The organism is Limnohabitans sp. INBF003 (assembly GCF_055396645.1).
In genome coordinates, this window is record NZ_AP029222.1 from 1,349,902 (window position 1) to 1,407,572 (window position 57,671).

38 protein-coding genes (2 of these 38 only partly in view) are annotated in these 57,671 nt (G+C 59.0%); 35 read left to right on the top strand and 3 right to left on the bottom strand.

The features are described 5' to 3' along the window. The 14 genes from ACZ5VE_RS06200 to ACZ5VE_RS06265 form a co-directional block, all read left to right on the top strand. Positions 1–988 carry the 3' portion of a CHASE2 domain-containing protein gene (locus ACZ5VE_RS06200; protein WP_464457148.1) on the top strand. 1,319 nt of this gene lie to the left of the window's left edge, so 988 of the gene's 2,307 nt are visible here — the last part of the coding sequence; its start codon lies beyond the left edge, outside the window; the stop codon is at positions 986–988. Positions 989–1,135: 147 nt separating this feature from the next. After that, positions 1,136–8,224, top strand: a complete 7,089-nt coding sequence (locus ACZ5VE_RS06205; RefSeq protein ID WP_464457149.1) for a two-partner secretion domain-containing protein — start codon at positions 1,136–1,138, stop codon at positions 8,222–8,224. Then, entirely contained in the window at positions 8,221–9,921 is a 1,701-nt protein-coding gene (locus ACZ5VE_RS06210) for a ShlB/FhaC/HecB family hemolysin secretion/activation protein (RefSeq protein ID WP_464457150.1), read from the top strand. Before ACZ5VE_RS06205 ends, ACZ5VE_RS06210 begins: the two co-directional genes overlap by 4 nt. Before the next feature lie 357 nt (positions 9,922–10,278). Then, a complete protein-coding gene (locus ACZ5VE_RS06215; RefSeq protein ID WP_464457151.1) occupies positions 10,279–19,998 on the top strand; it encodes a YDG domain-containing protein in 9,720 nt (3,239 codons plus the stop codon). A gap of 122 nt (positions 19,999–20,120) precedes the next feature. Further along, the gene (locus ACZ5VE_RS06220) at positions 20,121–20,456 is read left to right on the top strand and encodes a hypothetical protein (protein WP_464457152.1); all 336 of its coding nucleotides are present in this window, start codon (positions 20,121–20,123) and stop codon (positions 20,454–20,456) included. Positions 20,457–20,545: 89 nt separating this feature from the next. Continuing rightward, a complete protein-coding gene (locus ACZ5VE_RS06225) occupies positions 20,546–20,860 on the top strand; it encodes a hypothetical protein (protein ID WP_464457153.1) in 315 nt (104 codons plus the stop codon). A gap of 64 nt (positions 20,861–20,924) precedes the next feature. Next, positions 20,925–21,683 carry a substrate-binding periplasmic protein gene (locus ACZ5VE_RS06230; RefSeq protein WP_464457154.1) on the top strand — a complete coding sequence of 253 codons (759 nt, stop codon included), beginning with the start codon at positions 20,925–20,927 and terminating at the stop codon, positions 21,681–21,683. Between the two features lie 202 nt (positions 21,684–21,885). Next, positions 21,886–23,385, top strand: coding sequence for a sigma-54 interaction domain-containing protein (locus ACZ5VE_RS06235; RefSeq protein WP_464457155.1), 1,500 nt, complete (start codon positions 21,886–21,888; stop codon positions 23,383–23,385). Between the two features lie 205 nt (positions 23,386–23,590). Further along, positions 23,591–24,778 (top strand): substrate-binding domain-containing protein, encoded by a 1,188-nt coding sequence (locus ACZ5VE_RS06240; protein ID WP_464457156.1) that lies wholly within the window; start codon positions 23,591–23,593, stop codon positions 24,776–24,778. Positions 24,779–24,975: 197 nt separating this feature from the next. Continuing rightward, entirely contained in the window at positions 24,976–25,740 is a 765-nt protein-coding gene (locus ACZ5VE_RS06245) for an ABC transporter ATP-binding protein (RefSeq protein ID WP_464457157.1), read from the top strand. Between the two features lie 11 nt (positions 25,741–25,751). Continuing rightward, positions 25,752–26,477: an ABC transporter ATP-binding protein gene (locus ACZ5VE_RS06250; RefSeq protein WP_464457451.1), complete on the top strand. Its 726-nt coding sequence runs from the start codon at positions 25,752–25,754 to the stop codon at positions 26,475–26,477. Beyond that, positions 26,474–27,460 carry a branched-chain amino acid ABC transporter permease gene (locus ACZ5VE_RS06255; protein WP_464457158.1) on the top strand — a complete coding sequence of 329 codons (987 nt, stop codon included), beginning with the start codon at positions 26,474–26,476 and terminating at the stop codon, positions 27,458–27,460. The genes ACZ5VE_RS06250 and ACZ5VE_RS06255 overlap by 4 nt, the downstream gene beginning before the upstream one ends. Positions 27,461–27,470: 10 nt before the next feature. Then, a complete protein-coding gene (locus tag ACZ5VE_RS06260; protein ID WP_464457159.1) occupies positions 27,471–28,562 on the top strand; it encodes a branched-chain amino acid ABC transporter permease in 1,092 nt (363 codons plus the stop codon). 7 nt (positions 28,563–28,569) lie between these two features. Then, complete coding sequence (locus ACZ5VE_RS06265; RefSeq protein ID WP_464457160.1) at positions 28,570–29,436, top strand: alpha/beta fold hydrolase; 867 nt, start codon at positions 28,570–28,572, stop codon at positions 29,434–29,436. 28 nt (positions 29,437–29,464) lie between these two features. On the opposite strand, the gene hemH is transcribed toward ACZ5VE_RS06265, so the two are convergent. Continuing rightward, positions 29,465–30,553 carry a ferrochelatase gene (gene hemH / locus ACZ5VE_RS06270; protein ID WP_464457161.1) on the bottom strand — a complete coding sequence of 363 codons (1,089 nt, stop codon included), beginning with the start codon at positions 30,551–30,553 and terminating at the stop codon, positions 29,465–29,467. Positions 30,554–30,573: 20 nt separating this feature from the next. On the opposite strand from hemH, the gene ACZ5VE_RS06275 reads away from it, so the two are divergent. Continuing rightward, positions 30,574–31,281 carry an HAD family hydrolase gene (locus ACZ5VE_RS06275; protein WP_464457162.1) on the top strand — a complete coding sequence of 236 codons (708 nt, stop codon included), beginning with the start codon at positions 30,574–30,576 and terminating at the stop codon, positions 31,279–31,281. 10 nt (positions 31,282–31,291) lie between these two features. Then, positions 31,292–31,942 carry a glutathione S-transferase family protein gene (locus ACZ5VE_RS06280; protein ID WP_464457163.1) on the top strand — a complete coding sequence of 217 codons (651 nt, stop codon included), beginning with the start codon at positions 31,292–31,294 and terminating at the stop codon, positions 31,940–31,942. Positions 31,943–31,979: 37 nt separating this feature from the next. Here ACZ5VE_RS06280 and ACZ5VE_RS06285 read toward each other — a convergent pair whose 3' ends face one another. After that, positions 31,980–33,194, bottom strand: a complete 1,215-nt coding sequence (locus tag ACZ5VE_RS06285) for an NAD(P)H-dependent flavin oxidoreductase (RefSeq protein WP_464457164.1) — start codon at positions 33,192–33,194, stop codon at positions 31,980–31,982. Positions 33,195–33,197: 3 nt separating this feature from the next. Beyond that, complete coding sequence (gene ytfE, locus ACZ5VE_RS06290; RefSeq protein WP_464457165.1) at positions 33,198–33,893, bottom strand: iron-sulfur cluster repair protein YtfE; 696 nt, start codon at positions 33,891–33,893, stop codon at positions 33,198–33,200. 164 nt (positions 33,894–34,057) lie between these two features. Between ytfE and ACZ5VE_RS06295 the strand changes: the two genes are divergently transcribed. The 19 genes from ACZ5VE_RS06295 to ACZ5VE_RS06385 form a co-directional block, all read left to right on the top strand. Beyond that, the gene (locus ACZ5VE_RS06295) at positions 34,058–35,383 is read left to right on the top strand and encodes an acyl-CoA dehydrogenase family protein (RefSeq protein WP_464457166.1); all 1,326 of its coding nucleotides are present in this window, start codon (positions 34,058–34,060) and stop codon (positions 35,381–35,383) included. Between the two features lie 176 nt (positions 35,384–35,559). After that, positions 35,560–38,028: an adenosylcobalamin-dependent ribonucleoside-diphosphate reductase gene (locus tag ACZ5VE_RS06300; protein ID WP_464457167.1), complete on the top strand. Its 2,469-nt coding sequence runs from the start codon at positions 35,560–35,562 to the stop codon at positions 38,026–38,028. Positions 38,029–38,138: 110 nt separating this feature from the next. Further along, positions 38,139–38,624, top strand: coding sequence for an RrF2 family transcriptional regulator (locus tag ACZ5VE_RS06305; RefSeq protein ID WP_464457168.1), 486 nt, complete (start codon positions 38,139–38,141; stop codon positions 38,622–38,624). After that, positions 38,621–40,531, top strand: a complete 1,911-nt coding sequence (locus tag ACZ5VE_RS06310; protein ID WP_464457169.1) for a type IV pili methyl-accepting chemotaxis transducer N-terminal domain-containing protein — start codon at positions 38,621–38,623, stop codon at positions 40,529–40,531. The genes ACZ5VE_RS06305 and ACZ5VE_RS06310 overlap by 4 nt, the downstream gene beginning before the upstream one ends. Further along, positions 40,528–41,223 (top strand): response regulator, encoded by a 696-nt coding sequence (locus ACZ5VE_RS06315; protein ID WP_464457170.1) that lies wholly within the window; start codon positions 40,528–40,530, stop codon positions 41,221–41,223. The genes ACZ5VE_RS06310 and ACZ5VE_RS06315 overlap by 4 nt, the downstream gene beginning before the upstream one ends. Positions 41,224–41,365: 142 nt before the next feature. Continuing rightward, positions 41,366–42,643, top strand: a complete 1,278-nt coding sequence (locus ACZ5VE_RS06320) for an MFS transporter (RefSeq protein ID WP_464457171.1) — start codon at positions 41,366–41,368, stop codon at positions 42,641–42,643. A gap of 22 nt (positions 42,644–42,665) precedes the next feature. Next, positions 42,666–44,306 (top strand): MFS transporter, encoded by a 1,641-nt coding sequence (locus ACZ5VE_RS06325; protein WP_464457172.1) that lies wholly within the window; start codon positions 42,666–42,668, stop codon positions 44,304–44,306. A 59-nt stretch (positions 44,307–44,365) separates the two neighbouring features. Beyond that, positions 44,366–48,172, top strand: a complete 3,807-nt coding sequence (locus tag ACZ5VE_RS06330; RefSeq protein ID WP_424374530.1) for a nitrate reductase subunit alpha — start codon at positions 44,366–44,368, stop codon at positions 48,170–48,172. Between the two features lie 11 nt (positions 48,173–48,183). Beyond that, positions 48,184–49,716, top strand: coding sequence for a nitrate reductase subunit beta (gene narH / locus ACZ5VE_RS06335; protein WP_464457173.1), 1,533 nt, complete (start codon positions 48,184–48,186; stop codon positions 49,714–49,716). A 13-nt stretch (positions 49,717–49,729) separates the two neighbouring features. After that, positions 49,730–50,410, top strand: a complete 681-nt coding sequence (gene narJ / locus ACZ5VE_RS06340; RefSeq protein ID WP_448447195.1) for a nitrate reductase molybdenum cofactor assembly chaperone — start codon at positions 49,730–49,732, stop codon at positions 50,408–50,410. Continuing rightward, entirely contained in the window at positions 50,407–51,126 is a 720-nt protein-coding gene (gene narI / locus ACZ5VE_RS06345; protein ID WP_416560992.1) for a respiratory nitrate reductase subunit gamma, read from the top strand. Before narJ ends, narI begins: the two co-directional genes overlap by 4 nt. A gap of 44 nt (positions 51,127–51,170) precedes the next feature. Further along, a complete protein-coding gene (locus tag ACZ5VE_RS06350; protein WP_464452277.1) occupies positions 51,171–52,118 on the top strand; it encodes a peptidylprolyl isomerase in 948 nt (315 codons plus the stop codon). Further along, a complete protein-coding gene (locus ACZ5VE_RS06355; RefSeq protein ID WP_464457174.1) occupies positions 52,115–52,813 on the top strand; it encodes a carbonic anhydrase in 699 nt (232 codons plus the stop codon). Before ACZ5VE_RS06350 ends, ACZ5VE_RS06355 begins: the two co-directional genes overlap by 4 nt. A gap of 19 nt (positions 52,814–52,832) precedes the next feature. After that, complete coding sequence (locus tag ACZ5VE_RS06360) at positions 52,833–53,438, top strand: nitroreductase family protein (protein WP_416560995.1); 606 nt, start codon at positions 52,833–52,835, stop codon at positions 53,436–53,438. Further along, positions 53,435–53,998 carry a hemerythrin domain-containing protein gene (locus ACZ5VE_RS06365; protein WP_416560996.1) on the top strand — a complete coding sequence of 188 codons (564 nt, stop codon included), beginning with the start codon at positions 53,435–53,437 and terminating at the stop codon, positions 53,996–53,998. The genes ACZ5VE_RS06360 and ACZ5VE_RS06365 overlap by 4 nt, the downstream gene beginning before the upstream one ends. A 69-nt stretch (positions 53,999–54,067) precedes the next feature. Further along, entirely contained in the window at positions 54,068–54,706 is a 639-nt protein-coding gene (locus ACZ5VE_RS06370) for a TetR/AcrR family transcriptional regulator (RefSeq protein WP_464457175.1), read from the top strand. Next, a complete protein-coding gene (locus tag ACZ5VE_RS06375) occupies positions 54,703–55,896 on the top strand; it encodes an efflux RND transporter periplasmic adaptor subunit (protein WP_464457176.1) in 1,194 nt (397 codons plus the stop codon). The genes ACZ5VE_RS06370 and ACZ5VE_RS06375 overlap by 4 nt, the downstream gene beginning before the upstream one ends. Next, entirely contained in the window at positions 55,893–57,095 is a 1,203-nt protein-coding gene (locus ACZ5VE_RS06380; protein ID WP_464457177.1) for an ABC transporter permease, read from the top strand. Before ACZ5VE_RS06375 ends, ACZ5VE_RS06380 begins: the two co-directional genes overlap by 4 nt. An 11-nt stretch (positions 57,096–57,106) precedes the next feature. Beyond that, positions 57,107–57,671 carry the 5' portion of an ABC transporter ATP-binding protein gene (locus tag ACZ5VE_RS06385; protein WP_416561000.1) on the top strand. The gene runs 152 nt beyond the window's last position, so only the first 565 of its 717 coding nucleotides appear in the window; the start codon lies at positions 57,107–57,109; the stop codon falls past the right edge of the window.

Consider the following 57,671-nt stretch of genomic DNA (forward strand, 5'->3'; position numbering starts at 1 on the left):
CGCCATGCTTGTGGCCGATGCCGAGCAGCGCATTGTGCTGGTCAGCCCCCGCATGCACGAGGACATTCCCGCTGGCTTGCTGCAAATCGGCCAGCCCCTGTTGCCGCTCATGTTTTATTTGGGCATGCACAAGACCCAAAACCTCGAGCAATTGACGGGCAAAGACCACTACGTCAGCGGCATCGACACCAACGGCACCATCCGTTATTACATCTTCAGAGTGGCGCAATTGCCGCAAACCGAAGACAGCGGGCTGTGGATTTTTGCGCTGACCGACATCACGCAAATGCGCCAGTTCCAGGCGCAACGCGAACAAACGCTGCAACTGCTCTCGCACGACATGCGCACCCCCATTGCCTCCATCATCTCGCTCAGTCGCCAAAGCAGCGCTGGCACAGCCCCCAGTCAAGAAACCGCAGCCAACATCTACCGCCACGCCGACACCTTGCTCAACATGATGGATGACTTCATCTTCTCCATCAAAGCCCAAGCGCATGAATACCAACTGGTCGAAACCCTGGTGGACAGCGTGGTCGATGAAGCCATCTACCAAGTCAAAGACCTGGCGCACGGCCGCCAGATGCGCTTGGTGCAAGACTTTGACGACGAACCCCAATTTGTCATGGCGGACCAACGTTTGCTCACCCGCATGTTGGTGAATTTGCTGGTCAATGCGGTCCGCTACGGACAGCGCCAGTCAGAAATCCACATCGGGTTGAGCCATGATGCCAACCCTGCCGCGACCGGGCTAACGCCGCAAAGGCAGACAAACGGTCAAATGGTCCACATCGTCATCACCAACACCGTGGGCGATCCGGCTGATCCGGCCCAACCACGCCACATGGCCTCTCAAGGCTTCGGCTTGGGCCTGTCGTTTGTCAAAACCGTGGTGCGCAAGCACCAAGGCCACATTCACTTTGACTTGCCTACCGAGCCGGGTGCAATAGCACAAGTTCGACTGCAAATACCGATTTCAAAGCCATACTGATCAAATTGTGAATACTTTGTATTGACAATTAAATATATTTATATTAGTATTTATGGTTTATTAAGACCCAGGTTAGGCGGTAATTCTGACAATCACCCCCATGAAAAGACCTCATTAGGTCTTTTGTTTGAATACTTGGGGTCTCAGATGAACGCACGCAGTTACAAAACCGTATTTTCCAAACGCCTGGGCACCTTGGTGGCTGTTGGCGAACACGCCACCAGCCAGGGCAAGGCCAACGGTGCAGGCTCTGGCGGCGGTGCAGGCGCATCGGCCACGCTGGGCTACATCGCCGCACTGACTGCCGGGTTTGCATTTGTCAGCCTGGCTTGGGCTGCCCCGGCCAACAACGCACTGCCCACCAGCGGCACCGTGGTGCAGGGCGCGGCCAGTATGGCGCAAAGCGCCAACCAGCTCAACATCACACAGTCCACCCAGCGTGCCGCCATCAACTGGCAAAGCTTTGACATTGGCAGCCAAGCCCGTGTGCAGGTATACCAACCCAACGCCCAGTCGGTCTTGCTCAACCGCGTGGTGGGCAACACCCCCAGCCAAATCTTTGGCCACATGCAAGCCAATGGCCATGTGATTTTGGTCAACCCCAACGGCGTGATGTTTGGCAAAGACGGCAGCGTCAATGCAGGCGGCTTCACCGCATCCACCCTCAACATCTCTGACGCCAACTTCATGGCCGGCAACATGGTGTACGAGCGCAACGGCAGCACAGCCGGCATCGTCAACCAAGGCAACATCACCGCAGCGCCCGGCGGCTACGTGGCCCTGCTGGGCGCCACTGTCAGCAACGAAGGCAGCATCACGACCAAAGGCGGCAGCGTGGTGATGGGCGCAGGCGAAACCATCAAAGTGCCCGTGAGCGGCACAGGCCGCATCAAACTGGAACTGACCCCCGCCGCCATCAACGCCAGCGTGAGCAACAGCGGCAGCATCGTCACCGAAGGCGGCCAGGTCTACATGCAAGCCTTGGCCCTGAACCGGGCGGCGGCGCAAATCCTGCAAAGCGGCAGCATCGACACCACAGGCGAAAAGGGGGGGGATGTGCATGTGCTGGCCGATGGGGGCAGCATCAAGGTGGACGGTAGCATCACCGCCAACAGCACGGTGGCAGGCAACAAAGGCGGCGACATCGTCATTGGGCGCGATGAAGTGACAGGCGTGTTGGCCAAGAGTACGGATGTGAGCGGGGCCCTGCTGGAAAGCAAGAGCGGATTTGTGGAGACGTCGGGCCATGACCTGAAGATCGATGGCGCACAAGTCAAGGCTGCGAACTGGTTGCTCGACCCTGACAACATCGAGATCACCAATGGCACAGCGACTGCAGGTTATTCGACCATTTCAGCTTCAACGCTTTCTGGTGCGTTGACCAGTGGCACTACTGTCACTGTCAATACGACGGCGGGTGCAGGTGTGACGGCTGTCACTGGAGCCAGTGCAAGTGGCAGTACAGGCAACATCAAAGTGACTGACGCCATCACCAAATCAACAGCAGGCAATGCAACCCTGAATCTGATCGCAGATGATTCGATCGAACTAGGCAACAACATCACCTCAACCGCAGGTCAACTGAACATCAACCTGACCGCCGGTAAAACCATCAGTGGCTCAGGCAACTTGTCTGCCAACGGCGGCAACATCACCCTCACAAGTGGCGACACCACTAACTTTGGCATCTTGTCTGGCGCTATCACTGCGGCGCAGGTGACCAAAGCGGGCGCAGGACTGATTCGTCAGATGGGCACCTTGAGAACACCTACGATGAAAGTCACAGAAGGAACATGGGAGATTGGCAATGGCACAACCAACGGATCTGTTGCGCTTGCTTCGGGCAGCTCCGCTGTTGGCTTTGAAACGGCAACGGGCGCCACTCTGTCTTACAACGTAGCGACGGGAACTACCTTTGACAGCGTATCCAGCATTTACAGGGGCGGGGGCACCTTGCAGAAAGAAGGGGCAGGAACATTGCAATGGGGGGTGGGCAGCGGCACGTTTGAAATGTCTAGTGGCAGTCTGATTGATGTAAAAAACGGAACCTTCGTCGGTGGTAATAACAAAGGGGAAGTGTGGACAAACAACATGTCCAGCTTGAACGTTGCTGCGAATGCCAGCTTTGTAGGGGCTGAGAGCGATGTTCGCGTTAATGTTCTGACAGGTAATGGTTCTGTTTCTACGGGGTGGAACAGTCTTGGCAGTTTTACCATGGGTGTGGGCAACACAACTACTGGTACAGCTACTTTCGCAGGCACGCTCAGTTCAACAGGCGGCAGTGGACTGGTTAAAACTGGAAGCTACACACAAAGCTTAACTAACAACAGCATCTTCACGGGTAACACCACTGTCAACGGCGGTACTTTGCAAATCGGTGGTGGCGGCAACGCAGGCACGCTGGGCACAGGTAATGTGACCTTGGCCAATGGTGCCAACCTCAGCTACCTGCGAAACGTGACCACCACCATTAGCAATGCGATTTCTGGTGAGGGTAATGTCACCGCCCACATCACCGGTGGTGATTTGACGGTCAGCAAAACCATTAACTTGTCTGGTGGTGGCAACATTTATTTGAAAACCACAAATGGCAAGATGACCACATCGGCTGCCATGGCAGGCACCAACATCATTTTGGACAACACAGCTGGCACTATTGATGCCACCACTGGTGCCATTATTCAAGGCTCAGGTTCTAGTACCGGCACTGAAGGTATTTCATTGGGTGGGGCGCTCACGGCCACATCGAATGTGAACATATTGGGGGTCAATAAAACCTCAGGCACAGGAAGTACGTCCAATGGCGTCGGTGTCGACTTGAAATCCTCAGCCGCCATCACAGCACAAAATATTTCAATCACGGGCGCATCCGACAATTCATTCGGAATTCAGCAGTCCACTGGGGCGTTGAATGCCACAGGTGCCATCACACTCAATGGCACCAGTAAAAATTGGGTCGGTGTTGTCACCGGTGGAGCTGTCAATGCAGGCGGTGCGCTCAGCATCACGGGCAAAAAAACCACGAACAGCGGCTCTCAGGGCGTCAACATCGCCAGCGCTGTCAAGGGTGCTAGTGTCAATATCACTGGTGAATCTGTGAATCACTGGGGTGTGGGCATTGGCGGTGCAGCCACTGTGACCGCGACTAGTGGTGCTGTCAATATTACCGGGACATCGGGTACCAGTGATGCTGTCAGTGTTGGACAGAATACCTCCCGTACTGGCGCAAAAATTAGCGCCGTGGGAGACATTAATCTGATTGGAACAGCAGGTAAATCATCTGCAGGTCAATCAGGAATAACTGGAGTTCGGATATGGGATGGTGGAATTATTAGCAGTTCAAACGGAAGTTTGAATATTGCAGGAACGGTTGATACGTTGAATGGACAAAGCGGCAATGGCGTCGAATTTAACCGTCCAATGCTGGCCGCACAATTAACTGCTAAGAAAGACATCAGCATTATTGGAACTGTGACCGGCTATGGCGGTGGTTCTGGTGTGAATACAGTTGCACAAAATCAGTCAGGTCAAGCCCCCATGATGGACGCGGGCGGCAAATTCACCTTGCGAGGTAACAACCGAGCAGCCAGCGGAACGGGAAATGCATCGGCCGCAATCTCGGGCACATTAGGGTTGCAAGTGACGGCAATTGGCGACATTGTGATTCAGGCTGAAACACAAAATGCGGCGGTTAATGCGATTAGCTTCTCCTCAAGTGCATTTGCGCAATCCGGTAACGCATCCTTCAAATCGACCGGTGGCAACGTGCTGATTCAGGCCAACCAAGGCGCCATCAACTTCAGCAATGGATTGGCTACTTCGGGTGTAACGACAGCGCCCTACACCTCTTCGACCGACATCAGCGGCAAAAACATCACCATTGACAACACGGGTGCTGGAATGGCGATCGGTGCAGGCACAACCTGGACCGGCTCAGGCGGCACACAAGGCGCATCGATTGCCAACGGTGGCAGCATCTCTTCAACTGGCGTCATCGGCAAAGGCTCTGGTACATCCACGTATGCATCAGGCGGGGCCATCACTTTCAATTCAAGTGCAGGCCTTGCCATCGCTGCATCCGAAAACGTCAATATTGCTGCCGTCAACAATGGCGCCACGCAAAGTGGTCTTTACACAAGTGGCGCGACAACCATCAGCGGCAAGAATGTCACGATTGACGGCACTTCACTCAATTCAAATGGCGTGATTACCTATGGCACCATCACGGCAAATAGTTTGGATAGTAATAACGGAAACGTAACTATTGTCGGCACCAGCACAGGTGCACCCATTTCACCTTTACCCCAGACAGCTTCAGCGCTGAGCTTGCAAGGTGTGATTACTGCGTACAACAACGTATCCATAGTCGGGAACAACACCAACGCCTCCAATGGAGCAGCAGTTGCTTCACTCAACAAAGCAGTCACCGCTACCAACGGAAAAATCGACATCACCACATCGACACTTGGTACAACTGCCAACGCCTTGCAGCTCTTATCTACTGCCGTATTGAGTGCCAAAACTGAGGTGAACCTCAAGACTGATACGCTGAGTATTGATACAGCAGGGGCGTTCATTTCGGCGACAATGAGTGGATCAGCCACACCCACCGGCACTATCTCCATCAAAACAGATTCGCCTGCCGCCAAGATCGACATCGGTGCTGGTGACGCAGGTTCTGCAACCCCAGGCTCACGTACCCTCGGCTTAACAAATGCCGAACTCAACCGCATCACCGCAGGCAACCTGGTCATTGGTGACGCCAGCAATACAGGCGGCATCACCGTGTCTGCCGCCACCACCACCAACGCCACCACCGGCAACGTCACCCTGCAAACAGGCGGAAACATCGCGGTCAATGCGGCGTTGACTGTGGGTGATGCGGCGGCAACGAAAAACCTGACGCTCAATGGTGCAGGTGCAGCTAGCGCAATCTCTCAAAATGCAGTAGGTGTTATCAAAGCCGCAGGGCTGGAACTGTTGGGTGCTAATGCGACGCACACGCTGGCCAACACAGGCAACGACATCAAGAAACTTGCAGGCAACACCAAGACGGTCAGCCTGACCAACAACGCAGCCTTTGCCATTGACACCGTGAACACGGTGGGCCTGACCACCTCGGGCAACACCACCTTGAGTTCGACTGGCGTGGTCACGCAAACCCAAGCCATCAGCGCGACAGGTCTGGAATTGCTGGGCACAGGCGGCAATTACACCCTGAACAACGCCAACAACACGGTTCAGAAACTCGCTGGCAACACCGGCACTGTGTCGCTCACCAACAAAGGTGATCTGGAGATTGGCACTGTAAATACCAACGGCCTGACAGCTGCGGGCAATGTGTCGATCACGACTACAGCGGGCAGTACGCTAGGCAATCTGACCCTGAAGCAAAACGTCACCGGTGCCAATGTGAACCTGAACGCCGCAGGATCCGTGCTGCGTGACGGCAACGCCATAGCAGCCGCCACATCGCTGCTGCGCATCAAAGCCGGTGGCAGCATCGGTACATCCGCAAGCCGCATCAAAACCGAAGTCGCCACCTTTTCGATGGAATCCGCTGGTGACCAATATGTCACCGAAACCAACGCCGTCACCGTAGCGGCCAAATCCACCAAAGGCAGCGTCAACATCGACGCCACCACAGGTGCCTTGACCGTGGGCAGTTCCACACTGATCGACGGTACAACCGTCATCAGCGGCATCAGCGCCGCCACAGGTGTTGTACTCACCGCTCAAGCTGACGACTTGAACATCAACCAAGGCATCAGCAATGCCACTGCGGGCGATGTGGTGTTGGGTGCGGGTGTGTCAAAGCGCGCGGGTGACGGGGCCGGTGGCGATGTGCAAACAACCGCCGGGATGGCTGTAAATAATGTCAATGGCAATACTTACGTCTACACAGGCAGTGCCTCTGGCGCAGGCTTGCTGAGTAATCTGGACAACGGGTTCTCTGATTTGCGTTTGTCGGGTGATACAGGGACTACAACTTCACTCGCTCAAAATGCAGACTCTTATGTGAAGTACACCCCCGGTCAAACCATTACAGACGGAGCCAAGGCGCAGGTCATGTTCCGGGAAAAAATCACCTTAGACACGAGCTCTATCACCGGTGCCGCACTGGATAAAACTTACGCTGATGCAAACACCACCAGTTCTATAGCTGACAAAGCCGCTTTGTTTGCTCAAATGCAGGCCAAGCTAAAGCAAGTTAATTTTGGCGAAATCATCACGCGTGCATCTGGCGGCACCAATGGCAAAAATACTTTCAAAATCTCCAAAGCAGCACTGATCAGCGATTTGACCGGTGCGCTTAGCAGTCCTGTGTACAGTAGATCTGATCATTTGACTGCTGCAACACACAATTACGGAGCACTGACCAGCGGCAAGTACGACGCATCGCTTGACGCTAATAAGGCGCAAGTGGTTGTTGCTAAGTTGGCTCTGACGGGCTCCATTAGCCAAGGCAATAGCACTTATGGCGATTCTTTGGTTGCCGGTACAGCCAGTTTCACCAACAAGGTCGGTAGTGATGTGGTCAACCCCGCCAGTGTGAACATTGCCACAGCAGGTAACACCAGCGGGAGCGGTAACCTCAATGCGGGCACATATGTAGGCATTCAGTCCGTGAAAGATGTGACCGGCGCTGACGCCGCTAACTACTCCTTCACCAACGTCAAAGGCGACTACAAGGTCGATCAACGTCAGTTGACCATCGCCCCCGGCTCCGTCGCCACCAAAACAGCCGACGGCACCACCGCCGCCGCGGTGACCCCTGGCGCGTTGAGCAATTTGGTGGGCAATGAAACCTTGGGTGTGGCGGCCACCGGCACGTTCAGTGACGCCAATGCTGGCAACAACAAGGCGGTCAATGCCTTCTACACCTTGCAAAACGGTGCCAACGGCGGTTTAGCCAGCAATTACATCTTGGCCTTGGGCAAGCCTGGCAATCCCGATACGCGTATGACTGGCACTATCTTGGCCGCCGTCAACCCCGTGACCCCCATTGCGCCAGTGAACAATAATACGGGCTCTGTCAGCCGCGTGAGGACAGTCTCTGGTTTTGGCGGTGTAGGCGCTGCGACCGGTGTGCTGGACGACAAGGCCGTGACCGAGAGCCGCGAAGTGTGTTCTGACGTGTTCCCAGAAAATTGCGAATGTCAGCCCAGCGTGATCCCGAGCATCGAGATCTGCTTTGCGCCCAAGAGCGTGGCTGCCACCAAGGAAGAAAAATGAAGAAGTTTGTGATCCGTGACATCAGCTTGGCGACCTTGTTGGCCCTGGGGGCGTTGCCGGTGTGGGCGCAGCAAAGCCAGGCCCCGGGCGTGAACCCCGGCACGTTGCTGCGCAACATCGAGAGCCTGCAAGTGCCCGCCAAGCCAGCCGACAAGCCCACCGCAGCCGAGCTGGACGACGATGCCGACCTCAAGCCCTTGGCCAAGCTGGCCCGGGTGGAGGTGCGCGGTTTTGACACTTTGGCCCCAGCCTTCAAGCTCTATTGGCAAGACGCCATCGGCAAGCCTGTGTCTGCCGAGGACTTGGCCAAGTTCAAGATCTGGGCCAACGACGAGGCCAAAGAGGGCGGCCTGTACGCCTTTGCCCAAACCGAGGCCGAGCCCGCAGAAAACGCCGCCGACGGCGAGGTGCTGGTGGTAACTTTGGTGGCCCCCAAGATCAAGTCGGTGCGCATTTATGTGCCCGATGAAGACCTGGCCAAGCGTTACGAGGCCCTGATCACCACCCGTTTTGCGGCCGACTTTGCCCCCGGCAGCTTTGTGGACCCGAACGGTCTGGACCAGCGCCTGGAAGCGGCCAGCTTCGATTTGCCCGTGAGCCTGGAAGTGGCCATCCGCTCGGCAGGCCCGAGCCTGGTGGACCTGGTGGTCAACGTGTCGGCTTTGCCTGCCACCCCCGGCCAAGTGAGCAATGGCGTGGTGCAGCTCAACAACTATGGCCTCAAAGCCTATGGCCGCCCGCAGATGATGGGCTCGGTCTCGGTGGGCGGCTTCACGCCCAACGCGCTGTTGAACCTGACCACGCAGTTGTCTGAAGGCGTGCGCTACGGTCGCGCCGAATACGAGGCGCCAGTCGAGGCCTTTGCCGGACGCCTGAAGGCCTATGGCAGCCGCTCAGACAGCCACACCATTTTGGGCGGCAGCACGGCCACCAAGTCGGTGTCGCAAGAGGTGGGCCTGGGTCTGACGCAGATGTGGGGCAGCCACAAGAGTTATGTCTTCAAGACCGTGACCGAGCTGGGCGGACGTCAAACCATTGGCCGCTTGGCCTTGGACAACTCCGAGACAAGCCGAGTCGAAGACAGCCAGCTGCGCTTGACCTGGTCGATGGACAACGAGCGTGTGGCCCGCGAGCCTTCTAAATTGGCGGTGACGCTGACCGCTGGTGAATACACGCGTTTGGGTGGATCGGAGGCGGCCAACGTGGAAACCGGGGGCTACGGCAAGATCAACGTGTCGGCCCGCGTGCAGCGCAACCTGAACCGCGAAGGCAACTGGCAGTGGGTGGGCCGCTTGCAGGCCCAAGCCGCCAGCCGCACGCTCGATGGTTACAACCGCATGTCTTTGGGCGGTGTGTATGGCGTGCGCGCCTATACCGGCGCAGACGGCGTGGGCGACCAGGGTGTCAGCGGCTCCCTGGAGTTGAACCGCCACTTTCCGGGCAGGCAGATGGTCGGCGTGTTTTATGACGCGGGCGTGATTCGGCCCAACAAAGTGCATGTGGAAGGTGCTTTCAACACCAGCTACAGCCTGCAGGCCTTGGGCGCACAGTGGTCGGGCAATGTGGGCCGCTGGTACTACAACCTGACTCTGGCCAAGGGCATTGGCGGCTACAAATTGGCAGAAGCACCCGAACAAGTCACCGAATCCCCCCGCAACCCTTGGCGCTTGTCGGCAGCCTTGTCTTACTTGTTCTGACAGCGCTTGCCTCCATCCCAACAGCCCGGCCAGTCCGGGCTTTTTTGTTTTTGTCTCACCCGTTTCGTATTTGTTACACCCTTTTCTTATTGGTTACACCCGTTTCCTAATTGTCATGCCCGCGAATGCGGGTATCACGTCAACCCCACTCTTTTGGGATTTGATGAATTTAACAAATAAATTAAATTAACAGAATTTAAGGATTTATTTTAAAGTCAAATTGACAGTAAAGTTTGCAGTATTGTAGGTTTTTCAGTAAAATCAACATTTACGCTTTGAGTTGACAAATTTGTCTTTATCTCAAGGCGTTCAGGCTGGCCATGAACTGGATCGGCGCTTGTTGATGACGGATTTCCAATGAACGCAAACTGCTTTAAAACTGTTTTCTCAGAACGCTTGGGCTGCCTGGTCGCGGTGGGTGAGCACGCCTGCAGCCAGGGCAAGTCGTCGGGCGAATCGGCTTTTGGTGGTTCGGCTTCGTATGCATCTGTTTGGGCTTCGGCGGGTGTTTTCATTGGGGCCTTGGTGTTGTCGCAGGTGTTTGTGGGCTTGGCTTGGGCGCAGCCTGCTGCCAATGCGCTGCCCACAGGCGGCACCGTGGTGCATGGCGCGGCCAGCTTGGCCCAAAGCGCTAACCAGCTCAACATCACCCAGGCCACCCAGCGTGCCGCCATCAACTGGCAAAGCTTTGACATTGGCGCCAGTGCCAAAGTGAACGTGGTGCAACCCAATGCGCAAGCGGTGCTGCTCAACCGCGTGGTGGGCCAAAGCCCGAGCCAAATCTTTGGCCAGCTGCAGGCCAATGGCCATGTGATTTTGGTCAACCCCAACGGTGTGCTCTTTGGCAAAGACGGCAGCGTGAATGCGGGCAGTTTCACGGCATCGACCTTGGGCATCACCGACGCCAACTTCATGGCGGGCAATATGGTGTACGAGCGCAACGGCAGCACGGCCGGGGTGGTCAACCAGGGCACGATCGAAGTCTCGCCCGGCGGTTATGTGGCCTTGTTGGGTGCGAGCGTGAGCAATGAGGGCAAGATCATCGTGCCTAAAGGCGGTGTGGTTTTGGGTGCGGCAGAAACGATCAAAGTGCCCGTCAGCGGCAGTGGCCGCATCAAGCTGGAGCTGACGGCAGGCGACATCAATGCCAGCGTGAAAAACAGCGGCACCATCGTGTCGGAGGGCGGGCAGGTGTACATGCAGGCGCTGGCCCTGAACCGGGCGGCGGCGCATGTGATTCAGAGTGGCAGCATCGACACGACCGGCGAGCAGGGCGGGGCGGTGCACCTGCTGGCCGATGGCGGAACCATCAAGGTGGACGGCAGTATCACGGCCAACAGCACGGGCACCGATGACAAGGGGCAAGCACGCAAGGGCGGGGACATCTTCATTGGTCGCGATGAAGAGACAGGCGTGTTGGCTGCAGCCACCAATGTGAGTGGGGCCAAGCTGGAAAGCAGCAAAGGCTTTGTCGAGACGTCCGGCGATTGGCTGGCCACTTATGGCACGCGTGTGGTGGCCAAAGACTGGTTGCTGGACCCGACCAACATCACGATTGCGGCAAGCGGTGCCAGTGGAACGGCTTATGCAAGCAACTACACCGCAGGCGCAGATTCGGTGATTTTGGCCTCTGACATCTCGGGCAGTTTGACGGCAGGCACCTCGGTCACGATTGCGACCAGCGCATCGGGCGCGAGTGCCGGCCATATTGCTGTCAATGAAAGCATCGCCAAAACAGGTGGTGGTGATGCCACCTTGACGCTGCAAGCGCATGGCAACATCACTGTGGCGGCCAGTAAAACCATCACATCCAATACCGGAAAACTCAACGTGGTTTTCAACAGTGATTCGGATGGCATCAGTGGCGGGGGCATTGTCTTCAACAGTGGCTCAGGCATCACCAGCAATGGCGGCAACATTACTTTGGGCGGCGGCACTGCCCCCAACGGCACTGGTTTTGCCACCGCAGATGGGACGAGCACGCTGCGGGGCATTCACCTTGAATCGGCCACCATCAGCGCAGGTGGCGGCAATATTGCGATGAACGGACAGACGGCTGTCACGAACTACCAAGCGAGTCTTTCAAACGTGGCTGGTATTTACATGGCCGGTAGCGCTGTCTCCACGACGGGCTCTGGCACGATTCAGATCACGGGTAAAAATCAAAATACCGATACGCAGTCACAGGGTTTAGTGCTCGCGAGTGGAACGATCACGGGCGGTTCTACGGGGGCTGTCAGCATGACCGGTGATTCTCGTGGCGTGACCAGCTCAACCTTCTCATTTATCAGGGGCGCATTGATTGGCGGTACCGTTGCCACCACAGGTGGCAATGTCAGTGTGACTGGCTTTGGCGGTGTCGGTGCGCAATACGATTTCGGGTTGGATATCAGTGGCAGTGTGACCGCCATAGGCTCAGGCACGGTCAGCCTCAGCGGAACAGCGGGTGCGGGTGGTTCCGGAGGTAACGTGGGCGTGAACACCAGCGGTGCAGGCACGATCTCAACCGTGGATGGGGCTATCGACGTCACCGGAACAGGTGCCAGTGGCAATGGTGTGCTTCGCAATCATGGTGTGCTGATTGGGGGCACAAATGCCATCAGATCCACGGGTACAGGCAGCATCACAGTGACTGGTGCAGCAACCAACAGTGACAATGGTTTCAGTCGGGGCGTGTCGATTGAGGCTGGCGGTTTGCGGTCCAACAGCGGGAATATCAAAGTAGATAGTACGGTTCCGCAAAACTACCAAGTGGCGGCTTACATCAACGCGCCCATCACCTCAACATCCGGCAATGTGTACATCCGATCTTCGGGTGCCAATATTCAAAATACAGCGGCTGGCACTGTCTCGGGCAACAATGTCTCGATAGATAACACGGGCGGCACAATCGATGCCAATGGCGTGATCACCAAGGGTACGGGTGGCGCGAGTACCTGGGCAGGTGTGATCGAACAAAATGGTGTTGGCATCAATGGCTCGGTTACAGCTGCCAACAACCTGAATATTTATGGCAACCAAACAGGCTCAGCGAAAGGTGTGAACATTGCGGGTGCGACGACCACCGTCTCCGGCAAAAATGTCACGCTTTATGGCAACAACAGCAGCACAGGCAATGGCGTGCTGCTCTCTGGTGCCACCCTTTCAGGCCACTACATCAATGCCACAGGTGCGACCAATACAGGAACACAAGGGTTTGTTTGGCAAGGCGGCAACATCAACACCACAGGCACATCGGGCACAAGCACTGCGAGCGTGGTCAAGGGCATCAGCGCTGCATCTGGCAATACCAATGGTTTTGGCGCATTCATGATGATCGCGAACAGCGCGACCAACGCAGCCAGTGGTACATCACTCACCTTTGCAGGTGAAGCCACAAATTTGGCGGCAGGTGTCAACACCAATGAGCGCGGCATTTTGGTACAGGGTGGTTTTGCTCTTGCTGCCAGCGGTGACATCACCTTGGATGGCTCCAGCAAAAGCTCTGAGGGCATTGCATTTGGTGGCACCATCAACATGGCCACTGTGGCCGGTGTGACCAACAAGCTCACCATCAAAGGCACAGCAGCTGCATCTAGCAATAACGGATGGAATGCCATTAACTTTTCTGGCGCGATCAATGGCAATGCATCGACCAGTTCGATCAACTTCATGGGAGATGCTAAGAATCTGAGTGGTGCCAACAGGGATAACGCAGTCAACATCTCCGGTGCCATTACGGGCAACGCAGCCAATGTCAACATTCAATCGACAGGGGCCACCATTGTCACCAGCGCAGCCATCACAGGTGCCAACATCTCGATTGACAACACCAATGGCACCATCAATTCTGGAACGGGCGCTATCACGGCCGGCGCTGGAACTGCGGGCTCAGCCACTGGCATTTCAATTGCCGGGAACATCACGGCCACCGGTAACTTAAATCTGTCTGGTGTCTCGACTGGCGGTACAGGTTTCAACCTTGCTGCAGCCAGAACTATTTCTGGTGCCAACATTCAAGCCACAGGAAAAACCACCAATGGCGCCTACGGTGTTGTATTCAACGGCACCAATAGCGTCACAACCACAGGCACCAGCGGTGACAGCCAAATCAAGGGTATCACCACTGCTGGCGGTACCAATGCGCTGCTTGCTTGGGGTGGTCTGAACCTGACATCGGCCACCGGCACGACCTTGACCCTTTGGGGCGACGGCACAAGCACAGGAGACCGAGCCACTCGATTTGATGGCGGAGTCACAACTAATGGTGCAGTCACCCTAAAAGGAACGTCCACGAACGCCACATCGTTGATGTTCATCAATGGCGCTGTCACAGCCAATGAAAACAGTGCTCTCACCTTGTCTGGTGTCACCAGCGCCTCTAATCAATCAGCTGTGTATTTCGTTAACAATGGTGGCGTTGCTCTGAGAAATGGTGCAACGGTCAACATCACAGGACAAAACACCACCACATCTGGTGCAGGCACCGGCGTGTTAATTCAAGGCGGCGGCATATACAATGCCGCAGGCGCCACCTCTGCAGGCGCTGTCACCATTACAGGATCTGTTTCGTCTGGCACGGCTGGATCAACAGGGGTGTCTGTTCAAGCCGGTGTTTCAACAGACGGCAACACTGATATTCAAGGCAATGTGGCATCTGCCGCCAGCACTGGCGTTTCCATTACAAGTTCTGGTGGCGTTGCCAGCAGCGGAACTAATGCCACCATCAACATTGGTTCGAACTACGGCATCACGCACGCAGGCTACATGAATGTGTCAGGCGCTACAGGCACAGGTTCAAACATCAATTTAACTTCCACCAACAACAACATTTCTGGCGCTGGCACCATTGGCGACAGCACCAACAAAAACGCCAGCGTCACATTTACGCAAGCTATTAGCAGCACCTATTCAGGCGCGATCAACGCCGCCAACTTCACCAAAGCCGGCGTCGGCGCTTTGACGCTTGACTCGTGGTTGCAGACGCCCTCCGTAGCCACCAACGTCTCCAACGCATACACAGTGAAAGACGGCAGCAGCCTCACACTGTCTCCCGGCGCCACACTAGCCACACTGGCACCCGTGAGCGTCAATGTAGAAAACACATCAAGCTTCACACTCACGGGTAACAGCAGCAGTCGATGGAATAACACTGCCTTCAACTTCACTGGCGGCAGTGGTGGTGGCACCATGAATCTGGGGGGCAACCCCATTGGCGCCAACAGCACTACAAATACCTTCACTACCAGCGGCGGTGCAACCAATACGGTTACTGGTGGTTTGAACGCTAACGGTGCCAACGTCAACTTCAATTTAACTGCTGCCACCAGCGGCACTGGTCTGCTAGAGGGGGGTTTTGCCGCCCTCGCATTCACTCAAAATACGCAAGGCGGTTATGGCCTTGGCAGCTCTGGCGCTGGAGGCAATGCCGGTACGGTCAACATGTCAGGCGGCGGCAATTTACTGTTCAAAGACAGCGCCAGGGCCACCACCTTCAATATCAACGCAGGCAATGTGCAAGTGGGCGATGGCAGCGCAGCCACTGCATCTGCCACTGCCATTCTCGATGCCACCAACGTGAGCATTGCTGCGGGTTCTAAATTGACTTTTAACCGCTCGGAAGCGTATAGCAACGCTTCCGTCATCACGGGCGCAGGCAGCCTGGTTCAGGCGGGTGCTGGAACCTTGACCTTGACGGGCAACAGCAACGCTTTTGCGGGCGATACCACCGTCAATGCAGGCAAAACCTTGGCCATTGGCACCGGTGGCTCATTGGGCGCAGCGGGCAGCACCTTGTCTCTGGCGGACAGCGCATCCAGCTTGTTGTTCACCGAAGCCTCTGGCACATCCATCGTAGGCAGCACCATCAGTGGCGCAGGCTTTCTTTCACACTCTGGTGCAGGCACCGGCGTACTCACTGCCAACAACAACTACAGCGGTGCCACCACTGTCAGCGGCGGCACTTTGCAAATTGGCAATGCCACCACCACCGGCACCTTGGGTACGGCCAACGCCGTGACGTTGTCTAACAACGCCACCTTGGCATTCAACCGTATAGCCACCACCACCATTGATAAAACCATCAGTGGCAACGGCAATGTGACGGCCAACATCACGGGCGACTTGGCGCTCACTAGCAACATTGCGCTCACAGGTTCCAACACCATTAACCTCACAGCTTCGGGCTCGATCACCGAAACCTCTGGCAGCTTGGCTGCTACCAACCTTTACATGACCGCTACCACTGGCGACATCGGCAGTGTGGGTCAGCGCATTCAAAGTAGCGTTAACAACATGGCACTCACCGCAGCGGGCGATGCCTTTGTAACCGAAGCGAATGGGGTTTCCATCGCTGCCAACGTGGGCAAACTTGACTTATCCACCACCAACGGCACTTTGAATGTGAGCAACGTCAATAGCGTCAGTGGCATCACAGCCAGTACTGGCAATGTCACCCTCTCGGGCACCACTGACACAGGCAATGGCATTTACATTGGCAGCAGCATCACGGCCAGCAACGGTACCGTCACGCTGGACGGCACCACTTCAAGCGCCACATCAGCTAATGCCATCAGTCCTGATGCGGGTGTGAAATCAATCGCCACAGTAACAGCCAAAAACATCAACATGTCCGCCTCTGCCACCGCGGCCAATGGGGGTTTGTTAGGCTACTACGGCGGCGGTAACTGGGCCAACTTTGTAGCCACCGAACAGCTCAACCTTACCGGTACAGCAGCTGGCACGGGCAATGGTTTTTACAGCTACATCGGCACGTTCAGCTCTGGCACGGGTATGTCTATCGCGGGCTCATCGACTGCAGGCCAAGGCGTAGGTTTGGTCAATGGCATCACCATGACCAATAGCAGCACAGGCGACATCAGCATCACAGGCACCGCCACGGATGGCACCAAGCAAGGCATTGGCCTGCGTGGCATTGCCGTCACCAACGGGGGTGGCAATACGGTGCTCACTGCGGTCAACGGTGTCATCGCCACAGACGCAGGTAACCCAGCTTGGAATACGGGTGTTCATACCAACACCATCACCAGCAACGGTACTGGCTATGTGCATGTCATTGCTGGCAACGGCAGCGCGGCTAACACCGCATCCATTGATGGCACGGTGTTCAACATCACCCAAAACGGCAATGCGGGTGTCCTGGTCAGCACTTCGGGGACTGGCAACGTCACGGCGCCAAAAATTACCAACGTGGGAACGGGCGACATTGTTGTCGCAGCTGGCACCTCGATCGCAGCGGGTACGGGAACAGGCGGTCAAATTTTGACAGTGGCCAACAATGCACTGACTCAAACCCACGTCTCGACCCCAGGAAAAACCTATGTTTACTCCGGCTCTGCTGACGCTACTGGCGTTCTCAGTTACTTAAGCGCTGACTTTGCAGCTTTGTACTACCAAGGCACAAGCCAAGCCTTGAACACTGGTTTTAACCAAGCGTTTGATGCCAACCACGCGAACGACATGTCGGTTCCCTCAGGTGGTAGTGCAAGCAGCACCCAAGTCTTTTTTCGCAGCACAACCAAGCCCGGCTTTAGCATGACGCTGGCCAACTCAAGCAAAGCCTTCGGCGATACAGACCCGAACTTGACCACCACAAGCGGAGCGATCCTGACCAACGCTTATGCGGGTGTCGGGGGTAACAATACTTTTGCTGTGGCATCAGCCGATGTCATTGGCGGTCTGACTGGCAGCCGCGATCCGGGGGTGAATGTTGGAACCTACGCCTACAACTTAAGTGCCAGTGGCTTCAATACCACGCTGACATCGCAACCGAACTTGGTGATCGGTAAACGCGACATTACTTTGGCAAGCATCGTGTCGTCCGTTAAAACCTACGACGGGACCGATGCGGCAACGATTGACAGCGGAACTTTTGGCAATATCTACAACAACGAGACCTTGCTGATCAACGGTGCAGGCATCTTCAGCGACAAGAACGCTGGCACCGGCAAAACCGTCACGGTTTCAGATGTTACGGCCTTAACCAAGTCCGATGGCACCGGCGCCTGGAGCAACTACAACCTCACGACAACGGGGTCAATGAGTACGACCGGCTCAATCACGCCAGCCTCTTTGGTTGTGCAGGTCAATAATTCCTCTGCCTTTGTGACGATGAATGCGAGTCAAGCGGTTGACAACGGTTTGAGTTACAGCGGGTTTGTCAATGGCGAGACGGCTGCCAGCGCATTAACCGGGACGGGAACGCGAACTTATTTGTTGGGTACCACAACACCGGTTGCTGGAACTCACATCAATGCATTCGGTTTGAGCGCAACACCCACGGCGTTACATGGCAACTACATTGTGACAGTTCAAAACGGCAATTTGACGGTGGTGCCAGCCGACAAATTGCTGATCAGCATTGCAAGTAAAACCGAGACCTATGGCGTATTAACGGCGGCCAATGCGGGCGCCAGTGCCAGCACGGTCACGGCACAGTATTGCTTGACCTCGAACTGTGCCAGCAGCTTGGTCGATCTCACGGTGGACCGATTACCCGATGGACGCTGGCGGGCCACGGACGCGACAAATACGGCAGTCACTTTTTCAACTTTGATTGACAGCACTGGTCACTTATCGACAGGTGGTTATGTCAATGTTGGTAACTACTATTACGACGCAAGTGTCACAACGCCCCCGGCTGCACTCAACTTCAATGGCCGCATGGTCAATGGTGGGGTGTTGACTGTGCAGGCCAAAAGTTTGACGCTTGACGGCTCGGGCGTGAGCAAGACCTATGACGGCACCACGGCTTTGGCTGGGCGTAATGTCGGCTTGACCAATGCCATGGCCGGGGATGACATTTTTGCGACATCGATGGGTGGCAGTTTTGGCAACAAAAATGCCGGAACCCAGAGTTTCACCCTGACTGGCTTGTCGCTGAGTGGCGCTGATCGGGCCAACTATTCAGTAGCCAATTCATTGTCGGGTACCACGGGCCAGATTGTCAGCAAGGTGGTGACCTTGCAAGCGGGCAGTGTTGCAAAGGTATACGACGGCACCACCAGCTACGTCACCAACCAGGCAGACCTGGACGCGCTGAGCTCGCAGTTGGTATCTGGCGACCTTGTTACCGCGGCGCAGTTGGCTTTTTTGGACAAAAACGTGTCGCGTGCGCTCAATGGCAATGTGCTGTCTGACAAAGCCTTGGCCTTGAATTCGGTGACCGTGAACGATGGCAACAGCGGTGGAAATTACAGCTTGTCCTTGCAAGGCAACTCGACCAGTACCATGACCCCAAAAAGCTTGCAACCTTCGGGCGCGGTGGCCGACAAAGTTTACGACGGCACTCAGCAGGCAGCGCTTGGCGACTTAAGTGGGGCCGGTGTGGCGTCGGGAGATGTGGTGGCGTTTCAGGCTGGCAGCGCCTTGTTCAGCGACAAAAATGTGGCACGAGATGGCAGCGGCAATGTGGTCGATAAGGCTGTGACTGTGAGTGGTTTGTCGATGACAGGTTTGGACGCGGGCAATTACAGCTTAGCCTCAAACAACTTCACGGGCAGCGCGCGCATCACGCCGCGTTTGCTCAGCACGACCGGGACGCGCGTGGCCGACAAGACCCAAGATGGCACAACACAAGCCACAGTGAGTTTGGGAAACTTGGTGGGCTTGGTCGGGGTGGAGACGCTCCAGGCGGTGGCTGCTGCAAGTTTCGATACGGCTGCCACTGGGAGCAACAAAGCTGTCAATGTGAGCTATACCTTGTTGAATGGCACAAACGGTGGGCTGGCAGGCAATTACGCGCTGCCCAATGAGGTGCTGAGAGCCAACATTTTGGCGAGCAGCACCCTCAAGCCTGTTCTTATCAATCCCGTTCAGTCGGCGCAGGTTCCTGCATCAAATAAGCCGGGTAGCAAAGTGGGTGTGGGAGCGGCAGCTGCTTCGGTTGCCACGCTGGATACGCTAAAGCCGGCTGTAGTTTTGGAGAGCCAAGAAAAGTGCTCAACCCTGAGTCTTGATGATTGTGATTGCACAGAGTCGAAGCTGGAGGGGGTTGATATTTGCCTGGTGCCTGCGGGTGTTGCCAAGCGGCAACTGCCTGGCTTGGCCCCCGTGTTGTCTGACGCAGTGCAACGCTGAAGCCATTAAAGCGCGCGCTAAATGCGCCTGGGACGGAAGTGTTTGGCATATTGGTTTGTATGCCAACTGCCTTATTTGAATAAATTGAGGCATAAAATACACTTTTTGCGTATGACCACAGCATGAACCGTTTGGTGCTTCTCGTTTTGAGTTTGGCTTGTTCTTTGGCTTGGGCTCAAACACGCGATTTGTTGCTTGATTTTTCTGTCGTAGCACCACCGAGTTTGGACAAACACAAGCTGGTGCAGCCCAACGTGCAGTGGCTGACCAAGACCGATGCGCCTGATTACTGCGCGCAAATTAAAGACCATGATGGTTTTGCCATTTGGCAGGAAGGCTGTGCATACTGGACACGGACACCCGCCACTTGCACCATCGTGACTACGGGGCGCACGACCCATTCTCAAGTGGGCCGCTTGTTCCTCTTGTGCCTGAATGCAGGGGAAGACCCTGCATGAAAAGTTGCCGATATGCTTGGTTTTTGGTTATTGGTGGGCTGCTTGGATATGCCTTCGCAGGGATATCTGTGCAAGCCCAATCCGTTGATGTGAACGAGCATCCCGATGCCAATTATGTGCGCAGGTTCAGACCCCCCGCAGCGGACCGCACGCGTTTTGAACCCTTGCCACCAGAGCAACGGATGCTCAATGAGCCCAAGGTCAAACTCTTGGCTCGCAAGGATGGGTATGAGTTTTGCTCTCGCATCACGGGGGTGCCGATCAGCCCCACTTCTCGTCCGATGGCTTGTGCTTACTGGAACGTCAAGCGTCGCGAGTGCACCGTGGTCACACCTGAGGTGACGGGCTTCAACTATGTGGGGCATGAGTTGCGTCACTGCTTCGAGGGGGCTTTTCATGATTGAAAATCGCTCTCGTCAGTTGAATGGGGTTCAGGCAGAGGGACGCAGGGCCTGTTTGCAATGGGCCTTGTCTGCGCTTTTGACTGGTGCCGTGCCTGCAGCTTTGGCACAAGACCGCAAGCCCCGCATGAGGGTGGGCTTCATTGCCCGTTATCAGCCTTACAGTTTTGTTCAGCCCGATGGGCGCTTGACCGGGTTTGATGTGGATGTGGTCAAGGCCTTGCTGGAGGCATCGGGTTACGAGCTGGAGCCGGTGAGTGACACCTTGACGCATTTGCGCACCAAGCTGCAAAACGGCGAGATCGCGTTCATTGGCAATCAGCTGCTGGTCACGCCAGAGAATCGCCGTTATTTTGATTTTGTAAGGTCTTACGCCACGATCCAGCTGGTCAGTGTTTTGCACGAAGACGATGACCGTGATTTTTTGAGCCTGGATGATTTCCTGGGTAAAAAATTGGGCGTATTGGCCAACACGGGGATTGAAGACCAGGCCCGTGGGGCTCTGGGCAAAGCGGTGCATGCGTTCGAGCGGATCGAAGACGCCTTCAAGGCCCTGGCCGATCGCAAGATCGATGCGGTTCTGGAAGAGAACCTGATTGCCGAGTATTTCATCGACCGCGATGGTCTGCCGCTAAAAGTGGGGGTGCCTTTTGCCTCGCCCATTCGCGTGGGGCTGGCGGTGCCCAAAGGCCACAAAGAGATGGAAAACCGCTTGACGCAGGCGGTGCAAAGTCTGGTGAAAGACAAAAACTTCAAAACCATCTCGAACCGCTGGTTTGGCTACGACGTTAGCCGTCCCCGTGTCTCGCACGCGTCCAGCACCTGAAGCCTCGTCTGTAGGTCAATGCTGTGGGAAGGAACCCCAGCGGCGGCTCATCGCTGGTGTTTGTGGGAGGCTGCCCCTGCGGCCGAATGGCGGTGCGGCACAAACGCCCGAGCCAGACCAAACGCCCGAGTCAGACCAAACATTCGCGAGCAGGGGCTCGCTCCCACGAAGACCGACTCCTGTGCATCGTTAAGATCGTGGGATGCCTTTATCTGTAGATTCTGATTTGACGGGTTTGCCCAGAGATGCCCAAAGCATCCTGAACTTGGCGGCCAAATCATTGTTTGATGTCTTTGCCCATGCCAGCGAGGGCATGTTGCTGGTGGACCGTTCGGGCTGTGTGGTCTGGATCAACGACCAGTACCGCCGTTATCTGCCCGCCTTGGGCTTTGCCAGCGAGCAGGACTTTGTGGGCCAGCCGGTAGCCGAGGTGATTCAAAACACGCAGATGCAGCGTGTGTTGGAGACCGGAAAACCCATTCTGATCGACCTGCTGACCAACAAGGCGGGGACCTTTGTGGTCAGCCGATTTCCGCTGCGTGACGATGCCGGTCAGGTGATTGGGGCTTTGGGTGTGGTCCTGTTTGACCAGGCGCAGTCAAATTTGCAGCCGTTTCTGGCCAAGTTTTCCTTGATGCAGCGCGAATTGGACGAAGCCCGCGACGCCCTGGCGGTTCAGCGGCGAACGGGGTTGGGTCTGCGCCAGGCACGGCACAGTTTTGCCAGCTTCATTGGTGCCAGTGCGCCCGTGGTAGCCCTCAAACGCCAGGCCAGAAGGGCGGCCCAGTCCAGCAGCCCGGTGTTGCTGCTGGGCGAAACGGGCACAGGCAAGGAGTTGCTGGCCCACGCGATCCATGCCGCGTCGCCGCGTGCCAAAGGACCCTTGGTGAGTGTGAACATTGCCGCTGTGCCAGAAACATTGCTCGAAGCCGAGTTTTTTGGTGTGGCCCCAGGTGCTTACACCGGGGCTGAACGCAAGGGGCGGGATGGCAAATTCAGGCTGGCCGATGGGGGCACCTTGTTTCTGGACGAAATCGGGGACATGCCCTTGGCTTTGCAGGCCAAGCTCTTGCGGGCCTTGCAAGAGGGTGAAATCGAACCTTTGGGTTCCAACCGACTGGTGCCTTTTGATGCCCGTGTGATTGCGGCCACCTCGCGCGACTTGCCCAAGCTGGTGCAGGCTGGCCAGTTTCGGGAGGACTTGTTTTACCGCTTGAATGTGTTGCCCTTGCGGGTGCCGCCTTTGCGCGAGCGCGCCAGCGACATTCCTGCTTTGCTGGAAGTTTTGGCCGAGGATCTGGCTTTGCGCAGCGATTTGCCGCACCCGGAGTTCAGTGCACAGGCGGTGGCCTTGTTGTCAGCCCAGCATTGGCGCGGCAATGTGCGCGAGTTGCGCAACGTGATCGAGCAGCTTTTGCTGCGCAGCGAAACCGGTGTCATGGATGTCGCCGAGGTCGAGGTGGTGCTTCGCGAATCGGGGCTCAGCCAGATATCCCCCGTGCCGGTCGATGCGGGCATGCGTTCACTGAAGGACCAGATCGTGGCGGCCGACGACACACCGCTGCCGCCTTTGTCGCAACAGGTGCAGGCTTTGGAGCGTTTGGCTGTGGCAAAGGCCCTGGCCTTGACCGGCGGCAACAAAGTGGCAGCGGCCAAAATGTTGGGCGTGTCCCGTGCCAAGCTGTACCAGCGCCTTGATTGATTTGTCTGAATTTCATGCAACTGTATTTTTATTGGTCATATAAACTGTCTGATAAAAATACACTTCATTTCGAACAGTCGGGCACTCATGAAAAGTTCAATGCCGACAAGGACTTGGCGCGTGCCTGTTTAGGGGTGTGCTTGGCATAAGTTGTGCAATCAGCACGGGGTGAAATCCGTCAGCTCTTTTTTAACAGGAGACCCAAATGTTCCGTAGACATCTCATTTCATGGGCCGCATTGGCCGTGTCCAGTGCATTGATTCCCGCCGCCATGGCGCAGGGCAAAGACATCAAGATCGCCCACATTTACAGCAAAACCGGCCCGCTGGAGGCCTATGGCAAGCAAACCCAGACGGGTTTCATGATGGGCCTGAGCTATGCAACCGGCGGCAGCATGGAGGTTGCAGGTCGCAAGCTGGTGGTGATTGAAAAAGACGATCAGGGCAAGCCTGATCTTGGCAAGAACCTGTTGGCGGCCGCGTATGGCGACGACAAGGTAGACCTGGCTGTAGGCCCAACCGCATCGCCCGTGGCCCTGGCCATGCTGCCGGTGGCCGAAGAGTACAAAAAGATCCTGCTGGTGGAGCCTGCTGTGGCCGACTCGATCACCGGTGACAAGTGGAACAAATACATCTTCCGCACCGGCCGCAACAGCAGCCAGGACGCGATTGCCAACGCCGTGGCGGTGGACAAGGATGGCGTGAGCATCGTCACCATGGCGCAGGACTCGGCCTTTGGCCGTGACGGCGTGAAGGCCTTCAAGGAAGCCTTGAAAAAATCCAAGCTGGTGCACGAAGAGTACCTGCCACCCGCCACCACCGACTTCACCGCCGGTGCGCAGCGCATGATCGACAAGCTCAAGGGCCAGCCTGGCCGCAAGATCATCTTCATCATCTGGGCCGGTGGCAACCCCTTCAAGATCGCCGACATGGACTTGAAGCGCTACGGCATCGAGATCGCCACGGGCGGCAACATCCTGCCCGCCATGGTGGCCTACAAGCAGTTCCCCGGCATGGAAGGCGCGGCCTACTACTACTTCGGCATGCCCAAGAACCCGGTCAATGACGCCATGGTGGCCTCGCATTACCAGCAGTTCAAGACGCCACCGGACTTCTTCACCGCAGGTGGTTTCTCATCGGCCATGGCCTTGGTCACTGCGCTCAAAAAGACCAACGGCGACACCAGTGCCAACAAGCTGATCAGCACCATGGAAGGCATGAGCTTTGACACACCCAAGGGCAAGATGACCTTCCGCAAGGAAGACCACCAGGCCATGCAGAGCATGTACCACTTCAAGATCAAGGTCGACCCAGCGTTTGCCTGGGGCGTGCCCGAGCTGGTCCGCGAGATCAAGCCCGAAGAGATGAACGTGCCGATCCGCAATAAACGCTGATCAACTTTTATAGGTAGGAGCCAGCCCTGCTGGTGATGCAGCGTGTGCTGATCGCTTGCAGGCAAGCTCCTACAAATGATTCTGACCGTAGGAGCCAGCCCTGCTGGCGATGAATGCTTGTGGTCCAACGGCGATCGCTTGCAGGCAAGCTCCTACAAAATCTTGGGCCTTTGAGGCTGTTTCCTGGTGAATGTTGAATGCTTGAAACCCAAAACCTGACTGTGCGGTTTGGCGGTCATGTGGCGGTCAATGCGGTGTCGTGCCGCTTTGCCCCCGGCACCCTGACCGCCATCGTCGGCCCTAACGGGGCGGGCAAGACCACCTACTTCAACCTGATTTCGGGGCAGTTGCCCGCCACTGCTGGCTTGGTGCACCTGAACGGGCGCGAGCTGACCGGCTTGCCTGCTTCGGCACGCACCCGGGCTGGCCTGGGTCGGGCGTTCCAGTTGACCAACCTGTTCCCCAATTTGTCGGTGCTGGAGAACGTGCGCCTGGCCGTGCAGGCCACGAAAGAGGGCGCACACCGCCGGGGCCTGAACCTGTGGAGCATCTGGAGTGACCATGCCGCTTTGACGAACAGCGCTTTGGACATTCTGCAATCCGTGTCGATGGCCGCGCAGCAGGACGCCCCGGTGGCCAGCCTGCCGCACGGCGACCAGCGCAAGCTCGAAGTGGCGCTGCTCATGGCACTGGAGCCCTCGGTTTACATGTTTGACGAGCCGACGGCCGGCATGAGCCACGACGAAGCACCGGTGATCCTGGACCTGATCCGCCAGCTCAAAAAAGACAAGACCAAAACCATCTTGTTGGTCGAGCACAAGATGGACGTGGTGCGCGAGCTGGCCGACCGCATCATCGTGCTGCACAACGGCACGCTGGTGGCCGATGGCGAGCCGAACGAGGTGATCGCGTCGCCCATCGTGCAAGAGGCTTACCTCGGCAAAGCCAAGGAGGCTGCATGAACAAGCCAGAGATGAGCGTTAACCTGCTGACCCTCGAAGGCGTGCACACGCACATCGGGGCGTACCACATCCTGCATGGGGTGGACCTGGTCGTGCCGCGTGGCGAACTCATCATGCTGCTGGGCCGTAACGGCGCGGGCAAGACCACCACGCTGCGCACCATCATGGGCCTGTGGATGGCCTCGCAAGGGCGCATCACCTTTGGCGGTGAAGACATCACGGCGCTGAACACGCCCGCGATTGCGCAAAAAAACATCGCTTACGTGCCGGAAAACATGGGCATCTTTTCGGATTTGACTGTGAAGGAAAACATGCTGCTGGCCGCCCGCAGCGCCCAGCACGCGGCGCAGATGGACGAAGCGCGGCTGCAGTGGATTTTCAAGCTCTTCCCGGCGGTCGAAAAGTTCTGGAACCACCCGGCAGGCAAGCTCTCGGGCGGGCAAAAGCAGATGCTGGCTGTGTCGCGGGCGATTGTGGAGCCGCGTGATCTGCTCATCATCGACGAGCCCAGCAAGGGCCTGGCCCCGGCCATCATCCAAAACATGATCGACGCCTTTCAGCAGCTCAAGGCCAGTGGTGTGACGATTTTGCTGGTGGAGCAGAACATCCACTTCGCCCAGCAGCTGGGCGACACCGTGGCCGTGATGGACAACGGCCGCGTGGTGCATGCAGGCCGCATGCAGGCGCTGGCCGAAGACACGGCTTTGCAGCAATCTTTGTTGGGGCTGGCTTTATGAAATGGTTTGAAGACATCGATACACGCCCCTTGCTGCTGGTGCCGGTGCTGGCGCTGCTGGCCTGGCCCCTGATCGGTTCGGGCTCGACCTGGCTCACGCTCACCGTGGCGGGCCTGGCCATGGGCATGATCATTTTCATCATGGCCTCGGGCCTGACGCTGGTGTTTGGCCTCATGGACGTGTTGAACTTTGGCCATGGCCTGTTCATCGCGCTGGGCGCTTTTGTGGCCACCAGCGTGCTGGGTGCCATGGGCGACTGGACGGGTTCTGGCGAGTGGTGGCGCAACATGGTGGCGGTACTGCCCGCCATGGGCATCGCCATGGCCGTGGCTGCGGCGGTGGGCCTGGCCTTTGAGCGTTTCATCGTGCGGCCGGTGTATGGCCAGCACCTCAAACAGATCCTGATCACCATGGGCGGCATGATCATTGGCGAGGAACTCATCAAGGTCATTTGGGGCCCGCTGCAAATCGCCTTGCCTTTGCCTGAAGCCATGCGCGGCTCGGTGCTCTGGGGCGATGCGGCGATCGAGAAATACCGCCTGCTGGCCGTGACCGTGGGCTTGGCTGTGTTTGCGGTGCAGATGTGGGTGCTGGGCCGCACCAAGATCGGCTTGCTGATTCGCGCTGGCGTGCAAGACCGCGAGATGGTCGAGTCGCTGGGCTACCGCATCCGCCGCCTGTTTGTGGGCGTGTTCGTGGTGGGCAGCGCGCTGGCGGGCTTGGGCGGCGTCATGTGGGGCCTGTACCAGCAAAACGTGGTGCCGCAGATGGGCGCGCAGGTCAACGTGCTGATCTTCATCGTCATCATCATCGGCGGGCTGGGCTCGACCGGCGGGGCATTGATCGGGGCTTTGCTGGTGGGCTTGATGGCCAACTACACCGGCTTTCTGGCCCCCAAGCTGGCGCTGTTTTCCAACATCGCGCTGATGGCGGGGGTGCTGCTGTGGCGTCCGCAGGGCGTTTACCCCGTGGCCAACCGTTAAGGATCTAGACATGCTGAATCGTCTCATTTCCAATGACCAGCCGCGCAGCCGCCTGCTGGCCGCTTTGCTGCTCCTCACCTTGCTGGGCCTGGCCTTTGCGCCATTTTTGTTTCCGGGTGTCAAGGCCTTGTCGGTCGCGGCCAAGGTGCTGATTTTTGTGGTGCTGGTGGCGGGTTTTGACCTGCTCTTGGGCTACACCGGCATCGTGAGCTTTGCGCACACCATGTTCTTTGGCATCGGGGCCTATGGCATCGCCATCTCGTCCAACACCTGGGGGCCGACCTGGGCCGCTTTGGCCGCAGGCTTTGCTTTGTCGCTGGGCTTGACGCTCGCGTTGTCTTTGGCCATTGGTCTGTTTTCGCTGCGCGTGCGGGCCATCTTTTTCGCCATGATCACGTTGGCGGTGGCTGCCGCCTTCCAGACGTTGGCTTCGCAACTGTCCGACTTCACCGGCGGCGAAGACGGCCTGAGCTTCAAGCTGCCCGAGCTGCTGCTGCCCAGCACCGAGTTCAGCGAAGAGCCCTTTCTGGGCGTGTCGCTCGATGGGCGTTTGCTTTGCTATTACCTGTTGTTTGTGCTGGCGGTGGGCATGCTGCTGTCGCTCTTGCGCATCGTCAATTCGCCGTTTGGCCGCGTGTTGCAAGCCATCCGCGAAAACGAGTTCCGCGCCGAGGCGATTGGCTACCGCGTGGTGGTGTACCGCACGCTGGCGAGCGTGTTGTCGGCGCTTTATGCCTGTGTGGCCGGGGCCATGCTGGCGCTTTGGCTGCGCTACAACGGGCCGGACACCTCGCTCAGCTTTGAAATCATGATGGACGTGTTGCTGATCGTCGTCATCGGCGGCATGGGCACCATCTATGGTGCGGCCATTGGCTCGGTGTTGTTTTTGCTGGCACAAAGCTATTTGCAGGATCTGCTGCGCCTGGCGAGCGAGGCCACTGCTGCGCTGCCTTTGCTGCCTGCGCTGCTTTCGCCCGACCGTTGGCTGCTTTGGTTGGGTCTGCTGTTTGTCCTGTCGGTGTATTACTTCCCGACCGGGGTGGTGGGGCGCTTGCGCACCCGCGCCGCGCTGCGGGCACTGGCCTCGTCAAAACAGGGTTGAGGCCGATATGACTTTCACATCCAACTACATCCGCTGCGCCGGACTGGAAATCCACTACACCGACTGGGGCAAGGCCGACAAAGGAACGGTGATCGCCTGGCACGGCCTGGCCCGCACCGGCCGCGACATGGACGAATTGGCGGCGCACCTGAGCGACAGGGGGTACCGGGTCATCTGCCCCGACACGGTGGGTCGCGGCCTGTCGCAGTGGAGCAGCGCGCCCGAGCAGGAATATTGCCTGGCCTTTTACGCCCGCATCGCGCGAGAGCTGATGGACGGCTTGCAGCTGCGCGCCGTGCATTGGGTGGGCACCTCCATGGGCGGCGCGATTGGCACGCTGTGCGCGGCGGGGCTGGTCGAGCCGAGCCTCAAACACCGCATCCTGAGTCTCACACTCAACGACAACGCGCCGGAACTGGCCCAGGCGGCCATTGACCGCATCAAGGCCTATGCGGGCACGCCCCCGGCCTTTGCCACGGTGACCGAACTCGAAGCCTTTTTGCGCCAGGTCTACAAACCCTATGGCTGGCTGAGCGATGCCCAGTGGCGACGGCTGACCGAAACGTCCACCCGCCGCTTGCCGGACGGACGCGTGACTCCGCATTACGACCCGGCCATGGTGAGCCAGTTCACTGCGCACCCCAACGATTACCTGATCTGGCCGCATTACGATGCCATTCAGGTGCCTGTGCTGCTGCTGCGCGGTGTGGAGTCTGACCTGGTTTTGCCCGAGACTGCGGCCGAGATGCGCCGCCGTGGGCCGGGTGCCCGTGGTCAGCTCAAGCACATCGAGGTGCCAGGTTGCGGCCATGCGCCGGCGCTGAATGTGCTGCAGCAGCTGGAATGGGTGACCGCCTTCATCGAGGCGGTTTGACCATCGACAGCCGGGATCAGGGCGTGCGTCAGGTTTTGGCGCCGTGCGCCAAAGCTCTGGCCCGACTGGCGGCCAGTGCCGCTGCATCCGGTGTTGACAAATCCCACCCCTGCATGTGCCCCAAGCCAATGTCAGCCAAAGCCTCTATCCACTGCGCGTGGTTATTCAGGCAAGGGATGTAGCTGAAGCTTTCGCCGCCCGCGTGCAAAAAAGCTTCTTGTGCTTCTTGCTGGATTTCTTCCAGCGTTTCCAGGCAGTCGCCAGTAAAGCCCGGGCAGATCACATCGACTTTTTTGACGCCTTGCTGTGCCATGGCGATCAGGGTGGGCTCGGTGTAGGGTTCCAGCCATTTGGCTTTGCCAAAGCGCGACTGGAAGGTCAGTTTGTACTGGTCTTTGGACAGGCCCAGCGCTTCGGCCAACAGGCGACCTGTTTTCATGCATTCGCAGTGGTAGGGGTCGCCCAGGTGCAGGGTGCGCTCGGGCACGCCATGAAAGCTCATCACCAGCTTTTCGGCCTGGCCGTGGGTGGCCCAGTGTTCGCGCACGGTCTGCGCCAACGCGGCAATGTAGCGCGGGTCGTCGTGGTAACGGTTGACAAAGCGCATTTCGGGGATGAGTCGGGTTTTGAGGCCCCAGCGGTAGACGGCGTCGAACACGCTGGCGGTGGTGGTGCCGCTGTATTGGGGGTAGGCGGGCACGATCAGCACGCGCTGCACACCTTCGGCCTTGAGGTCGCTCAGTTGCGCGGGGATGGATGGCTGGCCGTAGCGCATGGCGTAACGCACCGTCACGCTGTGGCCGCGTTCTTGCAAAACGGTGCCCAGCGATTGGGCGTGTTGTTCGGTGAAGACTTTGAGTGGCGAGCCGCCTTCGGTCCAGATGCTGGCGTATTTGGCGGCCGATTTTTTGGGACGCACGCGCAAGATGATGCCGTGCAGGATCAGCCACCAAATCGGTTTGGGGATCTCGACCACGCGGCTGTCACCGAGGAATTCGGCCAGATAAGTGCGCAGGGCCGGGGCGGTGGGGGCGCTGGGGGTGCCGAGGTTGCAGTACAGGATGGCCGTTTTGGCGGCCTGACCATGCTGGAAGGAGGGTTCTTTGTTGAATGCCATGTCGGGTATTCTCCCTCACCATGCTTGACCTCTCCCGCATCCGCGCCATCACCCTTGATCTCGACGACACCTTGTGGCCCGTCTGGCCCACCATTCACCGCGCCGAAGCGGTGCTGACCGACTGGCTGACGCAACACGCGCCCGCCACGGCGGCGTTGTCCAACCAGAGCGAGGTCAAAAAAACCGTGCGCGCCGAGATCAACGCCCGCCATGCCGACCGGGCGCATGACTTGTCTTTTTTGCGGTTGGAGTCCATCCGTGCGCTGCTGGTGCAAGCCGGTGACCCAGGCCACTTGGCCGAGCCCGCATTTGAAGTCTTTTTTGCCGAGCGCCAGCGGGTCGATCTGTTTGACGACGCGCTGCCTGCCTTGGCCTTCTGGAGCCAGCGTTATCCGGTGGTGGCCCTGTCGAATGGCAATGCCGACGTGCACCGCGTGGGCATTGGCCAGCACTTTTACGCCAGCGTGAGCGCCAAATCGCTGGGCGTGGCCAAGCCGGACTTGCGCATTTTTGTGGCGGGGGCACAGGCTGCAGGCGTTGCGCCGCACGAGGTACTGCACATCGGCGACGACGCGCACGCCGACTGCGTGGGGGCGCTGGCCGCAGGCATGCAGGTGGCCTGGCTCAACCGCGAAGGCCACGCCTGGAGCCACGGTGACACCCGCCCGCATCTGGAGGTGCGAGACTTGTACGCGCTGTGTGCCTGCTGGCCTGAATACCAAGCTTGAGGAGACCGACATGACTTTGAAAATTTACGGCATTGGCGCTTCCCGCGCCGTGCGCCCCTTGTGGACCGCGCTGGAGCTGGGCGTGCCTTTTGAACTCATTTCTACGCCTTACGCGGGTGGTGCGACCCGCACGCCCGAGTTTTTGGCGATCAACCCCAACGGGCACATTCCGGCCGTGGTGGACGAACGCCCCGAAGGCACCGTCACCGTCTGGGAAAGCATGGCCTGCGCGCTCTACATTGCCCGTGTGTACGGCCAGGCCGATGGCCAAACGATCACGCCCGCCACGCCCCGCGAAGAAGCCGAAGCCCTGCGCTGGAGTTTTTGGACGGTGACGGAGCTTGAAAAAGATGCGCTCACCGTGCTGATGCACCGCCTGGCCATGCCCGCAGACCAGCGCAAACCTGACTTGGCTGACCAGGCCGAAAGCCGACTGAAGGTGCCATTGGCTGTCCTCGAAAAACACCTGCAAGCCCAACACGCCCAAGGCCAAGCCTATCTGGCCGGCAACCGATTCACCGTGGCCGACGTGTGCGTGGCCAGCGTCGCCAGCTGGGTTCGCCCGGCCGCTGCGCTTCTGATGCAGTACCCAGCGGTGTCAAGCTGGCTGGATGCCTGTGTGGAACGCCCAGCTCAAAAGCAGGCTCGGGCGATGAAGTGAAGTGTAGGGTGATCGGGTGCAGCGGGGGTCGGCCCCATCAGCTCACCGCCAAAGGCGTGAGAAGGTGCCTCACTAGATCGGTCACGCTGCGGATGTGCTCGCCAAAGGGCAGCCTACCCGCGCCTCGGAAGAAAAGGCCACGCTCGGCGTCACCTGCCATGGCATGACCGAGTTGCTGGTCGATGCAGAATTGGCCGATGCCTGAAATTCCATCGCGCAAGCCGCAGGTTTGCAGGCAGTCAAACGACATGTTGCATTTGGCCTTGGGGTGGGCACGCGCTTGCAACACGGGCAGGATGCGCAGGTATTTGTCCAGCCAAGGCGTCCGCACCGCGCGCGCAGGCAAACCGGCCACACTCGTGAATTCCACAAGATCTTGCGGCTTGGCTTGTGCCAGGATGTGTTTGAACACTTCTGAAGCGTCGCATTCTTCGGTGACGGCAAAGGCGGTGCCCAGCTGCACGCCTGCAGCGCCCAGGCCTTGCAGCCGCACGATGTCGGCATGGCTGTCGATGCCACCGGCCGCAATCAATGGGATGTCGCGCTCATAGCCCGCTTGGCGAAAGAATTCGCGCACTTGCGGAATCACCACCTCGAAGTCAAACCGCGTATCGGCCAGATCGGCCACCTTGGCCGCGCCCAGGTGCCCACCTGCCAGGCGTGGGTTTTCGATCACGATGGCGTCGGGCAGTCGGCCTTTCTTTTCCCATTTGCGCACCAGCAGCTGCACGCCGCGGGCGTCCGACAGGATGGGAATCAGCGCCACCTCGGGATGTTCGCGCGCCAGCTCGGGCAGGTCCAGCGGTAAGCCTGCGCCCACCACCAGCGCGTCGGCACCGCTTTGCAGCGCTTGCCTAACATAGGCTTCGTAGGCACTGAGCGCTTTCATCACGTTCACCGCGATCCAGCCCTGTCCTTGCGAGGCTTCGCGAGCTGTGCAGATTTCGCGGTCGAGTGCGCTCAGGTTGGCCGCGTTGATGCGTTCGCGTGCATCGGGCTCTTTGTCCAGGTGTGCGGTTTGCGCCATCAGGTCGGGGTGGCGGCGGCGCAGGTCCACCGACGAGATGGTGCCCATGCCGCCCAGCCGGGCCACGGCCGAGGCCAGCCCGGAGGCCGACACGCCCACGCCCATACCGCCTTGCACGATGGGCAGCAGGCTTTTTCCTTGGATACACAGCGGGCGCAGGCCGACAGCTTCTGCCTGCGCCAACCACTGGCCGGATGCGTCCGGTCGATGTGGGTGAGCGTTCATGGATCAGTGTTGTGCCTGGCCTTCAAAGGCCGGGAACAGCAGGTTGTTTTCGAGGTGGATGTGCTCAATCAGGTCTTCGGTCAGTCGGGCCGTTCCTGCATACAGTGCTTGCCAGGTGTTGCAGGCCCCAACAGGTGGCTGGTGTTGGGTGGTCAACTCGGCCAGACGCTCCAACTGGGCGCCGTGACTCACATGCTCGTGGCGCATCACGCCTATCGGGTGCACCACCATTGGGTGGCCCCCTTGCTTGAGCAGCGGGAACAGGATCTGTTCTTCCTTGGTCATGTGTTCAAGTAACTCTTGCTCCATGGTTTCCAGTTGGTCAGCCAGGCCGCACGGCACCTGCGGGTGGTCGCGGTGCACGGCTTCCACGCGTCTCGCCATGCGGATGAGTTCGGGCAGTTGCAGGCGGTGCACCTCGTGGTAGCGCTGCAGGATGTAGTCCACCAAATCGCTGGCCGATGGGGCAGAGGGAAGGTCGTTGGTGCGCTCCAGCGCGTTCAGGACTTGCAGCACCTCGTCCGTATTCAGTCCTTTTTCGGCGCAAGCTGTGGCCAGTGACTGTTGGCCGCCACAGCAAAAATCCAGCTTCAGCTTGCGAAAAATGGCGGTGGCCCCGGGGATTTTTACCGCCAATGAGCCGATGCTTTGTTGGGCCTTGCCTGCAACGGCGGTGGACTGGGCTGTGACTTGTGCCATGTGTATTCCTTTAAATATTCATTGAAAGTGAATCTATTATCAGAGAAGATTCATTTTGTGTGAATATTCACCCTTGTGACGTTCAGGTTTTTACATCCTTCCAAAGAACAATGGTGTTTTTGAAGTCGTTCAGGCACGCTGTCGGTTCTATCTGGAGTTGTTCCATGGATTTTTCACCGTCACCTCAAGCGCGCCAGTGGCACCAGCGCTTGCAAGCTTTTATGGACCGGTATCTGCTGCCCTACAACGCAGCGTGGCATCAGTCGGTAAAAAACGACGAGTTTCCGCCCCCGTTCATGGGTGACCTTCAGGCGCTGGCGAAGGAAGAGGGGCTGTGGAATTTATTTTTACCCGGCTTGAAGTCGGGTGAGCCGGGTACTGGTTTGAGCCACCTGGACTACGCCCCCTTGGCCGAAACCATGGGCCGATTGCCCTGGGCGGCCGAGGTCTTCAATTGCAATGCACCCGACAGCGGCAACATGGAACTGCTGCACCGGTTTGCCAACGAGGCGCAGCAGGCATGCTGGCTTGCACCTTTGCTGCGCGGCGAAATCCGCTCCGCTTTTGCCATGTCCGAGCCTGATGTGGCCTCGTCTGACCCGACCAATTTGCAAACCACGCTGCGCGCTGACGGCAATGACTGGGTGCTCAACGGGCGCAAGTGGTTCATCACGGGCGCAGCGCACCCGCATTGCAAATTGCTGATCGTCATGTGCAAAAACGAAGGCCCATCAGGTCTGAGCGGACAGGACGAGGGTCCAGCGTGGACAGCCGAGCAGGCCGCGCACCACCAGCACAGCATGGTGCTGGTGCCCATGGACACACCTGGTATAGAGGTGTTGCGCAACATCCCGGTCGTGCACCACCTGGCACCCGAAGGACATTGTGAAATTTTGTTGCGCCAGGTGCGCATTGCCAAAGACCATTTGCTTGGGGGCTGGGGCCAGGGCTTTTCCATGGCGCAGGCGCGCCTGGGGCCGGGGCGGGTGCACCACTGCATGCGGACCATTGGCCAGTGCGAGCTGGCGCTGGAAATGGCCACTGAACGCGCGTTGGAGCGTACCGTCTTTGGCAAGCATTTGTCTGATCAGTCGAACGTGCAGGACTGGTTGGCCGAGTCCCGTCTCGAGATTGACCAGGCGCGGCTTTTGGTGCTCAAGACCGCTTGGATGCTGGACCTGGGCGATGCGCCAGCCGCCGTGCTGCGGGCCCAAGTTTCGGGCATCAAGGTGGTGGCTGCCCGGTTGCAGACCCGTGTGGTGGATCGCGCTATGCAGATCTTTGGTGCCATGGGCCTTTCGCCCGACACGCCCTTGGCCTATTTTTGGACCTGGGGCCGCGCCATGCACCTGATGGACGGTCCGGACGAAGTGCATTTGCGCGTCCTGGCGCGACACGAACTGCACAAAGCGCGCGAACGCATGGGGCAAACCGCCGCGTACTTCACCACGCCCGAGCAAATGCGGACACCACCGCACCTGTCGGCCTGATATACCGGGCTTGTCGGTCAGATGACACACATGAATTTGTTTGATACCCACTTTCTTGACGCAAAGCAAATCAGCGCATGCAGGTCGCCGATAGCCTCAGGGCCCAACGCCTCTGTGAAATGGCTCTGCATGACTTTGCCAGCACTTTTAGCACCTGATTCTCTGAAGGAAAACGAATGAACCGCTCCGCTGAAGACCCACAGTTGACTGGCGCTTTGCCGCTTTTGCAACCACAGCCCATCAGCACCGATGTGCTGAAGGAAAAATACCTTAAGGATGACGAGGCCAGTGCCAGTGAATTGTTCGACCGCGTGGCCCGTGCCTTGGCCAGCGTCGAAAAGCCCGAGCTGCGTGCCGAATATGAACAGAAGTTCCGGCGCAACCTGGAGGCGGGCGCCATTGGCGCCGGCCGCATCATGAGCGCGGCGGGCACTGGCATCCAGGCGACCTTGATCAACTGTTTTGTGCAGCCCGTGGGCGACTGCATTCAGGGGCGTGACGATGGCGGCTACCCCGGCATTTACGAGGCGTTGCGCGAAGCGGCCGAGACCATGCGCCGAGGCGGTGGCGTGGGCTACGACTTCTCGCGCATCCGTCCCAAAGGCGCGCGCGTCAAGGGGACGGCCTCCACCGCGTCGGGGCCTTGCAGTTACATCAATGTGTTTGACCAGTCGTGTGCCACGGTGGAAAGCGCGGGCGCCCGGCGCGGCGCTCAAATGGGCGTGCTGCGCATCGACCATCCGGACGTGATGGAGTTCATCACCGCCAAGCGCACGCCGGGACGCTGGAACAATTTCAACGTGTCGGTGGGCGTGAGCGATGCCTTCATCGACGCGGTGCAACAAGACCGCAGCTGGGACCTGGTGCACGCGGCCCGCCCCGGAGACGATCAGATCCAACAAGGTGCCCGGCAACGCGAAGACGGCCAATGGGTGTACCAAAGCCTGCGGGCGCGGGACCTGTGGGACACCATCATGCGCTCGGCCTACGACTTTGCCGAACCCGGCATTTTGTTCCTCGACCAGATCAACCGTGACAACAACCTGCGTGCCATCGAATCGATCAGCGCAACCAATCCCTGCGGGGAACAGCCTCTGCCGCCTTATGGTTGCTGTGACCTCGGCCCGGTGATCCTGCCGCGTTTTGTGCGCCATGCTTTTGGTCGAGGCGGCGAGGTGGTGTTTGACTTTGAGGCCTTTGCCCAAAGCGTGGCCTTGCAGGTGCGCGCTCTGGACAACGTGCTGGATCTGACGCACTGGCCTTTGCCAGAGCAGGAACAGGAAGCCCAGGCCAAACGCCGTATCGGCGTGGGCTTCACGGGGCTGGGTGATGCATTGGTGATGCTGGGCCTGCCCTACAACGCCCAACAGGGGCGTGACATGGCACAACAAATTGCCCGTAGCATGCGGGATGCCGCATACGCCGCATCGGTGGATTTAGCACGCGAGAAGGGGGTTTTTGCGCTGTTCGATGCCGAGGCCTACCTGGCCGAAGGCACCTTCGCCAGCCGCTTGCCCGTGGCGATCCAGGCCGATATTCGGGCTCACGGTATTCGCAACAGCCATTTGCTGTCGATCGCGCCTACCGGTACGGTGAGTCTGGCCTTTGCCGACAATGCGTCCAACGGCATCGAGCCCGCGTTTTCGTGGACCTACACGCGCAAAAAGCGAGAGGCTGACGGCACACGCAGCGAGTACGAGGTACAGGACCATGCTTGGCGTGTTTATCGGGCACTGGGTGGCGACATGGCGCATTTGCCTGCCGCCTTTGTGGGGGCCATGGACATGAGCGCTAATGAGCACATCGCCATGATGGAGGCGGTGCAGCCCTTTGTGGACACTGCTATTTCCAAAACGGTGAACGTGCCCGCCGATTACCCCTACGCGGATTTCAAGGGCTTGTACCTGCAGGCCTGGCGCTCAGGACTCAAAGGGTTGGCCACTTACCGGCCTAATGCGATTTTGGGCTCGGTTCTGACGCTGACGCCCGATAAGGCATCGACGCCGGCAGCACCTACGCCCTCTGCTGCAGTCGATCCGATGCGCACTGTGATCGAAAGTCGACCGAATGGCGCGCTGGATGCGGTGGCTGAAAAAATCGAGTACTGGACCAACGAAGGCGCCAAGTCGCTGTACCTGGTTGTCTCCTTTTTGCCTGTCTCGCGGGGTGAGGGGCTGGACTTGGTGGACCGCGCCATCGAGTTCTTCATGCCGGTAGGCCAAAGTGGGGAGTCCCAACAGTGGATCACGGCCAGCATGCGTTTGCTGTCCCTGGCTGCGCGCGGCGGCTTTCTGGAGCGGGCGCTGTCGGACATGCGCAAGGTTGCCTGGGACCGTGGCCCGGTGCGCTGCGGCCACAAGGTGCGTGATGACGGAACCCGCGTGCCCCTGTGGCACGACTCTGAAGTGTCCGCGATTGCTTGGGCGATCCAGAACATCTTGGAATTGCGCGCACAACGCCAGGGCACGCCCGATCAGATGACGCTTCCACTGCCTGAGGTGTCAGAGCCCGAGCCCACCGCCCCAGCTACAGGCAGCGCCGTGATGACCGGCAAGAAATGCCCCGACTGTGGGGCGCACGCCGTGATCAAGAAAGACGGTTGCGAATACTGTACGCAGTGCGGGTTTGTGGGAGCTTGCGGATGAGCGAAAAGTCGAAGGTGGCGGGGATTGCCCCTGATTAACCGAGTCGGTCATAAAATGCATTTGTAATGAATATTTGAGGCATCCTCCTCCAGAACTAGGACTTCAGAACGATGCGACTGACCCAATGGACCGACTACAGTTTGCGAGTGCTCATGTACTGCGCCCAATGCGAGGCGCAACAAAGCGTGGCAAACATTCAGGCGATTGCAGACCAGCATGGCATTTCCAAAAGCCACCTGACCAAAATTGTCATGACGCTGGCCGCCGATGGCTATTTGCAGACCAGCCGGGGGCGCGGTGGTGGCATTCGGCTGGGGCGGCCAGCGTCGCAGATTGTGTTGGGCGAAGTGGTACGCAAGACCGAGACCGATTTCCAGATGGTGGAGTGTTTTGGCGAGAGGCTCAGCAACTGCGCCCTGTTGCCGAATTGCCATTTGAAGAAGGTACTGGCCGAAGCGTTGGAGGCTTTTTTTGCCAAACTCGATGGAATTACCCTGGCCGATTTGATGAACAAAATACCCACCCCGGCGGCCGACCTGCACCCACTGGCTTTCATCCCCCGTGCGGTTAAGTCATCTGACAAAAAACGCGCATGAAACACACGGCTTCCCTGTCGGCCAAACTGGTGCGCATTGGTGCAGGCCTGCTGGTGGTTGCCCTGATCTCCATTGGTCTGACCCTCTGGGTCACTTGGAAGCTCAGTGGTGGTGCCGCGGCATTGAATGAGGCTGGGCGCATGCGCATGCAAACCTGGCGCTTGACCAGCGAAGTGCAGGCGCAGCTGCCCACGGCCCAAATCGAGGCATTGACCCAGGAATTTGACCGGAGCATGCAGGTGCTCAAAAACGGTGCCCCCTCCCGCCCCTTGTTTGTGCCCTGGGCCCCGGTGGTGCGGCAGCGCTATGCCGAGGTCGAGCGCTTGTGGCACAACCAAAAAACACGTTTTCTGGCCAGCCCCTCGATGGACCATGCGAGCCTGGTCCAGCACACCAACACTTTTTTGATGGCGATTGACCGTTTTGTGTTGTCGATCGAAGACCAAATGGCTGGCTTGACGGCAGTCCTCAACTTGTTCCAGTTCGTGATGATGGCGCTGGCCATTGGCGGAGCGGTGGTCATGCTTTACACGGGCTATATGTATGTGATCAACCCGCTGAGCAACTTGCGTGATGGCCTGCGCAAAATTGAATCAGCCCAGTTTTCTGCTCGTGTCGATGTGGCGTCGAACGACGAGTTCGGTCAGGTGGCCTCGGGCTTCAACCGCATGGCGGCCACCTTGCAGTCCCTGTATGGCAATTTGGAAGCGCAGGTGACGGCCAAAACACAGCGCATCGCGGCGCAAAAGGAGCGTCTGGAATCTCTGTACGGTGTCAGTGCCTTTTTATCGCAGGCCAATGAGCAGAACGAATTGACGAAGGGCTTTGCGCAGCGGGTGCGCCGCCTGATGAAGGCCGATGCGATTGCCTTGCGCTGGTCTGGTGAAGACCCCACCAAGCTGTTGTTACTGGCCTCGGACGAGTTTCCGCAGGTCATGCAGGAAGAAGAAATATGCCTCAAGGCAGGGGTTTGCGCCTGTGGCCAGCCCCGGTCCGATGCCCGGTCGCGGGTGATTCCAATTTTGAACAGTGACGTGGCGCCTTTGCAGCACTGCGCCCGCATGGGCTATGTGGGCATGGTCTCGGTGCCTGTGCGCATGCACAACAAGGTGCTGGGTGAAATCAACCTGTTCTACAAAAGCCAGGTCAGCCTGGCCGCCGAGGAGCTGGAGCTGATGGACACGCTGGCCAGCCACCTGGCCACCGCGGTCGAGGGCTTGCGTGCCGTGGTGCTCGACCGGGAAGCAGCGATTGCCGGTGAACGCTCCTTACTGGCACGTGAGTTGCATGATTCGATTGCACAGTCACTGGCGTTTTTGAAAATCCAGGTGCAGCTGCTGCGCACCGCCATGTCAAAAAGTGACACCGCCAAAACAGAACTGGCTTTGGGCGAACTCGACAGCGGCTTGAAGGAAAGCATTGCCGATGTGCGCGAGTTGTTGCTGCATTTTCGAACCCGCACCCAGGCGGATGACATTGACCGAGCCGTGCAGGAGACCTTGCAAAAATTCCAGCACCAAACAGGTTTACAGGTCAGTCGCAAAGTCACGGGCGAGGGGCTGCCCTTGCCGCAGGATGTACAGATCCATGTGCTGCATGTTTTGCAGGAAGCCTTGTCGAATGTGCGCAAACATGCTGACGCTCAAGGCGTCGAGATTGAAATTCACAAGGGCGAGCCGTGGCGCTTTCTGGTGCGTGACGATGGCGTGGGCTTCAGCGAAGGCGGCCAGCGCAGCGAGTTGCAGGTGGGGCTGAGAATCATGCGCGAACGTGCTGACCAGATTGGTGCCAGCGTAACCGTGGACTCCGCTGTGGGGCAGGGCACCACGGTGACGTTGCGTGTGCCCACGGCCTTTCTTCCTAAAACCAAATTGACCCCGATAGCCGAGCTGTCGTCCGAGCCATGACCGACCCCATCCAACTCGTGGTTGTTGATGACCACACCCTGTTTCGCCGCGGTCTGATTGCGTTGCTTTCACAGGACGAGCGTTTTCAGATCGTGGGCGAGGCCGGAGATGTGGGTGAAGCCCTGCGCGTGCTGGGCAAGGTCCAGCCCGACTTGCTGCTGCTGGACAACCATTTGCCCGGCGTCAAAGGCGTGGATGCCATTGGAGCACTCAAAGCAGCTTGCCCGAATGTGCGCATCCTGATGCTCACGGTGAGTGAAGACGAGGACGACTTGTCCAAAGCACTGCAAAACGGGGCCGATGGGTATTTGCTCAAAACCTCCGAGTCGGATCAGTTGTGCGAGGCCTTGGTGAAGGTGAATGATGGGCACTCGGTCATCAGTCCGGCCATGTTGAATAAACTGGTGTCAGGTCTGCGCCAACCCCATGTTGGCGTAAATGCTTCCCTAGATGTGGCTTCAGTCGGACCCCTGAGCCGGGCACAAGCGGCCCAGCAACTGGACAAGCTGTCGCCTCGTGAGAAGGACATTTTCTTTCTGGTGGCCAAAAGCCTGAGCAACAAGCAGATTGCCCGCGATCTGGACATTGCCGAAACCACGGTGAAGATCCACATCCAGCACATCTTCAAGAAAATGAACCTGACCTCGCGTGTCCAAATTGCGATTCTTGCAGCAGGCAATGGTTTGAATTGATAAATATCAAATTCGATAGTTCCATCGGAGGATGAGGTCGGGGGCCTCATCCTCCTTTTGCTTTGGGGGTAGATGACCTTCAGATGGATACCCAATGCGCCGCCAAAAAACCACACTCAGTGCATGAGTTTGGAGAATCAAAATGGCAAGTGAATTGGTCCAGCAACGCAAAGCCTGGTCGGTGTTGATCGTCAGCACCTTTGCTTTCACAGTGTGTTTCATGGTGTGGATGATGTTTGGCGTGATCGGTGTGCCGATCAAGAAAATGCTGGACCTCAATGCCACCCAGTTTGGTCTGTTGATGGCCATGCCGGTGTTGACCGGCTCGCTGGTGCGGGTGCCGCTGGGCATCTGGACCGACCGCTATGGCGGGCGGATCGTGATGACCGTGCTGATGGCGGTCACCGTCCCGGCGATCTGGCTCATGTCCTATGCCACAGCCTATTGGCATTTCCTGGTCATCGGCCTGTTTGTGGGTCTGGCTGGTGGTTCGTTCTCGGTGGGTACCCCGTATGTGGCGCGCTGGTTTCCCAAAAAGCAGCAGGGCATGGCCATGGGCGTTTATGGCGCGGGCAACTCGGGATCGGCCGTCAACAAGTTCGTGGCGCCGGTGATCCTGGTGGCCTTTGGCTGGGCGGCGGTGCCGCAGGTCTATGCAGCCATCATGGCGGGCACCGTGCTGCTGTTCTGGCTGTTCAGCCACAGCGATCCGGCACACCTGGTGCCCAGCCAGGTGTCATTCACCGAGCAACTCAAAGGCTTGAAAGACCCCCGCGTGCTCAAGTACTGCCAGTACTACAGCATCGTCTTTGGCGGCTATGTGGCGCTGGCCCTGTGGATGGTGCAGTACTACATCGGGGAATACGGCCTGGACATCCGCGTCGCGGCTTTGCTGGCCGCTTGTTTCTCGCTGCCTGGCGGTGTGTTGCGCGCCGTGGGCGGTGTGCTGAGCGACAAATACGGCGCGCACAGCGTCACTTGGTGGGTGCTGTGGGTCAGCTGGATCTGCCTGTTCCTGCTGTCCTACCCGCAAACCGAATTCACCATCGCCACCGTGACTGGCCCCAAGACCTTTGTGATCGGGCTGAACGTCTACGCCTTCACCGGTTTGATGTTCATCCTGGGCATTGCGTTTGCCTTCGGCAAGGCCAGTGTCTTCAAGTACATCGCCAACGACTACCCCGGCAACATCGGTGCCATCAGCGGCATCGTGGGTCTGGCCGGCGGCCTGGGCGGCTTTGTGCTGCCCATCATGTTCGGCGCGCTGGTGGACCTGACCGGCGTGCGCAGCAGCGCCTTCATGCTGATGTACGGCGTGGTCTGGGTCTCGCTCATCTGGATGTACTGGACCGAGGTGCGCCAGACCGACGTCATGGGGCAAGCCCCGGCCGACATCACGCAACCCGGCTTGCGTGCCTGAACCCCAGCGAAGGAAACACAACATGAATACCCGTTTAACCCCCACTGCAGGCCGTTCGACCGACATCAACGACTGGCGTCCCGAAGACGAACAGTTCTGGGAAAGCACCGGCAAGCGCATCGCTTACCGTAACCTCTGGATCTCGGTGCCTGCGCTCTTGTGCGGCTTCGCCATCTGGGGCATGTGGGGCATCATCACCGTGCAGATGCTCAACCTGGGCTTTCCGTTCAGCCAGGCCGAACTGTTCAGCCTCACGGCCATCTCGGGCCTGGCGGGGGCGACCATGCGCATCCCGGCCTCGTTCCTGATCCGCCTGTCTGGCGGGCGCAACACGATTTTTCTGACGACGGCCATGCTGCTGGCCCCGGCCATGGGCACGGGCATCGCCTTGCAGCACCCCGAGTGGCCCTTGTGGGTGTTCCAGCTCATGGCATTGTGGTCGGGCGTGGGTGGCGGCAATTTCGCCAGCTCCATGTCAAACATTGGCACCTTTTTCCCCAAGCGTTTGCAGGGCACGGCGCTGGGTCTGAATGCGGGTCTGGGCAATTTTGGCGTGACGACCATGCAGATCGTCATCCCGCTGGTCATGACCGTGAGCCTGTTTGGCGGCCTGGGCGGTGAGCCCATGACGCTGGTGAAAGACAGCGGCTGGATCTTCGGCAAGATCGCCGCAGGCACGCCCACCTGGGTGCAAAACGCGGGCTTTGCCTGGCTGCTGTCGCTGGTGCCTTTGTCGGTGATCTGCTTTTTCGGCATGAACAACCTGACCACGGTGTCGCCCAACATCGGCGGCACCATCCCTGCCTTTTTGAAGATCATCTGGCTGTACACCCTGTCGTTTGTGCCCGCCGGGATCGGTCTGTATTTGTACCTTCCTGCACCCAGCGGCCTGGGCGTGCTCAACATGTGGCTGGCCATGCCGCTCATTATTGTGAGCACCTTGATGGTGATGAAGCTCACCGCATTTGGCACCATGAAGGACAACATCGCGGCCCAGTTCTCGATCTTCAAGAATAAGCACACCTGGGCCATGACGGTGCTCTACATCGTCACCTTCGGCAGCTTCATTGGCTTTTCGATGGCCTTGCCGCTGTCGATCACGGTGATCTTCGGCATCAGCCATGTGCCCGATGCCAGTGGCGTGCTGCAGCACACGCTCAAAAACCCCAATGCGCCTTCGGCCCTGACCTACGCTTGGATTGGGCCATTTGTGGGTGCGCTGGTGCGGCCCATCGGTGGCTGGCTGTCGGACAAGACCGGTGGCTCCATCGTCACGCAATGCATTTCGGCGGTGATGGTGGTGGCCTCGGGCGCGGTGGGTTATGTCATGTGGCTGGCCTACCAGTCGGCCATGCCCGAGCAGTATTTCCTGGTGTTCATGCTGCTGTTTGTCTTGTTGTTCACCGCCAGCGGCATCGGCAATGGTTCGACCTTCCGCAGCATCGCCGTGATCTTTGACCGCCAGCAGGCCGGCCCCGTGCTGGGCTGGACGTCGGCCGTGGCCGCCTACGGTGCCTTCATCGCCCCGGTGGTGATCGGCCAGCAGATCAAGGCCGGCACGCCCGAGGTGGCGATGTACGGCTTTGCGGTGTTTTACGCGCTGTGCCTCTTGCTCAACTGGTGGTTTTACCTGCGCGCCGGGGCCGAGATCCGCAACCCCTGAGCCACGCCTGACAGCTTTTGAAAAGGGGCTGAACACGCCCCGCCGAATTGGAGAAACACATGAGCCATTTTCTGGACCGACTGAATTACTTTTCAAACCCCAAGGAACCCTTTTCGGGCGGGCACGGTGTCACCACCGGCGAAGACCGCACCTGGGAAGACGCTTACCGTGACCGCTGGGCGCACGACAAGATCGTGCGCAGCACGCACGGCGTGAACTGCACCGGTTCGTGCTCGTGGAAGATTTACGTCAAGGGCGGCATCGTCACCTGGGAAACCCAGCAAACCGATTACCCCCGCACCCGCGCCGATTTGCCCAACCACGAGCCGCGCGGCTGCGCGCGTGGTGCCTCGTATTCGTGGTACCTGTACAGCGCCAACCGCGTCAAATACCCCATGATCCGCGCCCGCCTGCTCAAGCACTGGCGTGCCGCGCTGGCCGTGGCCAAGAGCCCGGTGGACGCCTGGGCCAGCATCGTGCAAAACGAAGAGGCTCGCCGCGAGTGGCAGCAGCAGCGCGGCCTGGGCGGCTTTGTGCGCAGCACCTGGGACGAAGTCAACCAGATCATTGCCAGCGCCAACGTCTACACCGCCAAGCAATACGGCCCGGACCGCATCATCGGCTTCTCGCCGATCCCGGCCATGTCCATGGTCAGCTATGCCGCAGGCAGCCGTTACCTGTCGCTGATTGGCGGCGTGTGCATGAGCTTTTACGACTGGTACTGCGACCTGCCGCCCGCCAGCCCGCAAATCTGGGGTGAGCAGACCGATGTGCCCGAATCGGCCGATTGGTACAACTCGACCTACATCATCGCCTGGGGCTCCAACGTGCCGCAAACGCGCACGCCCGATGCGCACTTCTTCACCGAGGTGCGTTACAAGGGGGCCAAGACCGTGGCCATCACGCCCGACTATGCCGAGATCAGCAAGCTGGCCGATCTGTGGATGCACCCCAAGCAGGGCACCGACGCGGCCATTGCCATGGCCATGGGCCATGTGATCCTCAAAGAGTTTTACTTCGACAAACGCAGCGCCTACTTTGACGACTACGTGCGCCGCTACACCGACATGCCCAACCTGGTGCAGCTCGAAGAGCGCACCTTGCCCGATGGCCGCAAGGTCACGGTACCCGGCCGCTACCTGCGCGCCAGCGACTTCAACGGCAAGCTGGGTCAGGACAACAACCCCGAGTGGAAAACCGTGGCGCTGGACCAGAACGACCGTGTGGTCTTGCCCAACGGCTCGATAGGTTTCCGCTGGGGTGCTGAAGGCCGCAGCGATGCGGGCAAATGGAATCTGGAAAACAAAGAGGCGCGAGGAGACAGCGAAGTCAAGCTCAAGCTGAGCCTGATGGAGGGAAATGGAGAAGGAGGTGGCAGCGACTACGAAGTGGGCGAGGTGGCCTTCCCGTATTTCGGCGGCATCGACACCCCCAACTTCAATGCCAACAAGCAAGCCAGTGCGGTGGACGACGTGTTGGTGCGGCATGTGCCGGTGCGCCGCATCAAGCTGGGCAAGGCCGGTGAAGAGCGCTACGCCCTGGTGGCCACGGTGTTTGATCTGACGGCTGCCAACTACGGTGTGGCCCGGGGCCTGCCCGGCGAGAATGCCGCCACCAGCTACGACCACGACACCCCCTACACCCCTGCCTGGCAGGAAAAGATCACCGGCGTCAAGCGCGACCAGGTGATCGCCGTGGCCCGCCAGTTTGCCGACAATGCCGACAAGACCCGTGGCAAGTCCATGGTCATCATCGGCGCGGCCATGAACCACTGGTACCACAGCGACATGAACTACCGCGGCATCATCAACATGCTGATGATGTGCGGTTGCATTGGCCAAAGCGGCGGCGGTTGGGCGCACTATGTGGGCCAGGAAAAGCTGCGTCCCCAGACCGGCTGGACCGCGCTGGCTTTTGCCCTGGACTGGGTGCGCCCACCTCGCCAGATGAACAGCACCAGCTTCTTTTATGCGCACACCGACCAGTGGCGCTACGAGCGGCTGGGCGTGGAAGAGATCCTTTCGCCGCTGGCCGACAAGTCCCAGTTTGGCGGCAGCATGATCGACTACAACGTGCGCGCCGAGCGCATGGGCTGGCTGCCCAGTGCGCCGCAGTTGCAGACCAACCCGATGCAGGTCGTCAAGGACGCGCAGGCACAGGGCATGGACCCCAAGGACTACGCGGTCAAAGCCCTGAAGGACGGCAGCCTCAAGATGAGCTGCGAAGACCCGGACCACCCGCTCAACTGGCCGCGCAACATGTTTGTCTGGCGCTCCAACATCCTGGGGTCTTCGGGCAAAGGGCACGAGTATTTCCTCAAGCACCTGCTGGGCACCTCCCACGGCGTGCAGGGCAAGGACCTGGGGGCCGAAGACGCCAAGCCGACCGAAGTGACCTGGCACGACAAAGCCCCGGAAGGCAAGCTGGACCTCTTGGTGACGCTGGATTTCCGCATGAGCACGACCTGCCTGTATTCGGACATCGTGCTGCCCACCGCCACCTGGTACGAGAAGAACGACCTCAACACCAGCGACATGCACCCCTTCATCCACCCGCTGTCCACCGCGGTGGACCCGGCCTGGCAAAGCAAGAGCGACTGGGAGATCTACAAGGGTTTTGCCAAAGCCTTCAGCGAGGTCTGTGTGGGCCATCTGGGCGTGGAAAAAGAGCTGATGCTCACGCCGCTGATGCACGATACGCCCGCCGAGTTGGCCCAGGCCTTTGATGTGAAAGAGTGGAAAAAAGGCGAGTGCGAGCTGATCCCCGGCAAGACCGCGCCGCAAATCGCGGTGATCGTGCGCGACTACCCCAACACCTACAAACGCTTCACGGCCCTGGGCCCCTTGATGGAAAAAGTGGGCAATGGCGGCAAGGGCATTGGCTGGAACACCGCCGACGAGGTGCACCAGCTTGGTGAGCTCAACGGCAAGGTGCGCGCAGAAGGGGTGACCCAAGGCATGCCCAGCATCAACACCGACATCGACGCCTGCGAGGTGGTGCTGCAGCTGGCCCCCGAGACCAACGGCCATGTGGCCGTCAAGGCCTGGGAGGCACTCTCCAAGATCACCGGGCGCGACCACACGCACCTGGCCTTGCACCGCGAAGACGAAAAAATCCGCTTCCGCGACATCCAGGCCCAGCCGCGCAAGATCATCAGCTCGCCCACCTGGTCGGGTCTGGAGAGCGAGAAGGTCTCGTACAACGCCGGTTACACCAACGTGCACGAGTACATCCCGTGGCGCACGCTCACGGGGCGTCAGCAGTTTTACCTGGACCACCCCTGGATGCTTGCCTTTGGCGAGGGCATGACCAGCTACCGCCCACCTGTGGACTTGAAAACCGTGGACGAGATGATCGACCGCAAGCCCAACGGCAATAAGGAAATCTCGCTCAACTTCATCACGCCGCACCAGAAGTGGGGCATCCACAGCACCTACAGCGACAACCTGCACATGCTCACGCTCAACCGGGGTGGCCCGGTGATCTGGCTGAGCGAAGACGACGCCAAAAGTGCGGGCATCGTGGACAACGACTGGGTCGAGCTGTTCAACAGCAACGGCGCGATCGCGGCGCGTGCCGTGGTCAGCCAGCGGGTCAATCCCGGCATGGTGATGATGTACCACGCGCAGGAAAAAACCATCAACACGCCCGGCTCGGAGATCACCGGCATTCGGGGCGGCATCCACAACTCGGTCACCCGCATCGTGACCAAGCCGACCCACATGATCGGGGGCTACGCCCAGTTCAGCTACGGCTTCAACTATTACGGAACCATCGGCACCAACCGCGACGAATTCGTGGTGGTGCGCAAGATGCGCAAAGTTGATTGGCTCGATGGTGAAGCCGCTGCCACCGTGCAGGCTTGAAGGAGAAACACATGAAAATTCGCGCACAAATTGCGATGGTGCTGAACCTGGACAAATGCATCGGTTGCCACACCTGCTCGGTCACCTGCAAAAACGTCTGGACCAGCCGACCCGGCGTGGAATACGCCTGGTTCAACAACGTGGAAACCAAGCCCGGCATTGGCTACCCCAAGGACTGGGAAAACCAGGACAAGTGGAACGGCGGCTGGACCCGCAAGGCCGATGGCTCGATCGAGCCCAAGCAGGGGGGCAAGTGGAAACTGCTGATGCGGATTTTTTCAAATCCCAACATGCCGCAGATCGACGACTATTACGAGCCCTTCACCTACGACTACGAGCACCTGCAAGGCGCGCCCGAGTCCAAGGCCACGCCCACGGCGCGCCCGCGCAGCCTGATCACCGGCCAGCGCATGCAAAAGATCGAGTGGGGCCCCAACTGGGAAGAAATCCTGGGCGGCGAGTTCAGCAAACGCAGCAAGGACGCCAACCTGGCCAACTTTGACCAGGTGCAAAAAGACATGGTGGGCCAGTTTGAGAACACCTTCATGATGTATTTGCCCCGCCTGTGCGAGCACTGCCTGAATCCGGCGTGTGTGGCGTCTTGCCCTTCGGGCTCGATCTACAAGCGCGAAGACGACGGCATTGTGCTGATCGACCAGGACAAGTGCCGCGGCTGGCGCATGTGCGTGAGCGGCTGCCCCTACAAAAAGATTTACTACAACTGGCAAAGCGGCAAGGCTGAAAAATGCATCTTCTGCTACCCCCGCATTGAAGCCGGTCAGCCCACCGTGTGCTCGGAAACCTGTGTGGGCCGCATCCGTTACCTGGGTGTGGTGCTGTACGACGCCGACCGCATCGCCGAAGCGGCCAGCACCGAAAACGAGAAAGACCTGTACCAGGCGCAGCTGGACATTTTCCTGAACCCGCACGACCCGAAGGTGATCGAGCAGGCCCGTCTGGACGGCATTCCCGAAGCCTGGCTGGAAGGCGCACGCAACAGCCCCGTCTACAAAATGGCGATCGACTGGAAAGTAGCCTTGCCGCTGCATCCCGAGTACCGCACGCTGCCCATGGTCTGGTATGTGCCACCGCTGTCGCCCATCACGGCGGCCGCCAATGCAGGCCATGTGGGCATGAACGGCGAGCTGCCCGATGTGTCGCAAATGCGCATTCCGGTGCAGTACCTGGCCAACTTGCTCACCGCGGGTGACACCGCGCCCGTGACCCGCGCGCTGGAACGCATGCTGGCCATGCGCACCTACCAGCGCAGCAAGCATGTGGACGGCGTGGACAACCTGGCGGTGCTGGAGCAAACCGGCCTGACGGTGGCCCAAGTCGAAGAGATGTACCACGTCATGGCGATTGCCAATTACGAAGACCGTTTCGTGATTCCCAGCTCGCACCGGGAATACGCCGAGAACACCTTTGACATGCGCGGCGGCTGCGGCTTCTCGTTTGGCAACGGCTGCTCGGACGGCCAGTCCGAGGTCAGCCTGTTCGGTGGCGACAAGCGTCGCACCATCCCCATCCAGCCCATCGTTTGAAGCGAGGTCTTTCATGAAGAACAACCGATATTCATTGCGCGTGCTGTCCCAGTTGCTGTCTTATCCGGACACCGAGTTGCGAGCTCAGCTGCCTGAGTTGCTGCCCGTGCTGAAGGAAGAGGGCGCCTTGAGCGCTGGCCGTCAGGCCGAACTGCAGACCTTGGTATCCCACCTGCTGCGTCTGGACACCATGGACGCCGAGGCGCGTTATGTGGAAACCTTTGACCGGGGCCGCGCCACCTGCTTGCACCTGTTCGAGCATGTGCATGGCGACTCGCGTGACCGGGGGCCGGCCATGATCGACTTGAGTCAAACCTACGCGCAATCGGGCCTGTTTTTGTCGCCTGACGAGCTGCCCGACCATCTGTGCGTGGTGCTGGAGTTCGCATCGACCCAGACGCCCGAGGTGGCCAAGGCCTTTCTGGGCGAGATGGCGCACATTCTGAACGCCATCTTCAGCGCTTTGCTCAAACGCGAAAGCCCCTATGCGGTGGTGTTGGCGGCGGTGCTGGAGCTGGCCGGGCACAAGGCCCAGGCCGTGCAGATCGTGGCCGACGAGCCGCTGGACGAGAGCTGGCGCGAGCCCGAGGCCTTTGATGGCTGCAGCACACGCGGCCAGGCCCGTCCGGGCGAGGCGCAGCCCATCCACATTGTCAGGAAAACCTCCACCCAAACCCGAGGAGTTGCAGCATGAACTACTTCGACCATTTCATTTTTGGCATTTACCCCTACATCGCGCTGAGCGTGTTTTTGCTCGGCAGCCTGATCCGCTTTGACCGCGATCAGTACAGCTGGAAGAGCGATTCCTCGCAACTGCTGCGCAAAGGCCAGTTGCGTTGGGGCAGCAACCTGTTCCATGTGGGCGTGCTGTTCTTGTTTGGTGGGCACAGCGTGGGCATGCTCACGCCGCATTTCATGTACGAGCACATCATGAGCGCGGGCGACAAGCAGTTGCTGGCCATGGTCTCAGGCGGTGTGTTTGGCGTGCTGGGCTTCATCGGCGTGACGCTGCTTTTGCACCGCCGCCTGTTTGACGTGCGCATCCGCGTGAACAGCCGCGCCAGCGACATCGCGCTGCTGGTCTTGCTGTGGGCGCAGTTTGCGCTGGGCCTGGCCACCATCCCGCTGTCGGCCCAGCACCTGGACGGCAGCATGATGCTCAAGCTGGCCGAGTGGGCGCAGCGCATCGTCACCTTCCGAGGTGGTGCGGTGGAGTTGCTGGCCGAAGCCAGCTGGGTCTTCAAGGCCCACATGTTCCTGGGCATGAGCATCTTCTTCATCTTCCCGTTCACGCGGCTGGTGCACGTCTGGAGTGGTTTCGGCACGCTGGCCTATGTGGTGCGTCCGTACCAGGTGGTGCGCAGCCGCCGTGTGGGCATGACGCCCCGGCCGCCGTTCGGCCGTGGCTGATCGGGTGTTGAAATTTTTGAAACCATTGCACACAGGGCTTCACCATGACTTTTGACACCTTGACAGAAAACCAGTCCGCCACATCCGGTGCAGGTTCTTGCGGCAGCGGCTCTTGTGGCTGCGGCAGTGCAGCGCCGTCTTCGGCTTATGAGCGCACGGCGGCTGCCATGTCCGCGTTAGCCGGTTCAGCGCAGACCGACGAGGCCAGCGATGTGCTGCCTGCCGTGGCGCCCGCCATCAATGGCATCGCCTTGCTCGCCTCCGGCGAGAGCCTTCCCGCAGAAGACCTGCTGGAGCGGGCACACGCCGAACTGCTGCGCCAAGAGGCCGTCCGGCTGGGTATGCTGCCTCGCCACGCTGGCCTGACAGCGCCTGAACTGAGCGCCGACGATCAGGCGGTGATCGACCGCATGCTGGAGGCCGAGGTCGCTTCGCCCCAGCCCACACCCGAAGAAGCGCAGCGTTACTACGACGCCCACCAGGCGCAATTCACCGTGGGCCAGGCACGCCGGGTGCGCCACATTTTGTTTGCCGTCACGCCCGGGGTGAACGTGCCCGCGCTGGCGCAACGTGCCGAAGCGGCTTTGCTGGAACTGTCCAATAAGTCGGTGCAGCCCGAGCGCTTTGCGCAATTGGCGGCCGAGTTGTCCAACTGCCCATCGGGCGCGCAAGGCGGTGATCTGGGCTGGCTCACGCCTCAGGACTGTGCACCTGAATTCGCCAAGGAATTGTTCTTCCTGGCCGAGTCCAGCCAGAGCACGGGGCTGCGGCCACGTCTGGTGCACACGCGCTTTGGTTTCCACATCGTCGATGTGCTCGAAGTGAACCCCGGCCATTTGCCTTCGTTTGAACAGCTGAAGGCGCAGATCGCTGCGCGCCTGCAATGGCAGTCACGCGCCACCGCCTTGGGGCAGTACATGCGCCGACTGGTCGGCCTGGCGCAGGTCGAGGGCCTGGAACTGGACGGGGATGCCTCGCCCCTGGTGCAATGAACGAATCAGCGCTGCCCGACGCGTCCGATGAGCTGCTGCAGCGTTTGCAGCGCTTTCATGCGGATTATTTTCCGCTGCACCAGCAGCGGTTTCAGGATCTGGTGGCGCAGGGGCAGCACCCCAAAACCTTGTTCATCGGGTGCTCGGATTCGCGCTTGGTGCCTTACCTCTTGACCGGCACCGGGCCGGGCGAGTTGTTCATCGTGCGCAATGTGGGCGCGCTGGTGCCGCCCTTCGATGGCTCGCACGGGCTGCACGGCACCATGGCAGGCATCGAGTTCGCGGTGCTGCAGCTGCATGTGCAGCGCATCATCGTGTGTGGGCACAGCCACTGCGGTGCCATTCGCACCGCTTACGAAGGCGCACCCGAAGAAGCCAAGGCCTTGCAAAGCTGGCTCAAGCTGGCCGACGAGGCCCTGCTGCCGGTGCGGCCCAGCCCCGAGGCCTTACTGCGCACCGAGCAGCGTTCGGTGGTCTTGCAGCTCGAACGCCTGATGGACTACCCCATGGTGCGGCGCGAAGTCGAAGCCGGGCGCCTGACCTTGCACGGCTGGCACTATGTGATCGAAGAGGGCGAGGTGCATGTGTTCGATGTGCAGCGGGGCGATTTTGTGCCAGCATCACAGTCGTCGCACAGCGGTACTGGGCCGTTTGCGCCGTATGTTGAGCATGATGGCCAGATCATTTCGGAGTGAGCGCGATGAGGGATATGACATGAGCGATGCAGAGACCGCGAATGCGCCACGGCTGGCCAGCCAGTGGATCGCTTCGCGCCAGACCGTTTTGCCCAAAAGGTTGGTGGCCCCCGGTCCCAATGCGGCTGAACTCGAACAATTGTTTCAGGCCGCTGCGGCCGCGCCGGACCACGACCTCATCAACCCCTGGCGCTTCTTGATCATTCCCGAGCACAAAAGGGTCGATCTTGGCGAGCTGTTTGCCTCTGCCTTGCTGGAGCGTGACCCCAGCGCATCGGTCGAGCAACTGGAGCAGGCACGCGACAAGGCCCTGCGGGCACCCTTGTTGATGCTGCTGATCGTGGACGAGGCCAAAGGCTCTGCCGACATCGACATGCACGAGCGGGTGCTGAGTGCGGGCTGCGCAGTGCAGAACCTCATGCTGCTGGCCCATGCCATGGGCTATGGCTCGGGTTTGACGAGCGGCAAAGCGCTCAAGGCCGCTTCTTTTCGTGCCGATCTGGGGCTGGACGCTGCGGAGCATGCCATTTGTTGTTTGAGCGTGGGCACGGTCAGCTCACGCAAACCCTTCAAGCCACGCCCAGAGATGCAGCAATTCACCCGCATCTGGGGAGACAAAGCGTGACCGACTCCAGCGCTGCAGGCGCGGGTTTGCCGGGCTTGCGTTCACCCAGTGTGGGCTTTGAAGCGCCGTTTGAGATGCTTTCGGCTTGTCATGAGCGGGTTGAGCGCATGCTGGATTTGCTCGCACGGCTCAGGTCGCACCTGTTGACAAACGGGTGTGACGCGCAAGCCGCGACCGCGGCCACGGACGTGATGCGCTACTTCGACTTGGCTGCCCCGCAGCACCACCTGGACGAAGAGCTGCATGTTTTCCCGGCGGTGCTGGCTTTACACGATGGACGCCTGGGTTTGCTGGTGGTCCGGCTCCAGCGGGATCACCGGGACATGGAAAAGCGCTGGGCAGCTGTTCGCCAGGCGCTGGCGCGTGTGGCGCACGCGGACGCCAAAAATCGGAGGCCTTTCAGCGATGTGGACCAGGCCGACATGGACGCGTTTGTGACCATCTATAAGGACCACATCAAGGCTGAGGAAGAGCAGGTGTATCCGCAGGCCAAGCAAGCACTGAGCTTAGACCAACTGGTAGTCATGTCGCGAGACATGGTAGGCCGAAGAGGCCGCTGATCTTTTTTTTCTAAAAGGAGCACAGGTTTTCTGTTAAAGTAATTCATCAATTACTTATTTGATCGCACAATGTCCATTCGCACCAAACAAAGAACGCAAGACCGTCAAATCGGTTTGGTTCAGGCGGCCTTGGAATTGGCGGCGCAAAAAAGCCCGGCGGAAATCACCACTGCGGAGCTTGCACAGGCGGTGGGAATTACCCAAGGTGCGGTGTTCAAGCATTTCCAGAGCAAGCAAGCTATATGGGTGGCCGTGATGGAAGCCGTGCAGCAAGACCTCATGACACGACTTCAGACCGAAGTGACAGCGCATATCGCAGCGGGGGGGGCACTGACGGCTTTGAAGGCGGTGTTCACGGCGCACATTGATTTTGTTTTTCAATACCCAGGGGTTCCACGCTTGATCTTTCAGGAATTGCAGCACGCAAAACCGACAGCTCTCAAAGACCGCGCGCAGGCCTTGATGCTGGCCTACCGCCAATTGGTGGTGGGATTGTTGGATCAAGCACGGACTCAAGAGCACATTTCGCCCCACATTGATACCCATGCGGCCAGCGCGCTGTTCATGGGGGCCATTCAAGGCTTGGTCATGCAGTCAATGATGGCGGGTACGTTGGCTGGCATGAAAACACAAGCATTGAAGGTTTATGACATTTACGCCAGGGGCCTACTGGCCCCCGTGCCTCAACCCTTGAAGGAAGCACAATGAATTGGGCTCGATGGAACAAACGCCGCTGGATGGTCGTGCTCGGGACCTTGGCACTTTGTGTGTTGATGGCTTGGGTCGCATTTCGCGTGGGACCTTTGGCACCGGCGAAGATCACGGTGCTTGAGGTTCAACGTGACTCCTTGACACCGTCTGTATTTGGCGTGGGCACGGTCGAAGCGCGTCAATCTTGGCTCATGGGGCCCACTGTTGCCGGGCGCGTGTTGCGGGTGCATGCAGAGGTGGGGGAATTCGTCAAAAAGGGCCAATTGCTGGCTGAAATGGACCCCGTTGATTTGGACCAACGCTTGCTGGCGCAAGAGGCGGCGGTGGCCAAAGCCAGCAGTGTGCAAATGGCGGCACGGGCGCAATTGGCCGACGCGCAGGCTCGACGGGCCTTGGCAAGCACCAATTTGTCACGTCAAAAAGATTTGGCTCGCCAAAACTTCATCAGCCAGGGCGCACTGGAAGGGCGGGAGCAGGAGTTGACTTCGGCCGAAGCTGCTGTGCAGACGGCCCAAGCCAATGTGCAAGCTGCAGCTCAAGACGCACAGCGACTGCAGGCTGAACGCTCGGCTGCCGCCTTGCTTCGGCAAAACAGCCGTTTGATAGCCCCCGCAGACGCCGTGGTGCTCAGCCGTGACGCCGAATCGGGCAGCACCGTTGTTGCTGGCCAACCTGTGCTGCGTCTGGCCAATCCTGCCAGTCTGTGGGTGAAGATGCGCGTGGATCAAAGTCGGTCTGAGGGCTTGGCAATGGGCTTGCCGGCACGGATCGTGTTGAGGTCACAGCCACAAAATCCTTTGTCTGGGCAGGTGGAACGCGTCGAATGGTTGGCCGATGCGGTGACCGAGGAGCGCGTGGCACAAGTTGGTTTTTCCCAGCTGCCGCGTGGAGCTTCGATTGGTGAGATGGCCGAAGTGACCTTGTCGCTGAGCCCTTTGACCGATGCCCTTGTCGTGCCTCAAGCCAGTGTGCAGCAGCACCTTGGCCGCAGTGGTGTCTGGCGAGTGGTTGAGGGCCAGATCGGCTTTGTGCCGGTGCAATGGGGCATGGCCAGTCTGGATGGGCGTGTTCAAGCCCTCAGTGGTTTGCAAGCCGGCGACACGATCGTGGTGTACAGCGAAAAACCGCTCAAACCCGGCTTGCACTTTCAGGTGGTGGACGTCCTGGTCAAAAAGGGCCACCCATGATCAGTTTGGCCATGCGGGACATTCAGCACAGTTGGGCCAAGTTTGTCCTGACGGGTCTGGGTCTTGGCTTGTTGATCGGGGTGACGCTCACCATGGCTGGGGTGTTTCGCGGCATGGTGGACGATGCGCAAGCTTTGCTCAACAACAGTGGTGCTGATTTGTGGGTGGTTCAAAAGGACACGCAGGGCCCTTATGCCGAAAGCTCCAATTTGAAAGACGATGTGGTTCGCGCCATTGTGGGCTTGCCCGGTGTTGCCAAAGCCGCCAACATCACTTACTTCACGATGCAAATCAAGTCGGTTCATGGCCGCGAAGCACGTGCGATGGTGGTGGGCATCGAGCCGGGGGCCATGGGTTTGCCTGGCCAGCCGGCCCACTTGGTAGCAGGTCGACACCTGACGCACAGTCACTATGAAGCTGTGGTCGATACCAAAACAGGTTTGTCGCTGGGTGAGCGTGTGCGGATTCGTCGCCATGACCATGTGGTGGTGGGTTTGACGCAAAGGATGGTGTCGTCGGGTGGAGACCCCATGGTGTTCATTGCCTTGAAAGATGCGCAGGAAGCGCAGTTTCTCAAAGACAACGATGCCATCGTCAATGACCGTGTTCGCACGGCAAACAATCCGGCTTTCAATCGCCCTGGGGTGCCCGGTTTGCTGGATGCGGCCCAAAACCAGCAAAACACCAGCCGCAGTGTGAATGCTGTGTTGGTGCAAGTGGCCTCGGGTTGGTCTGCGCAAGAAGTGGCAGAGCCTATTCGCCGATGGAAACATTTGACGGTTTACACGCGCAGCGACATGGAAGAAATTCTGGTGCAAAAGCTCATTGCCACCTCAGCCAAACAGATTGGCATGTTTTTGGCGATTTTGGCCGTGGTCAGTGCTGCAATTGTTGCTTTCATTATTTACACAATGACTTTAGGCAAGATCCGTGAGATCGCTGTGCTCAAGCTCATCGGCACGCGCAACGCGACCATTGCCAGCATGATTTTGCAACAAGCCCTGGGTTTAGGCGTCATCGGTTTTGTGGTCGGAAAAGTGGCTGCCACGCTGTGGGCACCTGTGTTTCCCAAGTTTGTCCTGTTGTTGACACAAGACGCGGCGCTGGGTTTTGTGGCCACGCTGCTGATCTGTGCGCTGGCCAGCACATTGGCCATTCGCGTGGCCTTGCGTGTGGATCCGGCGCAAGCCATTGGTTGAAAGGGCATCACATGATTTCGAACCAGGGCGGCATCCGCATCGACAATCTCCGCAAAGTCTATGGGCATGGTGATACAGCTGTCGAGGCCCTCAAAAATGTGAACATGCAAGTGGCCCCGGGAGAGGTTGTCGGGCTGGTTGGACCCTCAGGTTCGGGTAAAAGCACTTTGCTCAAGTGCCTGGGCGCGATCATCGAGCCGACGTCAGGTCGGATGACACTCGGTCAGGACATCATTTATGACAACGGCTGGCAGACCTCGGATTTACGGGCATTGCGCCGGGATCGCATTGGTTTTGTGTTTCAGGCACCTTACCTGATTCCCTTTTTGGATGTGACTGACAATGTGGCCCTGCTGCCCATGTTGGCTGGTGTACCCAATGCACAAGCTCGCGCACGGGCGCTGGAGTTGCTCGGGGCACTCGATGTTGCACATCGTGCCCAGGCCGAGCCAGCGCAATTGTCAGGAGGCGAGCAGCAGCGCGTGTCGATTGCCCGGGCGTTGGCCAACAAGCCGCCCGTTATTTTGGCGGATGAACCCACAGCCCCCCTGGACAGTGAACGCGCCTTGGCGGTGA

What these genes read in the sequence shown, in the direction of transcription:
- ytfE (WP_464457165.1), bottom strand. Translation starts at nt 33,893, where the DNA reads ATGGCACAAGTCACAGCCCAGTCCACCGCCGTTGCAGGCAAGGCCCAA.
- ACZ5VE_RS06315 (WP_464457170.1), top strand. Translation starts at nt 40,528, where the DNA reads ATGACCGACCCCATCCAACTCGTGGTTGTTGATGACCACACCCTGTTT.
- ACZ5VE_RS06245 (WP_464457157.1), top strand. Translation starts at nt 24,976, where the DNA reads ATGCTTGAAACCCAAAACCTGACTGTGCGGTTTGGCGGTCATGTGGCG.
- ACZ5VE_RS06330 (WP_424374530.1), top strand. Translation starts at nt 44,366, where the DNA reads ATGAGCCATTTTCTGGACCGACTGAATTACTTTTCAAACCCCAAGGAA.
- ACZ5VE_RS06255 (WP_464457158.1), top strand. Translation starts at nt 26,474, where the DNA reads ATGAAATGGTTTGAAGACATCGATACACGCCCCTTGCTGCTGGTGCCG.
- ACZ5VE_RS06300 (WP_464457167.1), top strand. Translation starts at nt 35,560, where the DNA reads ATGAACCGCTCCGCTGAAGACCCACAGTTGACTGGCGCTTTGCCGCTT.
- ACZ5VE_RS06360 (WP_416560995.1), top strand. Translation starts at nt 52,833, where the DNA reads ATGAGCGATGCAGAGACCGCGAATGCGCCACGGCTGGCCAGCCAGTGG.
- ACZ5VE_RS06280 (WP_464457163.1), top strand. Translation starts at nt 31,292, where the DNA reads ATGACTTTGAAAATTTACGGCATTGGCGCTTCCCGCGCCGTGCGCCCC.
- ACZ5VE_RS06285 (WP_464457164.1), bottom strand. Translation starts at nt 33,194, where the DNA reads ATGAACGCTCACCCACATCGACCGGACGCATCCGGCCAGTGGTTGGCG.
- narI (WP_416560992.1), top strand. Translation starts at nt 50,407, where the DNA reads ATGAACTACTTCGACCATTTCATTTTTGGCATTTACCCCTACATCGCG.
- ACZ5VE_RS06305 (WP_464457168.1), top strand. Translation starts at nt 38,139, where the DNA reads ATGCGACTGACCCAATGGACCGACTACAGTTTGCGAGTGCTCATGTAC.
- ACZ5VE_RS06240 (WP_464457156.1), top strand. Translation starts at nt 23,591, where the DNA reads ATGTTCCGTAGACATCTCATTTCATGGGCCGCATTGGCCGTGTCCAGT.
- narH (WP_464457173.1), top strand. Translation starts at nt 48,184, where the DNA reads ATGAAAATTCGCGCACAAATTGCGATGGTGCTGAACCTGGACAAATGC.
- ACZ5VE_RS06320 (WP_464457171.1), top strand. Translation starts at nt 41,366, where the DNA reads ATGGCAAGTGAATTGGTCCAGCAACGCAAAGCCTGGTCGGTGTTGATC.
- ACZ5VE_RS06220 (WP_464457152.1), top strand. Translation starts at nt 20,121, where the DNA reads ATGAACCGTTTGGTGCTTCTCGTTTTGAGTTTGGCTTGTTCTTTGGCT.
- ACZ5VE_RS06310 (WP_464457169.1), top strand. Translation starts at nt 38,621, where the DNA reads ATGAAACACACGGCTTCCCTGTCGGCCAAACTGGTGCGCATTGGTGCA.
- ACZ5VE_RS06375 (WP_464457176.1), top strand. Translation starts at nt 54,703, where the DNA reads ATGAATTGGGCTCGATGGAACAAACGCCGCTGGATGGTCGTGCTCGGG.
- ACZ5VE_RS06350 (WP_464452277.1), top strand. Translation starts at nt 51,171, where the DNA reads ATGACTTTTGACACCTTGACAGAAAACCAGTCCGCCACATCCGGTGCA.
- ACZ5VE_RS06260 (WP_464457159.1), top strand. Translation starts at nt 27,471, where the DNA reads ATGCTGAATCGTCTCATTTCCAATGACCAGCCGCGCAGCCGCCTGCTG.
- ACZ5VE_RS06215 (WP_464457151.1), top strand. Translation starts at nt 10,279, where the DNA reads ATGAACGCAAACTGCTTTAAAACTGTTTTCTCAGAACGCTTGGGCTGC.
- ACZ5VE_RS06250 (WP_464457451.1), top strand. Translation starts at nt 25,752, where the DNA reads ATGAGCGTTAACCTGCTGACCCTCGAAGGCGTGCACACGCACATCGGG.
- ACZ5VE_RS06370 (WP_464457175.1), top strand. Translation starts at nt 54,068, where the DNA reads ATGTCCATTCGCACCAAACAAAGAACGCAAGACCGTCAAATCGGTTTG.
- ACZ5VE_RS06355 (WP_464457174.1), top strand. Translation starts at nt 52,115, where the DNA reads ATGAACGAATCAGCGCTGCCCGACGCGTCCGATGAGCTGCTGCAGCGT.
- ACZ5VE_RS06380 (WP_464457177.1), top strand. Translation starts at nt 55,893, where the DNA reads ATGATCAGTTTGGCCATGCGGGACATTCAGCACAGTTGGGCCAAGTTT.
- ACZ5VE_RS06210 (WP_464457150.1), top strand. Translation starts at nt 8,221, where the DNA reads ATGAAGAAGTTTGTGATCCGTGACATCAGCTTGGCGACCTTGTTGGCC.
- ACZ5VE_RS06265 (WP_464457160.1), top strand. Translation starts at nt 28,570, where the DNA reads ATGACTTTCACATCCAACTACATCCGCTGCGCCGGACTGGAAATCCAC.
- ACZ5VE_RS06275 (WP_464457162.1), top strand. Translation starts at nt 30,574, where the DNA reads ATGCTTGACCTCTCCCGCATCCGCGCCATCACCCTTGATCTCGACGAC.
- ACZ5VE_RS06205 (WP_464457149.1), top strand. Translation starts at nt 1,136, where the DNA reads ATGAACGCACGCAGTTACAAAACCGTATTTTCCAAACGCCTGGGCACC.
- hemH (WP_464457161.1), bottom strand. Translation starts at nt 30,553, where the DNA reads ATGGCATTCAACAAAGAACCCTCCTTCCAGCATGGTCAGGCCGCCAAA.
- ACZ5VE_RS06235 (WP_464457155.1), top strand. Translation starts at nt 21,886, where the DNA reads ATGCCTTTATCTGTAGATTCTGATTTGACGGGTTTGCCCAGAGATGCC.
- narJ (WP_448447195.1), top strand. Translation starts at nt 49,730, where the DNA reads ATGAAGAACAACCGATATTCATTGCGCGTGCTGTCCCAGTTGCTGTCT.
- ACZ5VE_RS06325 (WP_464457172.1), top strand. Translation starts at nt 42,666, where the DNA reads ATGAATACCCGTTTAACCCCCACTGCAGGCCGTTCGACCGACATCAAC.
- ACZ5VE_RS06295 (WP_464457166.1), top strand. Translation starts at nt 34,058, where the DNA reads ATGGATTTTTCACCGTCACCTCAAGCGCGCCAGTGGCACCAGCGCTTG.